This window comes from Nocardia caishijiensis NBRC 108228 (assembly GCF_001612825.1).
In the GTDB taxonomy this organism is placed as follows: Bacteria; Actinomycetota; Actinomycetes; order Mycobacteriales; family Mycobacteriaceae; genus Nocardia; species Nocardia caishijiensis.
The window spans coordinates 56000-113670 of record NZ_BDBE01000025.1; the positions used below are offsets into that span (position 1 = coordinate 56000).

Annotated in this window: 42 protein-coding genes and 1 pseudogene (2 of these 43 running past the window's edge); 31 read left to right on the forward strand and 12 right to left on the reverse strand. The window is 69.5% G+C overall.

Annotated elements, in window-relative coordinates:
* The 4 genes from cobO to NC7_RS07235 all read left to right on the forward strand — a co-directional run.
* Positions 1-478, forward strand: the 3' portion of a protein-coding gene (cobO, locus tag NC7_RS07220; protein WP_067980639.1) for a cob(I)yrinic acid a,c-diamide adenosyltransferase. 137 nt of this gene lie to the left of the window's left edge; the window shows 478 of its 615 coding nt (coding positions 138-615); its start codon lies off the left edge, out of view; its stop codon occupies positions 476-478.
* 97 nt (positions 479-575) lie between these two features.
* The gene (locus tag NC7_RS07225) at positions 576-2081 is read left to right on the forward strand and encodes a cobyrinic acid a,c-diamide synthase CobB (RefSeq protein WP_373861228.1); all 1506 of its coding nucleotides are present in this window, start codon (positions 576-578) and stop codon (positions 2079-2081) included.
* 37 nt (positions 2082-2118) lie between these two features.
* Positions 2119-2535, forward strand: coding sequence for a cobalamin biosynthesis protein (locus NC7_RS07230; protein WP_067980642.1), 417 nt, complete (start codon positions 2119-2121; stop codon positions 2533-2535).
* Positions 2536-2911: 376 nt separating this feature from the next.
* The gene (locus tag NC7_RS07235; protein WP_067980644.1) at positions 2912-4510 is read left to right on the forward strand and encodes a TROVE domain-containing protein; all 1599 of its coding nucleotides are present in this window, start codon (positions 2912-2914) and stop codon (positions 4508-4510) included.
* A 67-nt stretch (positions 4511-4577) separates the two neighbouring features.
* Here NC7_RS07235 and NC7_RS07240 read toward each other — a convergent pair whose 3' ends face one another.
* Positions 4578-5681 (reverse strand): Rv3169 family protein, encoded by a 1104-nt coding sequence (locus tag NC7_RS07240; protein WP_236573372.1) that lies wholly within the window; start codon positions 5679-5681, stop codon positions 4578-4580.
* Between the two features lie 2 nt (positions 5682-5683).
* A complete protein-coding gene (locus NC7_RS07245) occupies positions 5684-6814 on the reverse strand; it encodes a phosphotransferase family protein (RefSeq protein ID WP_067980646.1) in 1131 nt (376 codons plus the stop codon).
* A gap of 193 nt (positions 6815-7007) precedes the next feature.
* Here NC7_RS07245 and NC7_RS07250 point away from each other — a divergent pair, with 193 nt between their 5' ends.
* The 3 genes from NC7_RS07250 (at position 7008) to NC7_RS07260 (ending at position 11283) form a co-directional block, all read left to right on the forward strand.
* Positions 7008-8357, forward strand: coding sequence for a DoxX family protein (locus NC7_RS07250; protein WP_067980648.1), 1350 nt, complete (start codon positions 7008-7010; stop codon positions 8355-8357).
* A gap of 130 nt (positions 8358-8487) precedes the next feature.
* Positions 8488-9744, forward strand: coding sequence for a uroporphyrinogen-III C-methyltransferase (gene cobA, locus NC7_RS07255; RefSeq protein ID WP_067980650.1), 1257 nt, complete (start codon positions 8488-8490; stop codon positions 9742-9744).
* Positions 9745-9795: 51 nt separating this feature from the next.
* Entirely contained in the window at positions 9796-11283 is a 1488-nt protein-coding gene (locus NC7_RS07260) for an MFS transporter (protein ID WP_067980652.1), read from the forward strand.
* Positions 11284-11285: 2 nt separating this feature from the next.
* Here NC7_RS07260 and NC7_RS07265 read toward each other — a convergent pair whose 3' ends face one another.
* Positions 11286-11699, reverse strand: a complete 414-nt coding sequence (locus tag NC7_RS07265) for a PPOX class F420-dependent oxidoreductase (protein WP_067980654.1) — start codon at positions 11697-11699, stop codon at positions 11286-11288.
* Positions 11700-11816: 117 nt separating this feature from the next.
* On the opposite strand from NC7_RS07265, the gene NC7_RS07270 reads away from it, so the two are divergent.
* Complete coding sequence (locus NC7_RS07270) at positions 11817-12440, forward strand: HD domain-containing protein (protein WP_067980655.1); 624 nt, start codon at positions 11817-11819, stop codon at positions 12438-12440.
* On the opposite strand, the gene NC7_RS07275 is transcribed toward NC7_RS07270, so the two are convergent.
* Together NC7_RS07275 and NC7_RS07280 are read right to left on the reverse strand one after the other, a co-directional pair.
* Positions 12437-13081 (reverse strand): LysE family translocator, encoded by a 645-nt coding sequence (locus NC7_RS07275; protein ID WP_067980658.1) that lies wholly within the window; start codon positions 13079-13081, stop codon positions 12437-12439. The two genes, NC7_RS07270 and NC7_RS07275, sit on opposite strands and share 4 nt — an antisense overlap.
* 25 nt (positions 13082-13106) lie before the next feature.
* Positions 13107-13943, reverse strand: coding sequence for an SGNH/GDSL hydrolase family protein (locus NC7_RS07280; protein WP_084458112.1), 837 nt, complete (start codon positions 13941-13943; stop codon positions 13107-13109).
* Between the two features lie 185 nt (positions 13944-14128).
* On the opposite strand from NC7_RS07280, the gene NC7_RS07285 reads away from it, so the two are divergent.
* The 3 genes from NC7_RS07285 to NC7_RS07295 all read left to right on the forward strand — a co-directional run bounded on the left by NC7_RS07285 (position 14129) and on the right by NC7_RS07295 (position 15573).
* Positions 14129-14410, forward strand: coding sequence for an ArsR/SmtB family transcription factor (locus tag NC7_RS07285; protein ID WP_174550203.1), 282 nt, complete (start codon positions 14129-14131; stop codon positions 14408-14410).
* Positions 14410-14802, forward strand: coding sequence for a VOC family protein (locus tag NC7_RS07290; RefSeq protein WP_067981239.1), 393 nt, complete (start codon positions 14410-14412; stop codon positions 14800-14802). The genes NC7_RS07285 and NC7_RS07290 overlap by 1 nt, the downstream gene beginning before the upstream one ends.
* A gap of 96 nt (positions 14803-14898) precedes the next feature.
* Positions 14899-15573 carry an NADPH-dependent F420 reductase gene (locus NC7_RS07295; RefSeq protein WP_067980662.1) on the forward strand — a complete coding sequence of 225 codons (675 nt, stop codon included), beginning with the start codon at positions 14899-14901 and terminating at the stop codon, positions 15571-15573.
* On the opposite strand, the gene NC7_RS07300 is transcribed toward NC7_RS07295, so the two are convergent.
* Positions 15570-16823: a DUF1444 domain-containing protein gene (locus NC7_RS07300; RefSeq protein WP_067980664.1), complete on the reverse strand. Its 1254-nt coding sequence runs from the start codon at positions 16821-16823 to the stop codon at positions 15570-15572. The genes NC7_RS07295 and NC7_RS07300 overlap by 4 nt on opposite strands.
* 86 nt (positions 16824-16909) lie before the next feature.
* Positions 16910-17653 (reverse strand): peroxide stress protein YaaA, encoded by a 744-nt coding sequence (gene yaaA / locus NC7_RS07305; RefSeq protein WP_067981240.1) that lies wholly within the window; start codon positions 17651-17653, stop codon positions 16910-16912.
* A 125-nt stretch (positions 17654-17778) separates the two neighbouring features.
* Between yaaA and NC7_RS07310 the strand changes: the two genes are divergently transcribed.
* Positions 17779-19527, forward strand: coding sequence for a proline--tRNA ligase (locus NC7_RS07310; protein WP_067980666.1), 1749 nt, complete (start codon positions 17779-17781; stop codon positions 19525-19527).
* A 191-nt stretch (positions 19528-19718) separates the two neighbouring features.
* The gene (locus NC7_RS07315) at positions 19719-21470 is read left to right on the forward strand and encodes an acyl-CoA dehydrogenase family protein (RefSeq protein WP_067980668.1); all 1752 of its coding nucleotides are present in this window, start codon (positions 19719-19721) and stop codon (positions 21468-21470) included.
* A gap of 337 nt (positions 21471-21807) precedes the next feature.
* Here the strand turns inward: NC7_RS07315 and NC7_RS07320 are convergent, their stop codons facing one another.
* Both NC7_RS07320 and NC7_RS30045 read right to left on the reverse strand, forming a co-directional pair.
* Positions 21808-22239 carry a ferritin-like domain-containing protein gene (locus NC7_RS07320; protein WP_067980670.1) on the reverse strand — a complete coding sequence of 144 codons (432 nt, stop codon included), beginning with the start codon at positions 22237-22239 and terminating at the stop codon, positions 21808-21810.
* Positions 22236-23174, reverse strand: coding sequence for a hypothetical protein (locus NC7_RS30045; protein WP_236573370.1), 939 nt, complete (start codon positions 23172-23174; stop codon positions 22236-22238). Before NC7_RS30045 ends, NC7_RS07320 begins: the two co-directional genes overlap by 4 nt.
* A gap of 181 nt (positions 23175-23355) precedes the next feature.
* Between NC7_RS30045 and rimP the strand changes: the two genes are divergently transcribed.
* The 9 genes from rimP to NC7_RS07365 all read left to right on the forward strand — a co-directional run bounded on the left by rimP (position 23356) and on the right by NC7_RS07365 (position 33192).
* The gene (gene rimP, locus NC7_RS07330; protein ID WP_067980673.1) at positions 23356-23985 is read left to right on the forward strand and encodes a ribosome maturation factor RimP; all 630 of its coding nucleotides are present in this window, start codon (positions 23356-23358) and stop codon (positions 23983-23985) included.
* A complete protein-coding gene (nusA, locus tag NC7_RS07335; protein ID WP_067980674.1) occupies positions 23982-25010 on the forward strand; it encodes a transcription termination factor NusA in 1029 nt (342 codons plus the stop codon). Before rimP ends, nusA begins: the two co-directional genes overlap by 4 nt.
* A 70-nt stretch (positions 25011-25080) precedes the next feature.
* Entirely contained in the window at positions 25081-25410 is a 330-nt protein-coding gene (locus NC7_RS28400; RefSeq protein WP_084458114.1) for a YlxR family protein, read from the forward strand.
* Between the two features lie 108 nt (positions 25411-25518).
* A complete protein-coding gene (infB, locus tag NC7_RS07340; protein ID WP_067980676.1) occupies positions 25519-28494 on the forward strand; it encodes a translation initiation factor IF-2 in 2976 nt (991 codons plus the stop codon).
* A gap of 89 nt (positions 28495-28583) precedes the next feature.
* On the forward strand, positions 28584-28877 hold the full coding sequence (locus NC7_RS07345; protein WP_067980678.1) for a DUF503 domain-containing protein: 294 nt from the start codon (positions 28584-28586) through the stop codon (positions 28875-28877).
* A 52-nt stretch (positions 28878-28929) separates the two neighbouring features.
* Complete coding sequence (gene rbfA, locus NC7_RS07350) at positions 28930-29376, forward strand: 30S ribosome-binding factor RbfA (RefSeq protein WP_067980680.1); 447 nt, start codon at positions 28930-28932, stop codon at positions 29374-29376.
* 9 nt (positions 29377-29385) lie between these two features.
* On the forward strand, positions 29386-30384 hold the full coding sequence (locus NC7_RS07355; protein ID WP_067980681.1) for a DHH family phosphoesterase: 999 nt from the start codon (positions 29386-29388) through the stop codon (positions 30382-30384).
* Between the two features lie 178 nt (positions 30385-30562).
* Entirely contained in the window at positions 30563-31915 is a 1353-nt protein-coding gene (locus NC7_RS07360; protein ID WP_174550204.1) for an MATE family efflux transporter, read from the forward strand.
* A gap of 173 nt (positions 31916-32088) precedes the next feature.
* Positions 32089-33192, forward strand: coding sequence for an alpha/beta hydrolase family protein (locus tag NC7_RS07365; protein ID WP_159372861.1), 1104 nt, complete (start codon positions 32089-32091; stop codon positions 33190-33192).
* Between the two features lie 28 nt (positions 33193-33220).
* On the opposite strand, the gene NC7_RS07370 is transcribed toward NC7_RS07365, so the two are convergent.
* Positions 33221-34108: a TerD family protein gene (locus NC7_RS07370; protein WP_159372860.1), complete on the reverse strand. Its 888-nt coding sequence runs from the start codon at positions 34106-34108 to the stop codon at positions 33221-33223.
* Between the two features lie 154 nt (positions 34109-34262).
* Here NC7_RS07370 and NC7_RS07375 point away from each other — a divergent pair, with 154 nt between their 5' ends.
* From NC7_RS07375 to truB, 3 genes are all read left to right on the forward strand, one after another.
* The gene (locus tag NC7_RS07375; protein WP_067980687.1) at positions 34263-35219 is read left to right on the forward strand and encodes a metallophosphoesterase family protein; all 957 of its coding nucleotides are present in this window, start codon (positions 34263-34265) and stop codon (positions 35217-35219) included.
* A gap of 156 nt (positions 35220-35375) precedes the next feature.
* The gene (gene npt, locus NC7_RS07380) at positions 35376-36047 is read left to right on the forward strand and encodes a 4'-phosphopantetheinyl transferase Npt (RefSeq protein WP_067981243.1); all 672 of its coding nucleotides are present in this window, start codon (positions 35376-35378) and stop codon (positions 36045-36047) included.
* The gene (gene truB / locus NC7_RS07385) at positions 36047-36973 is read left to right on the forward strand and encodes a tRNA pseudouridine(55) synthase TruB (RefSeq protein ID WP_067980689.1); all 927 of its coding nucleotides are present in this window, start codon (positions 36047-36049) and stop codon (positions 36971-36973) included. The genes npt and truB overlap by 1 nt, the downstream gene beginning before the upstream one ends.
* A 25-nt stretch (positions 36974-36998) precedes the next feature.
* On the opposite strand, the gene NC7_RS07390 is transcribed toward truB, so the two are convergent.
* On the reverse strand, positions 36999-37421 hold the full coding sequence (locus NC7_RS07390; protein ID WP_067980691.1) for a nitroreductase/quinone reductase family protein: 423 nt from the start codon (positions 37419-37421) through the stop codon (positions 36999-37001).
* Between NC7_RS07390 and NC7_RS07395 the strand changes: the two genes are divergently transcribed.
* A complete protein-coding gene (locus tag NC7_RS07395; protein WP_201449872.1) occupies positions 37402-38097 on the forward strand; it encodes a TetR/AcrR family transcriptional regulator in 696 nt (231 codons plus the stop codon). The genes NC7_RS07390 and NC7_RS07395 overlap by 20 nt on opposite strands.
* 144 nt (positions 38098-38241) lie before the next feature.
* Positions 38242-39036, forward strand: coding sequence for a hypothetical protein (locus tag NC7_RS07400; protein ID WP_067980693.1), 795 nt, complete (start codon positions 38242-38244; stop codon positions 39034-39036).
* A gap of 3 nt (positions 39037-39039) precedes the next feature.
* Here the strand turns inward: NC7_RS07400 and NC7_RS07405 are convergent, their stop codons facing one another.
* Entirely contained in the window at positions 39040-39768 is a 729-nt protein-coding gene (locus NC7_RS07405; protein WP_067980695.1) for a metal-dependent transcriptional regulator, read from the reverse strand.
* Positions 39769-39857: 89 nt separating this feature from the next.
* Between NC7_RS07405 and NC7_RS07410 the strand changes: the two genes are divergently transcribed.
* The 4 genes and pseudogenes from NC7_RS07410 to NC7_RS30050 form a co-directional block, all read left to right on the forward strand.
* A complete protein-coding gene (locus NC7_RS07410; protein WP_067980697.1) occupies positions 39858-40826 on the forward strand; it encodes a bifunctional riboflavin kinase/FAD synthetase in 969 nt (322 codons plus the stop codon).
* A gap of 159 nt (positions 40827-40985) precedes the next feature.
* Positions 40986-41255: a 30S ribosomal protein S15 gene (gene rpsO / locus NC7_RS07415; RefSeq protein WP_067492627.1), complete on the forward strand. Its 270-nt coding sequence runs from the start codon at positions 40986-40988 to the stop codon at positions 41253-41255.
* Positions 41256-41661: 406 nt separating this feature from the next.
* Positions 41662-43935: a polyribonucleotide nucleotidyltransferase gene (locus NC7_RS07420; protein ID WP_067980699.1), complete on the forward strand. Its 2274-nt coding sequence runs from the start codon at positions 41662-41664 to the stop codon at positions 43933-43935.
* A gap of 569 nt (positions 43936-44504) precedes the next feature.
* A pseudogene (locus NC7_RS30050) lies at positions 44505-57671 on the forward strand (non-ribosomal peptide synthase/polyketide synthase); its annotated part runs 10263 nt beyond the window's last position; the annotation flags it as partial.

A 57671-nucleotide genomic window follows, 5' to 3' on the forward strand; every position in this document is an offset into this window, starting at 1 on the left:
CTGGAACCAGGGGTTCGACGTCGCCGTGTTCCAGTTCGTGAAGAGCGCGAAGTGGAAGGTCGGGGAGGAAGCGGCGTTCCGCACGCTCGGCACCCTGCACGAGGAGACCGGCGCGGGTGGCGCGGTGGAATGGCACAAGATGGGGGAGGGGTGGTCGTGGACCCGCAAGCACGGGACCGAGGAAGACCACGCCGCCGCCGCGCTCGCGGGTTGGCAGGAGATCGCGCGACGCCTCGCGGCCGAACAGCACCGCTTCTACGTCCTCGACGAGTTCACCTACCCGCTGAAGTGGGGCTGGGTCGATATCGACGAGGTCGTGCGGACACTCACCGATCGCCCCGGTAACCAGCATGTCGTCATCACCGGACGCGACGCACCGCAGGCCCTGATCGATGCCGCCGACCTGGTCACCGAGATGACCAAGGTGAAGCATCCGATGGACGCGGGCCGCAAGGGTCAGCGCGGCATCGAATGGTGACTGGCTCGACAGCCGTGCGGAATCCGATGGGTATCACCCCGGCGGCCGTGATGGATCGAACGGCGCGTGGCCCGTTGGTCGTGCGGGAGTGCCGACTGTGAGCGCCCCGGCGATCGTGATCGCGGCGCCCGCGTCGGGTAGTGGCAAAACGACGCTGGCCACCGGGCTCATCGGCGCGTTGCGGCGGGCTGGGCACCAGGTGGCACCGTTCAAGGTCGGCCCCGACTACATCGATCCCGGGTATCACGGGCTCGCCGCCGGGCGTCCCGGCCGGAACCTCGATCCTGTTCTGGTAGGCGAGGATCGGGTGGTCCCGCTGTACCGGCACGGTGCGCGTGGGTGCGATATCGCGGTGGTCGAGGGCGTGATGGGTCTGTTCGACGGTCGCATCGACGAGCTTCGGACGGAGGCGGTGGCCGAGGGTTCCACCGCGCAGGTGGCGAGTCTGCTCGGCGCGCCCGTCGTGCTCGTCGTCGACGCGCGCGGGCATTCGCAGAGCCTGGCGGCCCTGCTCCACGGTTTCGCCACCTTCGACTCCGCCGTCCGTCTCGGCGGCGTGATCCTCAACCGCGTCGGCAGCGAACGCCACGAACAGGTGCTGCGCTCGGCCTGTGACCGCGTGGGCATCCCGGTCCTCGGCGTGCTCCCGCGCATGGCCGAATTGGAAGTCCCCTCACGCCATCTCGGCCTCATCCCCGCCGTCGAACACGGCACCGCCGCCACCCGCGCCGTCGACGCGATGACCACTCTCGTCGCCACCCACGTCGACATCCCCGCGATCGTCGCCTTGGCAGGCGGATCGGCACGGGGTCCCGCCTGGGATCCACTGAACGAACTGGCCGCCGCCGACCGGGCCGCGCTGTCCGACGGAGCCGACTTGTCCGGCCCGACGCCGAGCTCGCGGACCGGACCCGGCGTATCGGCTGCGAATCCCGAGCCGTCGAGCAAGCTCACCGCCATCGCGGAATGGTCGGGTGGGGGGCCGGTGATCGCGATGGCCGGTGGTCCCGCGTTCACTTTCGGTTACGCGGAGCACCGCGAACTGATGCTGGCCGCCGGTGCGCGAGTCGTCGTCTTCGATCCACTGACCGACGAATTGCCCGAGGACACAGCGGGTCTGGTGCTGCCCGGTGGTTTTCCGGAGGAGCACGCCGCCCAACTCTCGGCGAATGCAGGCCTGCGCGATGCGATCGCCGACGGCGCCGCCAGGGGTCTCCCGGTCCACGCCGAATGCGCCGGTCTGCTGTATCTCACCCGCGCCCTCGACGGGCACCCGATGGCCGGTGTCATCGACGCCGACGCCGAGTTCGGCCCCCGACTCACCCTCGGCTACCGCGACGCCGTCGCCCTGCACGACTCGGTGCTGTGGCAGGCGGGCGCCCGTGTGCGCGGCCACGAATTCCACCGCACCCGCCTGATCCGCGCCGACGTCACGAGCGCGGCATGGGGCTGGCGCACAACCGGTTCCGTATCCGAAGGCGCCGTGATGCGACAGGTCCACGCCTCCTATCTGCACACCCACCCCGCTGGAAACCCTGACGCGATCCGCCGATTCGTCGATGCCGCACAGAGATTCGACCGGGCAGGCCATGGTCGCAGATAGCGGGGGCTCGCTCCGTGCCCGACGTGGCGGTCCGCTGATGGTAGGCAGTGCCGAACCGAAGGTGACCGGGCAACCCGATGACGAGGGCGCTGAACGAGCTGTCGCCGTCGGCATCGGCGTTCGTCCGGGTACCACGGCGGACCGCATCGTGAGAGCCGTCGAAGTGGTTGTCGGACAGCGTCGGATCACCTGCCTGGCGACCCTCGATACGCGCGCCGCCGAGCCCGACGTGCGGGCGGCCGCCACCATCCTCGGGGTGACGCTGCTCGGCTTCACCGCCGAACAGCTGTCCGCCGTGACTGTCGCGCACAGTTCCTCGCGCACCGCGGCGGCTGTCGGAACTCCGAGCGTCGCCGAAGCCGCCGCGCTGCTCGCCGCGAACGGCGAATCGGTCGACGCCCGAACAATTGTCGACGGAATCGTGGTGGCAATGGTATCGGCGGAACCGAATTAATTCGCTGGGCACGATCGAGCGCTGCCAGTAATGTCTGTTCCAGCAGTCGTACGGCGGGCCGGAACTGATCGGTTACCTTTCAACCAAGCGGTCGCAGGTTCGAATCCTGTCCGCCACCGCAGGTGGCGGTAGCTCAGTCCGGTAGAGCACTCGGAGCGTCCGGTCGGGACACACACGTCCGTCGTACGATTGCGACGGAGTGGAGCGGGCCGAATTCGGTCGATCATCTGGTGACCTCGTAAGTCAAGGCGGGTTCGAACCCCGCGTCGGAAAGCGATTTCCGTCTTCGGTCGAAACACCATGCCCGCTCGCTCCGCGTACCTGCCCCGTCGGGTCCGGGGCCGAAACAACGCTGCCAGGCGTTCGGAGGGGAACAATGAACATTCTGTCGCGATTCGACCGTCGCAACACACCGCAGACCGCACCGGCCGACAGCCGTCAGGTCGCCAACAATGCCGGTGGCCACGTTTTCGAGATCACCCCGCGGGCGCGAGTGCGTCGCTTCCTGACGCTCGGCACGGAATCGGGAACGTACTACGTGAGTCCCGCCGCGCTGACCGCCGACAATGCCGAGTTCCTCGTCGAGTACGCGGCCGAGCACACCGCCGACCTGGTGCGCGAGATCGTGGAGATCTCCACCGCCGGTCGCGCGCCGCGACAGAACCCGGCGCTGTTCGCCCTCGCCGCCGCGGCGTCGGTCGGCGATGTCGACGGTCGTCGGACCGCCCTCGCCGCATTGCCGCAGGTCGCGCGGACCGGCACACACCTGTTCCTGTTCGCCGGATACATCGAGCAGTTCCGCGGCTGGGGTCGCGGTCTGCGCCGGGCGGTGGCGAACTGGTACCTGGACAAGCCGGTCGACGCGCTCGCCTTCCAAGCGGTCAAGTACCGGCAGCGCGAAGGCTGGACGCATCGCGACCTGCTCCGCCTGTCGCACCCGGCGGCCACCGACGACGAACGGCGCAGGCTGTTCGACTGGATCTGCGGTCGCGTGACCGAACTCGACGGCTTGGCCGTGATCGAGGGCTTCCAGCGTGCGCAGACCGCCCCCGTCGTCCAGGTGCCCGCGCTGGTTCGTGAGTACCGGCTCGGCTGGGAGATGCTGCCCGATGCCGCGCTGAACACCCCCGAGGTGTGGGAGGCGCTGCTGGACAACGGGATTCCGCAGACAGCACTGTTGCGTCAGCTTCCGCGTCTGACCCGGCTCGGCTTGCTGGACCCGCTCGGATCGCGGACGGCCGCGATCTGCGCTCAGCTCACCGATCCGGCGCGACTGCGCGCGGCCCGGGTGCATCCGGTCTCGGTGCTGATCGCGCTGCGCACCTACGCGTCCGGGCGTTCGGCGCGCGGCTCGGGCACCTGGACACCGTCGGCGCCGGTCGTCGACGCGCTCGATTCCGCGTTCTACGCGGCGTTCGAGCTGGTCCAGCCGACCGGTCTGCGGCACCTGCTCGCGCTCGACGTGTCCGGGTCGATGATCGCGCCGATCAGTGGTCTGCCGCTGTCGGCACGGGAGGCCTCGGCCGCGCTCGCCCTCGTCACCGCCCGCACCGAACCCCGGCACCAGATCGTCGGGTTCACCAGTGCCGGTCAGGGGTGGGCGCAGTCGAACGCGCTGTCGGAGCTGACGATCTCACCGCGCCAGCGGTTGGACGACGCGGTACGCGCGGTGTCGGGTCTGCCGTTCGGCGGAACCGACTGCGCGCTGCCGATGCTGCACGCCTTGGACAAGGGCATCGAGGTCGACGTGTTCTCGATCTACACCGACAACGAAACGTGGGCGGGTTCGACGCACCCGCACCAGGCGCTGGCTCGCTACCGCCGCGAGGTGAACCCGCGCGCCAAGCTGGTGGTGGTCGGGATGACCGCGACGAACTTCAGCATCGCCGACCCCGACGACGCGGGCATGCTCGACGTCGCCGGTTTCGACGCCGCGGTGCCGTCGCTGCTGGCCGACTTCGCCACGGCCGCGTAGAAAACGGAGCCGCCGCGACCTCGTTGTCGCGGCGGCGCCTATCTTCTCGCGCGGAAGTTCCTCACCCTCAGGGGGCGACCGAGGACCAATCGGCGAAACCGGTGGGGTCGTGGCGACCCATGGAGGCGTGTTCGAACAGGCCCCAGCCCTCGGCGTCGCCGCAGCGGGCGTACCCGATGTGGTCGATCACGCCGTAGGGGACGCGGGCCCGGATACCGGGGTCGGTGAGGTCGTAGGTGCTCGACAGCGACCAGTTCTCACCCATCCAGCGACCGTGGGTCCAGTCCGGGTCTGCGCCGTACCCGCAGCCCACGTGCAGGGCGATGCCGGGACGGGATTCGATCTCGACCTCGAGGGGCTTGCCGTCGGGAGTCGTCATGTCCAACCGGACCGAGCGAGGGTGGCGGGTGCCCGGTTCGTAGACCCAGTGCATGCGCGGCCAGCCGAGCTGTTCCTTGCGGCCGTCGTTCCAGACGCGCACCGCGTTGTTGAGGGTGCGGGTGCCGTCGGGTTCCTCCTGCACGATCACCACGATGGCGAAATCGGGGAACCGCAGCGGTGCGTACAACCACCAGAAACCACCCATGCCGGTCGGCCTGCCCGCCGGGTCGGGTTCGCCGGAGGGACGGATGCCCCAGGAGCGGTCACGACTGCCGGTCCACACCGCCGGATCGACGGTGTGGTCGCGGCCGTGCACCGCGAGTGTGCCCTCCCACGAACCCAATTGGGCGAACCGCGACGCCTCGATGATCGGTCGTGTGCCCAACAGGATCAGGTGCGGTTGTTCCTGCACGGCGGGCTGCGCACCGGTCCAGGTGAGGTCGAAACCGAGGTCGTCGTGCTCGCAGACCACGCGCAGCTTGCGCAGCGGCTCGATCACCTCGATCCGGTAGCCACCGACACTCGTGTCGAGATCACGTGCGGTGAGCGCGTCGGAGAACCGTACACTGTGCTGGGTGTCGCCCTGGCGCGCGCACGCGAACGCATCGACCACACCCAGGTTCGGGTACACGCCGAAACCGGTGATGAGCATGGTGTCACCGGCCGGGTCGAAGGCGTTGAAGTAGTAGCGGTCGTAGAAGTTCCGGTCGCTGGTCGCCACCCGGGCCAGCGACAGCGGCGTCTGGTGGACGGGGTACTCGTCGAGCGGAACGGGCATGATCGCGTTCATCGTCAGTCCCATTCGTAGGTGCCGTCGAGCAGCGCTTCGAGCCCGCTGCGGTGCATGATGTAGTCGTCGCGCTCGTCGGGCACGGTGTCCTCGCCGAAGTGGATCATCCGCCGCTTGATCCGTGCCATCACGATCGCGTGGCGCAGTGCGGCGTACACGATGTAGAAGTCGAGGTCGGTGACGGTGTGACCGGTCCGCTTCTCGTACTCGGCGACCACGTCGTCGCGGCGAAGGAAATCGGCCAGGCCAGGCTGGTCGAACTTCGTCGCGATGTCTTGGAAGAACCGGTGGATGAAGATCAACCAGCCCAGATCCAGCTCGCGGGGGCCGAGGGTGGCCATCTCCCAGTCCAGCACGGCGACGGGGGCGAAACCGTCGAACAGGATGTTGCCGGGACGGGCGTCACCCCAGTTGAGCACCTCGGCGCCGGTCTCGGCGGGCCAGTGCGCCTCCAGCCAGTCGAACGCGCGCTCGATCAGCGGGATGTCGATACCGTCGTCGGCCAGCGCCCACCGGTACCAGGCGCGCTGGGCCTCGAAATGCCTGCGCAGCGCGGAACCTTCGCCGTCCAGCGCGGGGAAGCGCTCGGCCGCGTCGTCGATCGCGTGCACCTGGGCGATCACCTCGACCGTCGCGGTGGTGATGCCCCCGCGCTCGGCGGGGGTCGCGTCGAACACCCAGCCGAAGAACACGTAGGGCGGGTTGTCGGCGGCCACCTCGCCCTCGACCTTGTCCATGACGAAAAATGGTGTGCCGAACACGGATTCGTCGGTCTCGAGCCAGCGCAGGGCGGGCACCGGCACCTGCGACGCCGCCGCGACACCCGACATCACCTGGTACTGCAGCGGCAGGTCGTAGGACTGGAACACCGGGAACGAGGAGTCCTCGGGCGCCATCCGCGCGACGAACGAGCCGCTCTCGGCGACGCCGTTCACCGACCACGCGGCGTCGAACAGGACCGTGGTGCTCGACATACCGCCGGTGGCGGGCTTGCTGAGAGCGCTGATCGTCGGGGGTGCGTCGGCACCGAGCTTGTCCGAGAGCCACTGCGCGAGCCGCTCGCCGAATGCGTCGAGATCGAGCTCGGTGACGGTCAGCGACTGCTGCGCGGTGTGGTCGGTGTCCTCGGACATGTATGGAGTCCCCTGTCGGCGTGGTGAAACGTGTTCCGTACCGGCGTACCGGAAGACCGGCCGGAATGTAAGCCGGGCGTCGGTGAGCGGGATTCAGGGTTGACACCTCCAAGATCGGGGTTTCCCCCGATGCGCGCCCGCGTCGGTCTCGGTGAAGCTTGCCGGACAACCCTTTTCGAGGTGGAGGTAGGCAGTGACGGCAGTTGTCGCGGAGCACGCGGTCGAGGAACCGGCGCGCGAACTCGCGCCCGAGTGGCACCCGCTCACCCGGCTCGCGTTCCGGTTCTGCGTCGCCTACCTCGGCCTCTTCTGCCTGTGGATGGCACAGATCAGCTACGTGTTCCTCGGCGTGATCGCCTTGCGGATCCCCGAGGACGCCATCGCCTGGCAGCTGCTCACGCTGGCCCCGGTGAGCAGCTGGATCGGTGAGCACGTGTTCGGGGTGGCGGCCGAACTGACGATGAACGGCAGCGGCGACCAGGCCGCCATCTGGATCCAGTGCGGGCTGGTGCTGGTGGTCGCGGTGCTGGTCACCGTGGTGTGGTCGATTCTGGACCGGCGTCGACGTGCCTACCCTCGGGGCGCGAGCTGGTTCCTCGCCGGGCTCCGACTGGCCGTGGGCGGGCAGATGCTGTTCTACGGCTTCGCGAAACTGGTCCCCACCCAGATGCCGGAACCGGCACTGACCACCCTGCTCACCCGGGTCGGCGACCTGAGCCCGATGTCGATGCTGTGGACCCAGGTCGGTTCGGCGCCCGCCTACGAGGTGGCGCTCGGTGCGGCCGAGGTGCTCGCCGGGCTGCTGCTGTTCTGGCCGCGCACCGCGACCCTCGGCGCCATGCTCAGCGTGATCAGCATGGCCCAGGTGTTCCTGCTGAACCTCACCTTCGACGTGCCGGTGAAGATGCTGTCGGGGCATCTGCTGCTGATGAGCCTGGTGCTGCTGGCCCCGCAGGCGCGACGGTTGCTCGATGTGCTGGTGCTGCAACGTCCTTCGGAACCGATGACGCAACCGCCGCTGTTCCGGTCCGCGCGTGCCGAGCGGTGGGCCACCGTGGTCCAGGTCGCGGCGGCGGCATGGATCGTGGTCGGGTTGATCGTGTTCTCCGCCGAATCGTGGCGCGAATACGGCGGTGGCGCACCGGAACCGGAGCTGTACGGCATCTGGGAGGTGTCGGAGTTCACGATCGACCAGGCGTCCGTGCCGCCGTTGAGCACCGACCCCGTCCGCTGGCAGCGCCTCGTCGTCGACAAGGGAACCGCGGCCTATCAGCGCATGGACGACACGATCGTCCCGGTCGTGGCCACCTTCGACCCCGCGACCGCGAGCCTCACGCTCGCGACCGCGCCGAGCGCACCCGATCAGGCGCCGACACCGTACGCCACCCTCGCCGTGGACCGTGCGGCAGACGACCGGCTCACCCTGCGCGGCGACCTCGCGGGCGAGCAGGCGACGGTCGTCCTCACCCGCGTCGACCTCGACGGCTTCCCCCTGCGCGGCACCGGTTTCCGGTGGGTGCAGAACAATCCGTACGTGGGCTGAGCCGGGCCCGGTGCGGTGGGGCCCGTGTGGAGAGCTGTCCAACGGGTGGACCGATGCCCGGCGGCGGGTCGACGCGGCAACGGCCGGGTGGGTGCGGGGATCGGCGCGTCACGAACTAGGCTCGGAGATTGTGCCGAACACGTCTGACACCGCAGCGACCCAGCCCGCCGGGGACCCGAACTACCTGGTCGGGCTCGATCTGCGTGGACGCAGAGTCGTTGTCGTCGGCGGCGGCACCGTCGCCCAGCGTCGGCTCGGGCTGCTCGTGGCCGCCGGTGCGGACGTGCACGTGATCAGCCGGGCCGTGACCCCCGCCGTGGAGGGCATGGCAACGGCCGGGCAACTCACCGTCGAACTGCGCGACTATCGCGACGGTGATCTCGACGAGGCCTGGTACGCGATGGCCTGCACCGACGAACCCGAGACCAACGCGGCCGTCGTCGCCGAGGCCACCGCGAAACGGATCTTCTGCGTGCGGGCCGATATCGCCCGCGACGGCACCGCCGTCACCCCGGCGACCGCCCGTTACGACGGTCTCAGCCTCGGCGTGCTGGCCGGTGGCGCGCACCGGCGCTCGGCCGCGGTCCGCAACGGCCTGCTCGAAGCGCTGCAATCCGGTGTGGTGACCGACGATTCGGAACCGGTGACGCCCGGCGTCGCACTGGTGGGTGGTGGCCCGGGCGACCCGGACCTCATCACCGTGCGCGGTCGTCGCCTGCTCGCTCGCGCCGACCTGGTCGTCGCCGACCGGCTCGCGCCGCCGGAACTGCTCGCCGAACTCGGCCCACACGTCGAGGTGATCGACGCGGCGAAGATCCCCTACGGCCGGTCCATGGCGCAGGAGGCGATCAACCTCGCCCTCGTCGAGGGCGTGAAGGCGGGCAAATTCGTCGTGCGGCTCAAGGGTGGCGACCCGTACGTCTTCGGGCGCGGGTACGAGGAGCTAGAGGCGTGCGCCGAGGCGGGCATCCCGGTGACGGTGGTACCCGGCATCACCAGCCCCATCTCGGTACCCGGTGCCGCGGGCATCCCGGTGACCCATCGCGGGGTGACCCACGAGTTCGTGGTCGTGAGCGGGCACGTCGCTCCGGATCACCCGGACTCGCTGGTCGACTGGTCGGCGCTGGCCAAGCTGCGCGGCACCCTCGTGCTGATGATGGCCGTGGAACGCATCGACAAGTTCGCCGCCGCCCTGCTCGACGGCGGCAAGCCCGCCGACACCCCGGCCACCGTCATCCAGGAGGGCACGCTGCGCACCCAGCGGGTGGTGCGCGCCGACCTGGCCACCGTCGCCGAGCGGGTCAAGCAGGAGGGCATCCGGCCGCCCGCGATCATCGTCATCGGGCCGACGGCGGCCTTCGGCGCGGAGTCCGCCGAGCCCGCCTGAGGTCACGATCTCGGCGGATGCCGCCGACACCGTCGTTTACAGTGGTCGACTGTGCTCGAAAACCCCGCTGCCTCGAAGCAGTCCCCGGTGAAGCAGTCGGCCTTCGGGCTCGCGATCATCGTCCTCAGCGGCCTGCAGTTCATGGTCGTGCTCGACGGCACCGTCGTGATCTTCGCGCTGCCCCGGCTGCAGGACGAGCTCGGCCTGTCCAGCTCCGGCGGGGCGTGGACCGTGACCGCCTACGGCCTGACCTTCGCGGGCATGATGCTGCTGGGTGGCCGCCTCGGTGACGTCTTCGGCCGCAAACGCATGCTCATCACCGGGGTCGGCCTGTTCACCGTCGCCTCGCTGGCGTGCGGCCTCGCCCAGGGAGAGCTGGCGCTGCTGATCGCGCGCGCGTTCCAGGGCGCGGGCGCGGCGATCGCGGCACCGACGGCGTTCGCGCTGGTCGCCACCACCTTCGCGCCGGGCAAAGCGCGCAACCAGGCGGTGGCCGTCGTCGGATCGATGGCCGGGATCGGTTCGGTGAGCGGCCTGGTGATCGGTGGCCTGCTCACCGAGATGTCGTGGCGGATGATCTTCCTCATCAATGTGCCGATCGGCGCGCTGATCGTGCTCGGGGCGGTCTACACGCTCTCCGACACCGCGCACCACCGGGCACCCCTCGACGTGAAGGGCGCGGTGCTCGGGACCCTGGCCTGTGCGCTGGTCGTGTTCGGCGCCACCGAGGGACCGTCGTGGGGCTGGGACAGCCCCGTCATCCTGACCTCGCTGATCGTCGGCGTCGTGCTGCTGGTGGCCTTCGTGCTCATCGAGCGCAACGAGGCCGACCCGTTGCTGCCGTGGTCGCTGTTCGACAGCCGCGACCGCAACTCGACCTTCCTGCTGATCTTCCTCGCCGGTGCGGTGCTCGGCGCGATGACGTTCTTCGTCGCCCAGATGCTGCAGAACTCGCTCGGCTACAGCCCGCTGCACGCCGGTATCGCCTGCATCCCGTTCACCATCGGGATCGGTGTCGGTGGCGCGCTTGCCTCCAAGGCCGCGCTGCTCGTGCCCGCCCGCTGGCTGCTCGCGGCCGCCGCGCTCGTGCTGTCGGCGGCGCTGCTGTTCGGGTCCACGCTGGACCGGCACATCAGCTACGTCACCACCCTGCTGCCGCTGCTGGTCGTGATCGGCTTCGGGGTGGGCGTGGCCATGGTGCTGGCCCCGCTGTGTGTGCTCGTCGACGTGCCGCCGTCCGACATCGGCCCGCTGTCGGCGGTGGGGCAGATGTTCATGAACCTGGCCACGCCGATCGCGATCGGTCTGCTCAGCCCGATCGCGGCCTCGCGCACCCTGTCGCTCGGCGGTAGCACCGACACCAAGGTGTCGGCCATGACCGGGCCCCAGCTGGACGCGCTCACCAGCGGCTACACCACTGTTCTGCTCGTCTGCTCGGGGTTGGCGTTGCTGGCCGCCGTGGTGGCGCTGACATTGCGCTTCACGCCGAACCAGCTGGCCCAGGCCCAGCACGCCCAGGAGGAAGCCCAGCAGGGCTGAGTTCAGAGGCGCCCGGTCACCTGGTAGGGCGTGATGCGAACCGTCACCCGTTCGGCGTCCTGCGCCGAGGCCGGGTTGAATTCGGCGTAGGGCAGGCCGGTGTATTTCAGGGACAATTCGTCGGGCAGCAGGCGGTCCGGATCCGGGACGAGGGTAGCGGTGCCCCGGACGGCGGCATAGACGAACGGGCGCTCGGGCGGGTTGACCATCACCGTCACGCGCGGGTCGCGGGCGAGGTTCTTGGCCTGCTGACGGGCGACCGTCGTGGAGAACAGCAAGTCGTCGCCGTCGCGTTTGATCCAGACAACAGTCAGGTGCGGATGGCCGTCGGCGCCGAGAGTGGCGACGGTGGCATAGGCCTTCTCGTTGTCGATATAGGTGGACAACTCTTCGGACAGCGCGGTTGTTCGGGTCATGTCGGTACGAACACGGTGGTCGGGGCGGGCATTCCGGGGCGTTGCGGCAGAATGACATTCGACCATCGGTCCCGTGACGGGGTTGCCCGATGGTTGACGCGGCATGAGACTGAAGGGATGTCTGTGCTCGCGGAGAACCTGCTCGACCGGTGGATCGCCTTGGCCCCGAACGGCTCCGAAGCCATCGGGGCCGGGATCATCGGTCGCTACGCCGAACCGCATCGCCGCTACCACACGCTCACCCATCTGTCGGTGATGCTGGCCGCCGTCGACGAATTGGCCGAGGCCGCAACCGATATCGACGCGGTGCGCTACGCGGCCTTCTTCCACGACGCGATCTACGCCGTCGACCGCGCCGACAACGAGGAACGCAGCGCCGACCTGGCCCGTGACGTGCTCGAATCACTCGGCGCCGCACCCGAACTCGTCGACGAGGTGGTGCGCCTGGTGATTCTCACCCGAGGCCACAACCCGGAAGCCGGTGATGCCAACGGCGCCGTGCTCTGCGATGCCGACCTGGTGGTCCTCGGTGGGACAGCGCAGGAGTACGCCACCTACGCGGCCGCCATCCGGGACGAATACCGGCACGTTCCCGACGACCTGTTTCGGGCGGGTCGTGCCTCGGTGTTGCGCAACCTCGCCGAACAACCGCGCCTGTTCCGCACCGCGCGGGCCTACCAGCGGTACGAGGCGCCCGCCCGCGCCAACCTCGCGGCCGAGCTCATCGGCTTGTCCGGCTAGTCCTTGCGTCCGGTCAGCGCGAGCGAGGCGCCGAGCCCGATCATCACCAGCCCACCGGTGCCGCCGACGGCCGCCAGCCGACGCGGCGAGCGGGCGAACCAGGACCTGGCCGACCCGGCCGCGACGGCCCACAGCGAGTCGAAGATCAGGCCGAACAACGGGATACACAGACCGAGGATCAGCATCTGCTGTGCCACGGCGCCACGGGTGGGGTCGACGAACTGGGGCAGCAGGGCCGCGAGGAAGACGATGGTCTTCGGGTTCGCGAGGCCGACGACGAACCCGTCACGCAACGCCGCGATCGCGCGTCGGTCGCGCCCGTCGGGTTCGATCGCCAGGGCGTCGCGCAACTGGGTGCGGTGCCGGAAGGATTGAATCCCGAGGTACACAAGGTAACCCGCGCCGATGAGCTTGATCGCGGTGAACACCGTCGCCGATGCCGTCACCACCGCCCCCACACCGAACGCGACGGCGACGACCTGGAGGTACACGCCGACAGCGTTACCGACCACGTTCAGCAGCGCGGTCCGTCGACCGGCGGTCAGCGCCCGTCCGATGGTGAACAACACACTCGGACCAGGCACGAGAACGAGCAGCAACGCCAGACCGGCGAACGACGCCAGCGCACCCGAGGAGACCATGGACCTCACGCTATCCGGGCCGCGCTCAGCGCGCGAGGGCGTTGTTCGATTCGATCGCGGCGACGATGAGGTCGGCCACGCCGCGCTGCCCGGCCGGGGTCGGGTGATAGGGGAGCAGCGTCCGGTCGGCGAGGATCGGGTCGAACCAGCGCACCGACGGATCCGCGCACATCCCGAACGCACGCGACGCGGCGACGGTGTCGACGTAGAGCGCGCCGTGTGCGACGGCTTCGCGGGCGACGACCGTGTTGAGCCGTTCGAACGCGGACTGGATGTGGGCGGCGTCGGCGTCGCGCAGCCCGGCCATCGCGGGACAGCCGCGGTCGGTGAGATAGGTCGGCCAGCCGTCGACGACGATCACGGCGTTCGGGGCGCGGCGGGCGATGTCGTCCAGGGCGGCCGCGTAGGACGGGGCGATCGCGTCGATCCGCGCACCCCACTCGCTCTCGCTCGGGCAGCCGGTCAGGTGGCAGTGGCCGAGGATGTACCCGGTCATGTCGGCGTCGTTGGCGCCGATGTGCAGGGTGACCAGCCGAGTCGCGGGACCGAGCGCGTCGAATTGCGGAGCGATGTCGGGTGCCTGCCGCTGGGACAGGTGCGCGATCTCGGCCGCGCTGCAGGTGCGGTCGTCCAGGGTGAGGCCGAGGCTTCGCGCCACCAGCTTCGGGGCGTTGGCGGTCGAGCGCAGGCAACGCAGCGGCGCGGCCAGATCGAGGTCGGCGGCGCCCGTGGTGGCCGCCCCGGAATCGCCGAGCGCGACGTAGGCGGCACCGCTCGCGGGCTCGGCCAGCGCACCGGCCGGGAGCAGGGCGGATGCCGAAACGATCAGCGCGGCCAGCACGGCGCGCAACGGGTTGGTCATCGAACATCCTGACGGGGAGAGCTCTCGTGCCGCCGGTCCGGTCGGCCGAATCCAGGCTAGGGCCGCGGAGTCGCCGCTGTCATTGTGGTGCGTCCCCGCAGTCGTTGTGGTTCGTCACGACCGCGGTTGACAGGCAAGTGGCTGCTTGCCTATTGTGGCAGGGGAAGAGAGAAGGAGTGCTCGCCGTGAGCGATATCTTCACCGCCCTCGCGGACTCCACCCGTCGGGCACTGCTCGACGAACTGGCCGATCGCGATGGTCAGACCCTGTTCGAACTGTGCGGCAGGCTCGTCACGAAGTACGGCATCAGCTCGTCGAGGCAGGCGATCACCCAGCATCTCGGGGTGCTCGAGCAGGCGGGCCTGGTCCATTCGCGGCGCGTCGGCCGCTACAAATTCCACTACCGCGACTTCACCCCGCTGCGCGAACTGACGGCGCGGTGGCCCATCTCCCAGGAGGACACATGATCCGCATCGGCGTCACCAGCGTCTTCGTCGACGACCAGGACAAGGCCGAGAAGTTCTACACCGAGGTGCTCGGCTTCCAGGTGAAACACAAAGTGCCCCTCGGTGAGTACTCGTGGGTGACCGTGGTCTCGCCCGCCGATCCCGACGGCATCGAACTGCTGCTCGAGCCCGACCAGCACCCCGCCGCCAAGGCCTACAAAACGGCACTGAGCGCCGACGGCATCCCGATGATGATCTTCACCGTCGACGACATCGATGCCGAATACCGCCGCCTCAGCGACCTCGGCGTGTTCTTCACCCAGCCGCCCCAGCCGATGGGTCAGGTGACCACCGCCATCTTCGACGACACCTGCGGCAACCTCATCTCCCTGAACTCGCCCGTCGCCGAATAGCCGCCACGACAACCTCTTTCGCCGACCCCGGTGCGCGTTGCCCGGGGTCGGCGACCTCGGGGAACAATCGTGGGGCGTGGCCGGTTGACCCCGCACATGACGACACTCGGATTGATCGGTAGCGGATTCATCGGTTCCACCCTGGCCCGGCTCGCGGTCGACGCGGGTCACGACGTGGTCCTCAGCAATTCGCGCGGCCCGGAAACCCTGGCGGACCTGGTCGCCGAGCTCGGCCCACGCGCCCGCGCGGCCACCCCCGCCGAAGCGGCCGAGGCGGGCGACTATGTCGTGGTCACTGTGCCGCTGAAGGCGTATCGCGAGGTTCCGGTCGCGCCGCTGGTGGGCAAGGTGGTGTTCGACACCAACAACTACTACCCCGAGCGCGACGGCGCGTTCCCCGAACTCGACGCCGACGAGACCACCACCAGCGAACTCCTGCAGGCGCACCTGCCCGAGTCGACGGTGGTCAAGGCCTTCAACAACATCGCCTACGCCAACCTCGCCGAACTCGCCCGCCCCGCAGGCGCCGCCGACCGCTCCGCCCTGCCGATCTTCGGCGACGACGCCGACGCCAAGAAGCTGGCCACCGAGTTCATCGACAGCCTCGGCTACGACGTGGTCGACGGCGGACCGCTCACGGAAAGCCGCCGCTCCCAACGGGATACGCCGGTCTACGTGCACCCGTACGCCGCCGACAGCAACTGGCCGCCCGCCTCCAAGCCCGCGAGTGCCGACGAGGTGCGCGCGGCCCTCGCGGCGGCGCAGGGCTAACCCGTTCCCCACCGCCCCGCGGCCCGCAACCTGGCCAGCGTCGCCTGATCGGGGTGATGTTCGACCAGAAAGCGGGGCGGGAACAGGCCGGGCACGGACCGCAAGCCGACCTCGCGATCGAGAACCTCCCACGGAACCGGGAACAATGACGCGGTCGCCAGGTCGACCATGCTGACTACGTGGGCCCGCGGAAGCAGGGTGGGAACGGTGTCGGTCCACGCGGCCACCGTGTCTTCGATGCCGTTCGGGGCCCGCACATGCAGGAGTTCGGCGACATACTCGGTGCGCCGACCGGAGTCCACGTCAGCCTGCAGGCTCGGGTACTGGGCGGCATAGACGGGCGCGGCGAGCGCGGCCTCGGCCGAACGGATCGCCGCCCACGCGGGGTGGCCGAGCGGTACGGTGAACGGCACGAGTCGACCCTGTCCGTCGACCGTGTACGGAACCGGCGAGACCGGCCGCACGGCGTTGTCGAACATTTCCCGGGCGACGGCGACCAGTTCACAGACCCGCTCGGGCGAACTGGCCACCCCGGCGAGCACACCGAAACTGCCCGGCACGAAGCACAGGGGCTGTGCGCCTGCCTTGTTTCCGAGCCCGGCCAGCCAGCCCTCGACCAGCGGCAGAGAACCTGCGTAGAGATCGCCGTCGTCGTCGGAAAGGAAGTGCACACCTTCGTCGGGGTCGAAGCCCGACACGGTCTCCACCGCGAAGTCGGTCATGTTGGTACGGGCGGTCGCGAAGACGGTATGGGCATCCACACCCCACTCGACCAGATCTTCCGGACTGACCGTGCGCATCGAGGTCGGCAGATCGATCACGACGCGCTCGGTGAGACATGGCAACAGCGGCCGCCACACGATGTTCTCCCCGATGCGTTGACCCTGGACCTCCAGTGTGAGGTCACCGGCCGGTCGCAGCACCGGGCGCAGCGTCGGTGCCATCGTCGCCCAGTCGGCGACGGGTTCGGCCATCGCTGTGCTCGCTGCCAGCGCCCCGCGCAGATACTCGGCGAGTAGTTGGACCGCTTCCTCGCCGTCGAGGCCCTCGGCCAGCCGGAACGGTGTCCGCAGCCCGCACTGCTGTGGTGTGCCGTCGGCGTAGACGACGTCGACGTGGAATTCGGCAGCATCGAACTCCGCCGAGACGACCTCGGGGAACGCCCGCAGGATGTCGACCGCCCACTTGCCGAAAATCTCGTCCCGCGAAGCAGATTCGCGACGCCGGAACAAACCCCTACCGAAACCCATTGAGCACTCTCTCGATCACACGTGCCCGGTCGGACGCGACCGAACCGCGGAACGTTACCGCCCGTTGGCCCGGCGCGCATCCCGGGTCAGGTGATGATGAGAAGTTCGGTGGGGGAGGCGATTTCGGTGCGCAGTCCGGCCTTGGTCGCGACCCGGGCGACGGCGCGGATGTCGGCCGGTTCGGCGCGGGTGAGGACGAGCGCCCGGGCGAGCAGCCCTTTGTGGTGTTTGTTGAAGTGGCTGACCACGGTGCGGGAACCGTCCGGGTGTTCGGTGAGCACATTCGCGGTGATGGCGTCGGGGACCCGGCCCAGCTGCTGATAGGTGCCCGAGCGCAGATCGACGACGAGTTCACCGGCGGCTTCGGCGTAGAGGGCGTCGGGGAGAACGTCGCGCCACACGGCCGACAGCGTGGGCAGGCCGGGGAGTTTGGAGCCGCCGGAGAGGCGGTAGGCGGGAATCGGATCATCCGCGCGGACGGCGCCGAACAGGGCCGAACCGATGCCGAGTCGGGCACCGGCCTTGGCCCGCTGCGCCTTGGTGAACGACTTCGCGTCCAGCGCGTCGTAGAGCACGCCGGTGTAGCGCTCGAGCGCGGGCCGGGTGGGCGACGTGCGCAGGGCCGCGTTGCGGGCGATCTCGGCGTCGGCACCCTTGCCGAGCCCGAGCACGGACGCGGCGGTGGCCGGGTCGGCGGCCAGCTGGACCACCTCGGTCACCAGCTTGTCGCGGACCGCGCTGAGCTGCGGCATCGCCAGATCGTCGAGGTTCAACGGCGCGCCCGAACCGCCGTCGGATTTGGTTTCGGAGGGAGGCAGCAGCACCAGCACGATCGTCAACGGTAATCGCGGCCCGATCCCGGGCGGGGCGCGGGAGCGGATTCGACGCGGCCTTTCGTGGCGCAGGTGGTAATCGGCTGTCGGCCGTGTCGGACCAGGGACTACCCTGTGCATCCGTGATCACCCGCCTCTCCCGCCTGTTCCTGCGCACCCTGCGAGACGATCCCGCCGACGCCGAGGTGCCAAGCCACAAACTGCTCGTCCGCGCCGGGTACGTCCGCCGCGTGGCCCCGGGTGTGTACTCGTGGTTGCCGCTCGGTCTGCGCACCCTGCGCAAGATCGAGGACGTCGTGCGCCAGGAGATGGACGCCACCGGCGCCCAGGAGATCTCCCTGCCCGCGCTGCTGCCGCGCGAACCCTACGAGACCACCAACCGGTGGACCGAATACGGTGACGCGCTGTTCCGGCTGCAGGACCGTAAGGGCGGCGACTACCTGCTCGGCCCCACCCACGAGGAACTGTTCGCGCTCACCGTGAAGGGTGAGTACAACTCCTACAAGGATCTGCCGGTCACGCTGTACCAGATCCAGGCCAAGTACCGCGACGAGGAACGTCCCCGCGCGGGCATTCTGCGTGGCCGCGAGTTCATCATGAAGGACTCCTACTCCTTCGATCTCGACGACGACGGCCTCGCCAACAGCTACGCCACCCACCGCGCCGCCTACCAGCGCATCTTCGACCGGCTCGGCGTCGAGTACGTGATCGTGGCCGCCACCTCAGGCGCCATGGGTGGTAGCGCGTCGGAGGAATTCCTCGCCGAGAGCCCCGTGGGCGAGGACACCTACGTGCGCTGTGTGGAGTCCGGGTACGCGGCCAACGTGGAAGCCGTGGTCACGCCCGCGCCCGCGCCGCTGCCGATCGACGGCCTGCCCGCCGCCGTCGAACACCACACCCCGAACACGCCGACCATCGCCACCCTGGTCGACTGGGCCAACGAGGCGAAGGTGCTCGACCGCGCGGTCACCGCCGCCGACACGTTGAAGAACGTGATGGTGAAGCTGCGTCACCCCGACGGCAAGACCGAGATCCTCGGTATCGGCATCCCCGGCGATCGCGAGGTCGACGACAAGCGTCTCGAAGCCGCCGTGGAACCCGCCACCGTGGAACTGCTCACCGAGGCCGACTTCGCCGCCAACCCGTTCCTGGTGAAGGGCTACATCGGCCCGAAGGGCTTGCAGGCCAACGGTGTTCGCTACCTCGTCGACCCTCGCGTCGTCGACGGCACCGCCTGGATCACCGGTGCCGACGAGCAGGGCAAGCATGTGGTCGGCCTCGTCGCCGGGCGCGACTTCACCCCGGACGGCACCATCGAGGCCGCCGAGGTGCGCGACGGTGACCCCTCGCCCGACGGTGCCGGTCCGCTGGTGTCGGCGCGCGGTATCGAGATCGGCCACATCTTCCAACTCGGCCGCAAGTACACCGACGCCTTCGACGTGGACGTGCTCGGCGAGAACGGCAAACCCGTCCGCCTCACCATGGGCTCCTACGGCATCGGCATCTCCCGCATGGTCGCGGTGATCGCCGAACAGCAGCACGACGAGAAGGGCCTGCGCTGGCCCGCCGAAGTCGCCCCCTTCGACGTGCACGTGGTGATCGCGAACAAGGACGCCGCCGCCCGCGACGGCGCCGAACACGTGGTGGCCGGTCTGAACGCCGAAGGCCTCGAGGTCCTCTTCGACGACCGCACCGCCTCACCCGGGGTGAAGTTCAAGGACGCCGAACTCCTCGGCATGCCGTGGATCCTGGTGATCGGCCGCGGCTGGGCCGAGGGCAAGGTCGAACTCCGCGACCGCCGCACCGGCGAGGCCGAGGAGATCGCGGCCGAGGACGCCGTCAGCGCGGTCACCGCGAGGGTTCGCGGCTGAGCTGTTTCCCACGATCGCGCTGTCCCACCGACCCGGGGCAGCGCGATCGTCGTTTCCGGCGGGCGGGATCTTCCCGGCGCGGCGGCCGATCGCGGACCGTGCGGATCCGGTCGGACGAACTTACGCTTACGTAGGGGAAACCTGCAGGTAGACGGGGTGGCAAGGGGTGGGGCGCTGATAAGTTGACGGGTATGACGAGTTCGCCCAGCCTGTTGTTCAACCCCGCCACCTACGACCCGCAGCATTTCGATGCCGAGACTCGGCGGCTGTTGCGGGCCACCATCGAGTGGTTCGAGTCCAAGGGCAAGGCGCGGTTGCTGGCCGACGACCAGGACGCGGTGTGGGTGCAGGACTTCCTCGACTTCGTGGCGAAGGAGAAGCTGTTCGCCACCTTCCTGACCCCCGCCGCCTACGCCGACGGTGATCCGAACCGGCGCTGGGACGCCGCGCGCAACGCGGCACTGTCGGAGATCTTCGGCTTCTACGGTCTGGCCTACTGGTACGCCGAGCAGGTCACCATCCTCGGCCTCGGCCCGATCTGGCAGAGCGACAACGAGATCGCCAAGCGCAAGGCCGCCGCCGACCTCGCCGACGGTCAGGTCATGGCCTTCGCGCTGTCGGAGCGCGACCACGGCGCCGACATCTACAACACCGACCTGATCCTCACCCCGAGCGAGCCGGGCAGCGCCGACGCGGAAGCGGGAATCCTGTTCCGCGCCAACGGCGAGAAGTACTACATCGGCAACGGCAACGTCGCCTCGATGGTGTCGGTGTTCTCCCGCCGCGCCGACATCGATGGCGCCGACGGGTACGTCTGGTTCGCCGCCGACTCCCGCCACGACAACTACCAGCTGATCGACAGCGTCATCCACGGGCAGATGTACGTGAGCCACTTCCGGCTGGACAACTACCCGGTGACCGCCGCCGATGTACTCCACGAAGGGCCCGAAGGGTTCTCGGCCGCGCTCAACACGGTGAACGTGGGCAAGTTCAACCTCTGCCACGGCAGCATCGGCATGGTCGAGCACTCGTTCTTCGAGGCCATCACCCACTCCAACAACCGCATCCTCTACGGCAAGCCCGTCACCGACTTCGCCCACGTGCGCGGCAATTTCGTCGACGCCTACGCCCGCCTGATCGCGATGAAGCTGTTCAGCGACCGCGCCGTCGACTACTTCCGCAGCGCCTCCCTCGAGGACCGCCGCTACCTGCTGTTCAACCCGATGACCAAGTCCAAGGTCACCTCCGAGGGCGAGGTCGCCATGACCCTGCTGCTGGATGTGCTGGCGGCCAAGGGTTTCGAGAAGGACACCTACTTCCACGAGGCCTCGCGCTACATCAACCACCTGCCCCGGCTCGAGGGCACGGTGCACGTGAACGTGGGTCAGATCCTCAAGTTCATGCCGAACTACCTGCTCAACCCGGCCGAATACCCGGCGGTCCCCACCCGGCTCGAGGCGGGCGACGAGGAGTTCTTCTGGAAGCAGGGCCCGGCGCGCGGCGCGGGCAAGGTGCGCTTCGCCGACTGGACCCCGCCCTACGAGGCGGCCGCCGACGTGCCGAACGTGGGCCGCTTCTACGAGCAGGCCAAGGCGCTGCGGGAACTGCTGCTCACCGCCGCACCGGACGAGGCGCAGCAGAAGGACCTGGACTTCATGCTCACCGTCGGCCACCTGTTCTCCACGGTGGTCTACGGTCAGCTGATCCTCGAGCAGGCCGAACTCACCGGCCTCGATCGCGACGTGCTCGACCAGATCTTCGACTTCCAGATCCGCGACTTCAACACCCAGGCCACCGCGCTGCTGGGCAAGCCGTCGGTCACCGACGCACAGCGCGACTGGGCTGTCGGTGCCCTGTGCACGCCGGTCGCCGACGCCGCACGGTTCGACCGGGTGTGGCAGCAGGTGGAGTCCTACGACGGCGCGTACGCGATGCGTCCGTAGTGAACGGCGACGGTCCGGCCTGCTCCACGGGCGGGACCGTCGCTCTGCCACGAGGGCGGCCATCGTGGCTCCCACAGGTCGCGAAGTGCGCTCGAAGGCTGTCGCGCGTTCGGGTCGAGTGCCGCGGCGGTTCGGCAAGAGGGCTCCCGCGACGGTTCGTCGCACGCCGAGCGCGGCCGACGCGCGGGCATGGCGCTGCCGAGCGCACACGGGGCTGTGAGGCGGGCACGGCTCTCCAGGTGAACTCGGGGCTGCACGTCGGCGCGGTCGCGACGGGCTGATGTGCGGGGGCGGTATTCCAGTGCGGAAGCCCGCGTGACCCGGTCGGGCTTCCGGGCTAGGTCCGCCCCGGGAAGCTGACGGTGACCGGGTTCGTGCCGAGGATCGCCTGCCATCGGGCGCGGCGCACCGCCGCTTCGGTGAGCGCTTCGACGGCGCTCGCTCGGACCGCGGGGTCGGTGGCCTGTTCGACCACGGCGTACCATGCTGCGGCGCAATCGGATTCGACCGCTACAGCGAGGTGCGCGGCCGGGATCGGGTCGTCGACCGGGAACGGCGGGTGGTAGGCGGCGTCGGGTGCCTCGGGCGCGGAGCCACTGGCTTCGAGTAGTTCGATCGTCGCGTCCCGACGGGCGCGGTGCGCGGCACTGAACTCCGCGACCAGGCGCGACCGATCGCTGTTGGCGTAGGCGGCGATCAGGCCGTAGGAGTACACGGCCGCGTACTCGGTGTCGAGCGCGCGTTGCAGCGCGTCACGTTGACCGGTCATGACAGCAGAACTCCCGCCTCGGTGGCACAGGCCGCGCTGATCGAGGCGAGCAGCCCTGCGCGGTAACCGGATTCGGTGCGGGCCAGGGTGGCGGCGGCCTGCTGGGAGTGCAGTAGTCGCGCGCGCAACTGTTCGACGCTGATCGGTTGCCGCGCCGCGGATACGAGGTCCGCTGCGGGAACCGGCATGCCGTCGGAACCCGGCACGGTGACGACACCGGTGCGGTGCACAGGAGTGGTTCCGTCGCCGTAGACGCCGATCACCCGGTCGATCTCGGCGCGCAAGGCATCGGCGTGCGCGGTTCGCTCGGTGGCGATGGTCGTCAGCGCGGCCTGCGCCTGGGGTGCGAGCGCGATCGCGGCCGTCGCGGCGGCGGCATCGGCGCGAGCCAGAACCTCGTGTGCGGCAAGGGGATCCGGTGCGTGCACGGTGTCGTCCTCGGCGCACGACGCCAGGACGGCCACCGCTGGAACCGCGACAACACCTGCCCCGGCCGCCCGCAGCACCGTCCGCCGACGCCAGGTGCGTGGGGCGCGTCCGGCAGCCGGTGCGGGTAGGCGCTCCGTCGACTTCGCGTGCCGAGCAGCGTGCTCCGGGGATCGCGGGTGCGGTGCGGCGGCACTCCGCACCGACTTCGGGTGCGGCTCGGCGGCGTCGTTGCTCGGCGACTTCGGTGGCTGGGCCGCGTGCGCCGCCGACTTCCGGTGCGGCGCGGCGATGTCGTCGGACGGCGACGTCAGCTGCCTGGCACTCCGGGCGCCCGGCCGAATGCCCGTCGCGACGGCATGTTCGGCTGTCGCAGCGCCTGCCGAGACGGGCGCCGCCCCCACGAACTCACGCGGGAGTCCGTTGGTCGGCGGGTGGGAATCGCGGTGGTCGGGGCGCATGCCGGAAGGTCGCCCGGCGCTCGGCGGGACGGTATGGCGGTGATGCACGTGGACCATCGTGCCAGATGTCGCGGCGGCGGATCGCCAGGCGGCGACCGCGCGGGGCACGCCGACACGGACCGGTGCACACTGCCCGGTGGCTGGTCCTTTACACTCTCGTGGCGCGTTACGCTAGACCTTCGGCGTAGAAATTTCCGATCGCGTCACAACTGAACCAGGAGCCGCCCATATGCCGATGCCCACCGAGGAAAGGGTGAGCCAGCTCGTCGCTGAGCTCGTCGCACGCCGGGGTTTCGACCTCGAGGGCGTCGCGATCGCGGCCGCGGGTAAGGACGAACTGGCTCCGGTTCGGGTGAAGGTCACGGTGGACAGCGACGGGCCCGCCGACCTCGACGCGATCGCCGACCTGAGCCGCGAGATGTCCGAGTCGCTCGACGCGGCAGGTGATTTCGGCGAATCCGCCTACCTGCTCGAAGTGACCACCCCCGGCGTCGACCGGCCGCTGACCGTCGACCGGCACTGGCGCCGGGCGCAGGGTCGCAAGGTGAGGATCGCGCTGGCCGACGGCGCCGAACCCGTCGAGGGCAAGAAGAAGTTCGAAGCCCGCGTCGGTCAGCTCGCCGACGACGGCAGCGTCGCGCTCGTGCTCGGGGGTAAGAACAAGCCGCACCGGGTGCACGTGCCCCTCGCCGACATCGCCACCGCGGTCGTCCAGGTCGAATTCAACGCACCCGGCGCCGCCGAACTCGAACTCGCCGGTGGAATCGCCGCGGGCCGCCCCGTCCCGGGCGAGGAACCCGCCGACCTCGCCGCAGCAGGCCAACACAGTGACACGCCCACCGAAGGGGTTGCGGAATGAACATCGAAATCGAAGCCTTGCGCGCGATCGTCGCCGACAAGGGCATCCCGATCGAGACCGTGATCTCGGCGATCGAGTCGGCACTGCTCACCGCCTACCGGCACACCGAGGGCCACCAGCCCAACGCCTACATCGACATCAACCAGAAGACCGGTGTGGTGCGGGTGATGGCGCGCGAGCTCGACGCCGACGGCAACCTCGTCTCCGAATGGGACGACACCCCTGAGGGTTTCGGTCGCATCGCCGCCACCACCGCCCGCCAGGTGGTGCTGCAGCGGCTGCGTGACGCCGAGAACGAGAAGTCCTTCGGCGAGTTCTCCACCCACGAGGGTGACATCGTCGGCGGTGTGGTCCAGCGCGACGCCAGGGCCAACGCGCGCGGCATCGTCGTGGTGCGCATCGGCAGCGAGGCCAACGGTGCCGAGGGCCTGATCCCGCCCGCGGAGCAGGTGCCCGGGGAGACCTACGAGCACGGCGACCGCATCAAGTGTTACGTCTACGGTGTCTCGCGCGGCCCGCGCGGCCCGCAGATCCAGCTCTCGCGCACCCACCCCAACCTCGTGCGGCGGCTGTTCTCGCTGGAGGTGCCCGAGATCGCCGACGGCTCCGTCGAGATCGTCGCGGTGGCGCGCGAGTCGGGGCACCGCTCCAAGATCGCGGTCCGTTCGACCGTGCCCGGGGTGAACGCCAAGGGTGCCTGCATCGGCCCGATGGGTCAGCGCGTGCGCAACGTGATGAGCGAACTGGCGGGCGAGAAGATCGACATCATCGACTACGCCGAGGATCCGGCGACCTTCGTCGGTAATGCGCTCTCGCCGTCGAAAGTGGTTTCGGTCACTGTCGTCGATCCCGACGCCCGCGCGGCGCGGGTGATCGTTCCGGACTTCCAGCTGTCGCTCGCCATCGGCAAGGAGGGGCAGAACGCCCGCCTGGCTGCCCGCCTGACGGGCTGGCGCATCGATATCCGCAGTGATGCCGCCCCGGAAACCGACGACTCGGCACGGCCGCAGGCGCACCGTAGTTGACGCGCACACGTCGGAATACCGGCCACCGGATGACAGGTTGATAACTTCGGAAGGGGAGGGGTTCGTCGTTATGACCGGGTCACCGGTAGAGTGGGTGAAGGACCGGCCCGCGCAATCCGTTCGAACCTGTATCGGATGCCGTCAGCGCGAGCCGTCTGCCGACCTGTTGCGGATCGCGACGCAGCCAAGGGAGGCGGGCAGTACTACTGCCGCCCCCGCGGTCATCGTCCCCGACCCGCGGCGCAGACTTCCCGGACGGGGTGCCTGGTTGCACCCCGTCTCAGCTTGTCTGCGTTCCGCAGAGCGGCGCCGAGCATTCGGCAGAGCCCTACGAGTGTCCGGAAATCTGGATATCTCAGCCCTGGAGCAGTACCTCGAGAACAGGCACGAGCACTCATGAGCACACCGTGAAGCACCAACGATGAACGTCCATCGGAGATAACCCGAGGTCGTGCGGGCCCGCCTTCCCTAGGCGGCGGCCCTGCTCGACCTCTCAGTGAGGAGAGCAGTGGCAGGCAAGGCCCGCGTGCACGAGTTGGCCAAGGAACTCGGTGTCACAAGCAAGGAACTACTCGCGAAGCTCAAGGAGCAAGGCGAGTTCGTGAAGTCGGCGTCCTCGACGGTGGAAGCACCCGTCGCACGTCGTCTGCGCGAATCACTCGCGTCGAAGTCCGCTCCGGCGGGCGACGCGAAGTCGGCGGCCCGTCCGGGTCCGTCGTCGGCGGCCCGTCCGGCCGCCAAGCCCACCCCCGGTGGTCCCCGTCCGGGCCCGCGTCCGGCTCCGGCGCCCGCCGCCGCCGCGACTCCCGCTCCGGCTCCGGCTCCGGCGCCCGAGGTGAAGCCGACTCCGGCCGCCAAGCCGACGCCCGCCGCCGCGCAGAGCGCACCGGCCAAGCCCGCCAACGCGCCCGCTCCCGGCCCGCGTCCGACCCCCGGCGCTCCGCGTCCGGGCCAGTCGGGACAGGCCCCGCAGCAGCCGCGCCCCGGCGCCCCGACCCCGGGTGCTCAGGCCCCGCGTCCGGCCGGTCCCGGCCCGAAGCCCGGCCCGAAGACCCCGCGCGTCGGCAACAACCCGTTCAGCTCCGCTCCCGATCGTGAGCGTCCGGCACCGCGTCCCGCCCCGCAGGGCGGTCCTCGCCCGACGCCGGGTCAGGGCGGTCCCCGTCCGGCTCCCGGTCAGGGTGGCCCGCGTCCTGCTCCCGGCCAGGGCGGTCCTCGCCCCGGTCAGGGTCAGGGTGGTCCGCGTCCGGCCGCCGCGCAGGGCGGTGCCCCGCGTCCCGGTGGTCCGCGCCCCAACCCGGGCTCGATGCCGCCGCGTCCGAACCCCGGCGCCATGCCCGCGCGTTCCGCACGTCCCGGCCCCGCGGCCGGTGGCCGTCCGGGTCGTCCCGGCGGCGCCCCCGGTGGCGGCGCGGGCCGTCCCGGTGGTGGCGGCGGTGGCGGCTACCGAGGTGGCGGTGGCGGTGCCCCCGGCGCTCCCGGTGCCGGTGCTCCCGCGGCCGGTGGTTTCCGTGGTCGTCCCGGTGGCGGCGGCGGTCGCCCCGGTGGTCCCGGTGGCCGTGGTGGTGCCGCAGGCGCCTTCGGTCGTCCCGGTGGCGCGGTTCGCCGTGGCCGTAAGTCGAAGCGGGCGAAGCGCGCCGAGTACGAGAACATGCAGGCTCCCGCCGTCGGCGGCGTGCGTCTGCCCCGTGGCAACGGCGAGATCATCCGTCTCGCCCGTGGCGCCTCGCTGTCGGACTTCGCCGAGAAGATCGACGCGAACCCGGCCGCTCTCGTGCAGGCCCTGTTCAACCTCGGCGAGATGGTCACCGCGACCCAGTCGGTGAACGACGAGACCCTCGAGCTGCTCGGCAGCGAGATGAACTACGTCGTGCACGTGGTCAGCCCCGAGGACGAGGACCGCGAGCTCCTCGAGTCCTTCGACCTCACCTACGGCGAGGACGCGGGCACCGAGGAAGACCTCGAGCAGCGTCCGCCGGTCGTGACCGTCATGGGTCACGTCGACCACGGTAAGACCCGACTGCTGGACACGATCCGTAAGGCCAACGTCCGTGAGGGCGAGGCCGGTGGCATCACCCAGCACATCGGTGCCTACCAGGTGCTGACGAACCTCAACGACGAAGAGCGCCTGATCACCTTCATCGACACCCCGGGTCACGAGGCGTTCACCGCCATGCGTGCCCGTGGTGCGAAGGCCACCGACATCGCGATCCTCGTGGTCGCGGCCGACGACGGCGTCATGCCGCAGACGGTGGAAGCGATCAACCACGCCCAGGCGGCCGACGTGCCGATCGTGGTGGCGGTCAACAAGATCGACAAGGAAGGCGCGAACCCGGACAAGATCCGGCAGCAGCTGACCGAATACGGCCTGGTGACCGAGGAATACGGTGGCGACACCATGTTCGTCGACATCTCCGCCAAGCAGGGCACCAACATCGACGCGCTGCTCGAGGCGGTGCTGCTGACCGCGGATGCCTCGCTCGACCTGCGGGCCAACCCGGACATGGACGCCCAGGGTGTCGCCATCGAGGCGCACCTCGACCGCGGCCGTGGCCCGGTGGCCACTGTGCTCATCCAGCGCGGCACGCTCCGTGTCGGCGATTCGATCGTGGCTGGCGACGCCTACGGTCGCGTGCGCCGCATGGTCGACGAGCACGGCGAGGACGTCCACGCGGCGCTCCCGTCGCGCCCGGTGCAGGTCATCGGTTTCACCTCGGTGCCCGGCGCCGGTGACAACCTGATCGTGGTCGAAGAAGACCGCATCGCCCGTCAGATCGCCGACCGCCGCAACGCACGCAAGCGCAACGCGCTGGCCGCACGCAGCCGCAAGCGGATCAGCCTGGAAGATCTGGATGCCGCCCTGAAGGAGACTTCGGAGCTCAACCTGATCCTCAAGGGCGACAACTCCGGTACCGTCGAGGCCCTCGAAGAGGCCCTGCTCGGTATCGAGATCGACGACGAGGTGCGCCTGCGCGTCATCGACCGCGGTGTCGGTGGCGTCACCGAGACCAACGTCAACCTGGCGTCGGCCTCGAACGCGATCATCATCGGCTTCAACGTTCGTGCGGAGGGCAAGGCCACCGAGCTGGCCAACCGCGAGGGCGTCGACATCCGGTACTACTCGGTGATCTACCAGGCCATCGACGAGATCGAGAAGGCCCTCAAGGGCATGCTCAAGCCGATCTACGAAGAGGTCGAGCTGGGCCGGGCGGAGATCCGCGCGATCTTCCGTTCGTCGAAGGTCGGCAACATCGCCGGTTGCATGGTGCTGTCGGGTTCGGTCAAGCGCAACGCCAAGGCGCGCCTGATCCGCGACGGCCGGGTGATCGCCGAGACGATGACCATCTCCTCGCTCAAGCGGGAGAAGGACGACGCCACCGAGGTGCGCGAAGGTTACGAGTGCGGTATGACCGTGACCTACAACGACATCAAGGACGGCGACATCATCGAGGCCTACGAGCTGCGCGAGAAGCCGCGCGACTGATATCGCACACCGTTCCGCACGCCGCACCCGAGCATTCGGGTGCGGCGTGTGGTCGTGCGTGCAAACCATCTACCAGGAGGTGAGCACCGCTGTATATCGGTGCACTCGAATTCGATCTACTGCTCGGTGACGTGCATTCGCTCAAGGAGAAGCGGTCGGTGATCCGACCCATCCTCGCTGAGCTGCAGAAACGCTTCAGCGTGAATGCCGCCGAGGCCGGAGATCAGGACCTGCACCGCCGTGCGCTGCTCGGTGTGGCCATGGTCAGTGCGGAAACCGGACACCTCAACGAGGTGCTCGACAAATGTGAGCGGCACGTTGCCGCCCGTCCGGAGATAGAGTTGCTGGCAGTACGCCGCCGGATCTTCGGACCCGAAGACTGACAGGCGCGGCCCGGGTGTCACCACCCGGTGCCCGCCTAGGAGAGGAGTTCCCATGGTGGATCAAGCCAGGGCTCGCCGACTCGCCAAGCGGATTTCCGCGATCGTGGCCACCGCGATCGAGTACGAGATCAAGGATCCGCGGCTGCGGTTCGTCACCGTCACCGATGCCAAGGTGACCGGCGACCTGCGTGAGGCGACGATTTTCTACACGGTGATGGGCGAGACGCTCGACGCCGAACCCGATTACGCGGCGGCCGCCGCCGGTCTCGACGCGGCCAAGGGTGTGTTGCGGTCCAAGGTGGGCGCGGGGACGGGCGTGAAGTTCACGCCGATCCTGTCGTTCAGTCTGGACAAGGTGCCCGACGCGGCGCGCGAGATGGAGGCGTTGCTGGCGCGTGCTCGCGCCATCGACGACGAGGTGGCCAAGGTGGCCGCCAACGCCAAGCACGCCGGTGATGCCGACCCCTACAAGTCCGAACGCGACGACGAGGACGAGTAGGACGCCCGCGTGACCAGTGTTCGGGACGGCACCGAACTGGACGCCGCCGTCGCCTTGCTGGCGGTGGCCCGTTCGGTGACCGTCCTGTGCCACGTACAGCCCGATGCCGACACGGTCGGTAGCGGGCTGGCCTTGGCGCTGGCTCTCGACCGCCGCGGCGTGCCGGTATGCGTGTCGTTCGCCGAACCGGCCGAACTGCCCGCCTCGCTGCGTACCCTGCCCGGCGGGCAGCATCTCGTCGCGCCCGCGCGGGTTCCGCACGAGGTGGACCTGCTGGTGGTCGTCGATTGCGGCGCCCGCAGCAGACTCGGCGCGCTCGCCGACCGATTATCCGGTGCGGCAACGACTCTGGTGATCGACCATCACCGGGCCAACGACGGTTTCGGCACGGTGGATCTGATCGACGAGACGGCGGCCTCGACCACCGAGCTGGTCACCCGCCTGCTCGACGCGTGGGGCGTGCCGATCGACGCCGCCATCGCGCACTGTCTGTTCGCGGGCCTGGTCACCGACACCGGTTCGTTCCGCTGGGCCAGGCCGGGCAGCCACGCGTTGGCCGAGCGGCTGCTCGCCACCGGCATCGACGGTTCCGAAATCACCCGGTCCCTGCTCGACACCCACCCCTTCACGTGGTTACCGATGCTGTCGAAGGTGCTGTCCTCGGCGGTGGTCGTCCCCGGTGCGGCGGGTGTGGGCCTGGTGTACGCACTGGTCCGGGCCGCTGACACCCATGAGGTGGGGCCGGAGGAAGTCGAAAGCGTCATCGACGTCATCCGCACGACCGCCGAGGCGGGAATCGCCGTGGTCTTCAAGGAGGCGCGCGGGCAGAACGACCGCTGGACGGTGTCGCTGCGTTCGCGCGACTCGGCCCCCGGTGTTTCCGACGGTGTCGACGTGGCGGCGATCGCGAGCCGGTTCGGTGGCGGGGGACATCGCTTCGCGGCCGGGTATACGACCTATGGGAGCGCCGAGTCCGTGGTGCGCGCGTTGGTGGACGAGCTCTCCTGACGCACCGGTGTTGTGGTCGAACGCGTCGAGGCTGTCGATTCGTGACGGATTCAGGCGGCCAGTCGCCGCGAGGGGCGGCCGGGGTGGCCACAGGCCCTCGGTGTCTCACCGACTTGTCGGTGGTCTGTGCCAGTATCGGCGGATCGGATGCGGGTGGTGGGAGGTTGGTGTGGGGTCGATGGTGTCCGACGATGACGACGCGATGATCGAGAACGCCGGGCCCCGGCGGATTCTCGGTATCGCGGTGCCGACGCTCGGTGTGCTCGTCGCCGAGCCGCTGTATCTGCTGTTCGATATCGCGGTGGTCGGGCGCCTCGGGGCACTGGCCTTGGCCGGGCTCGCGGTCGGTGGGGTGATCCTGGGGACGGTGAGTACGCAGCTGACGTTCCTGTCCTACGGAACCACGGCGCGGGCGGCTCGACGCAACGGTGCGGGCGACCGTGCGGGGGCGGTCGAAGAAGGTGTGCAGGCGAGTTGGGTCGGGCTGGGGATCGGCGTGGTGATCGTCGCGGTGATCCAATTGTTCGCGGGCCCACTGTGTTCGGTACTCGCCGGTGGCGGGGAGATCGCCGACGAAGCGATCACCTGGGTGCGGATCGCGCTCTTTGGGGTGCCGTTGATCCTGTTGTCCATGGCGGGCAACGGGTGGATGCGTGGGGTGCAGGACGTGCGTCGACCGCTGGTGTATGTCGTTGCGGGCCTGGCGCTCTCGGCCGCCCTGTGCCCGGTTCTGGTGTACGGGTTGCTCGGTGCGCCACGAATGGAGCTGGCCGGATCGGCGGTGGCCAACCTCGTCGGCCAGTCGGTGTCGGGTGTGCTGTTCGGTTATGCCCTTCTGCGGGAACGGGTTTCGTTGCGACCGCGCCCGCAGGTGATGCGCGCCCAACTGGTTCTCGGCCGCGACCTCATCGTGCGCAGCCTGTCGTTCCAGCTGTGTTTCGTCTCGGCCGCCGCCGTCGCGGCCCGCTTCGGCGCGGCCTCGGTCGCCGCCCATCAACTGGTGCTGCAACTGTGGAATTTCCTTGCGTTGACCTTGGATTCGCTGGCTATCGCCGCACAGACACTGGTCGGTGCGGCGCTCGGCGCGGGCAACGCACGGGGTGCGAAGGGCATCGCCCGGCGCGTCACCACGTGGTCGGGGATATTCGGGCTGCTCCTCGCCGGAATCTTCGCCGTCGGTGCCGGTGTGGTGCCGTTGCTGTTCACCGACGACGCCGCGGTGCTCGACCGCACCCACGTGATCTGGTGGTTCTTCGTCGCCATGATCCCGGTCGCGGGTGTGGTCTTCGGCCTCGACGGTGTGCTCCTCGGCGCGGGCGACGCGGCCTTCCTGCGCACCGCCACCCTGGCGGCAGCCCTCGGCGGCTTCCTGCCCCTGATCTGGCTGTCACTGGTGTTCGACTGGGGCGTAGCGGGTATCTGGACGGGCTTGGTCGTGTTCATGCTCGCCCGGCTCCTCGCGGTCCTCGCCCGCGCCCGATCCGGACGCTGGGCCAAGGTCGGCGCCGAACTCCCACGCGGCGCCGCCTAGCCGCCCCGATCAGCCGAGCCGGATCGGGGCGATTCGGGCGGAATCCGGTTCGTCGGCGAAAACATGGGTAGTGCTGGTTCGTCGCCGATGGCCTACCGTCGGGTAGACGGCTTCGAGCGGATATGGGAGGCGAAACCGGAGTGCACGAGGTGATTTCGAAGGCCGGGCGGGCAATGTCAGCGGGGGTCCTCGTACTGGCTGCGGTGGTCATGGGGCTGCCCGCGACGGCGCAGGCGGCACCCGAGACACCGGGTCGGCTGGTGTCACACGCCGCTCAGCCCGCCGGGTGGGGCGAATGGTCACGGGCCTCGATCGTCGAATACAGCACCGAGGCGGTCACCGGCGGTACCACGAATTCGGCGGGGCTGCTGCTGCTTCCGGATGCGCCCGCACCGGACGGTGGTTATCCGGTGGTCGCCTGGGACCACGGCACCAGTGGGCTGGCGCCGCATTGCGGGCTCACCACGTCCAAAGCGGCTCACGAACGTCCGCTGCTGCAGTCGTTCCTCGACCGCGGCTGGGCCGTGGTCGCTCCCGACTACCTCGGACTCTCGGCGGGTGCCGACACCGTGCACCCCTATCTGCACACCCGCACGGAGGCGACCGCGACCATCGACCTGGTGCGTGCCGCGCAGGCGGCCGCGCCGGATCTGTCGCGCGCGTGGGCGGTGGTCGGCGGCTCCCAAGGTGGACACGCCGCCCTGGCCACCGGCAATCTCGCCACCGACTACGCCCCCGAACTCGACTTCCGAGGCACCGTCGCCCTGGCCCCGGAATCCCATTTCGAAGAGATCCTGTCCCGGCTCGACTCGCATGTCCCGAACCTTCCGGTCGTCGACCGGATGGTCGGCCCGTTCGCGGGGATGCTCGCCGGGCTGCGCGCCGCCCGTCCCGACCTCGACGTGAACGGGGCGCTCACCGAGCGCGGCCGCCAAGTGGTCGACGCGATCTCCACCAGTTGCGTCGGCGAATTCGATCGTGCGGCGGGCACCGCGTCGCTCGGATCGCTGCTGGCCCGACCGATCGCCGAGGGCGGCATCGGCGCGGCCCTGCGCGACTACATGGTGGTGCCGACGGTCGGCTACCGCCAACCGATCCTCATCGCGCACGGCGCCACCGACACGGTCGTGCCGCTGCCGATGACCCTCGCCCTGCTCACCCGCATGCGATCGGCGGGCACCGACGTGGAGTTCGCCCAGTACCCGGGCGGCCACGAGGAGATCGCCGTGGAATCGCACGAGCGGGTACTCGACTTCGTCGACGAATTACTGGCCTGACCGGCGTTGCGGCCGGGCGGAGCGGCAGCTAGTCGGGATCCTTCATCAGCGAGCCGACGGCGATGACGCCCCCGACCAGCGCGAGCGGGACCAAACAGAGGAATCCGAGTAGGTCGCCGCGCTCGTTGATGTCTTCCTGTTCGTCGCGGGTGTGGCGGGCCGAGTTGTTGGTGACGCAGATGTCGTCGGCTTTCATGGTCTCGGTGCCGCAGCGCACACCGGCATCGTCCTCGTTCATGCTCATGAAGGCGATGCCGCCGAAGAACAGCATGATCGCGATACCGATCACGAAGCCCATCACACGCATCGCCGGAGTCGACCGCTCGGCGGCGGCCGACGAACCAGCCGCCCGGACGGGCGGCATCGGTTCGATCTGTGGTCTCGGCGCCGATGGTTCCGCCCGCGTCGGCCTGGACGGTTCCGCCCGCGTCGGTGGTTCCGCCTGCGGTGGCAGCTCGAGTCCGATGTCGCGCGCGAGGCCGGTGATCCCGTCGGCGTAACCGTCACCGAGGTGCCGGAGTTTCCACCGGCCCTGATGGCGGTAGAGCTCCACCGTCCTGACCAGTGTCTCGGCCGTGAAGCCGCTGCTCACCGCGATGAATTCCGCGCCGTCACCGTGCACGACGCTGCGGACCTCGGTGCCCGCGAAACCCTGCCTGCCCGTTGCCGCGGCCACGACGACCCGCGCGATACCGGCGTCGACCAGGGCGGGATCGATGCGCACCGACCCCTCTGTGACTTCGACGGCACCGTCGGCCGAGCGGTCCGCGCCGGGAACCACCAGGTCGCGGCCGTCACGTAAGCGACCGTTGTCGTCGAGACCTACCGCGAGCACGCGCGGCACCGGGCCGTCGACCACACCGACGCGAACCTCGACACGCCCGCCGGGCAGCACACAGTTGCCCCCTTTTGCCAATAACACCAGATCCCCCGAAGCTCTTGTGGCACAACGCCGTGGACGAAAATCCTAACCGCTCCGCGTGATCGCGGCACGACGTATTCCGACGAACTCGGGCGCCGGTGACCGACGGGGATGGGCCCGTCGACAACCGGTGTGTCACTGTGGACAGGTGAATCCGAAGTTGTGGGCGGTCAGCGATGTGCACGTGGGGCATCAGGGCAACAAGCCGATCGTCGAGCAGATCCGGCCGGACTCCCCGGAGGACTGGCTGATCGTCGCCGGGGACGTGGGGGAGAAGGCCGAGGAGGTGCGGTGGGCGCTGGAGTTGCTGCGCACCCGCTTCGCCAAGGTGATCTGGGTGCCGGGCAACCACGAACTGTGGACCACCCCCAAGGATCCGGTGCAGATGCACGGCGCCGCCCGCTACGACTATCTGGTGGCGATGTGTCGTGACCTCGATGTCGTCACCCCGGAAGACCCGTTCCCGGTGTGGAACGGACCGGGGGCGGAGAAGTTCGGTGGCAGCGTCACGCTCGCGCCGATGTTCCTGCTCTACGACTACTCGTGGCGGCCCGCCGGAACTCACACCAAGGCCGAGGGGCTCGCGGTGGCCCGGGAACGCAATGTGGTCGCCACCGACGAATTCCTGCTCCACCCCGACCCCTACCTCACCCGTGACGCCTGGTGCCACGCCCGCGTGCAGTACACCCAGCGCCGCCTCGACGCCCTGGCGCCGGACACCCCACTGGTGCTGATCAACCACTTCCCGCTGGTCCGCCAGCCCACCGACATCCTCTTCTACCCCGAGTTCGCCCTGTGGTGCGGCACCGATCTGACCGCCGACTGGCACACCAGCTACAACGTGGTCTGCTCGGTCTACGGTCACCTGCACATCCCGCGCACCACCCACTACGACGGCGTCCGCTTCGAAGAGGTGTCCCTCGGCTACCCGCGTGAGTGGAAGCGCCGCGGCATGCCCGAACCGCTGCTGCGCCAGATCCTGCCCGAACCGGTCTACGCCGAGGGCGACCTCAACGCGTGGGGCGGTCACTTCGCCGTCACCCCGGAGATGGAAGCGGCGGCCGAGGAAATGCGCGCGAAGGCGGATCGGCGCCGGGGCATGTGAACCGGGGTTCGGATTTGCTTAGAAGGTCGACCACTGATTTGGTGATGCACATGGGTAACTCATCGGGTACGGGCGAACGCGGCGCTTCCGTCCGGCCAGCCGCCGACCTCACCGGACAACCACTCCGGTCCGGCCGTGAGTCCCGAGGAGGCGGGCGTGCTTGAGAAACTGCTGCCGTCGGGGGTCGCGACCGCGGAGCTGCTGGCGTATCCGGAGGACCTGAAGGCCCATCCGGCCGAGGAGCACCTCATCGCGAAGTCCGTGGAGAAGCGCCGTCGTGATTTCATCGGAGCCAGGCACTGCGCGCGCCTGGCGCTGGCGGAACTCGGTGAGCCGCCGGTGGCGATCGGCAAGGGCGAGCGCGGTATGCCGTTGTTCCCGCGTGGTGTCGTCGGCAGCCTCACCCACTGCGATGGGTACCGTGCCGCCGCGATGACGCACGCACTGCGGTTCCGGTCGGTCGGCATCGACGCCGAGCCGCACGGTCCGCTGCCCGAGGGCGTGCTGGAATCGGTGAGCCTGCCCGCCGAACGCGAGTGGCTCGCCGGCACCTCCGGCGACGGACTGCACCTGGACCGGTTGCTGTTCTGTGCCAAGGAAGCGACCTACAAGGCCTGGTTCCCGCTCACCCTGCGCTGGCTCGGTTTCGAAGACGCCCACATCACCTTCGAGATCGGTTCCCGCACAGCCGATTCCGCCACCGGAACGTTCCACACCAAGTTGCTCGTGCCCGGTCTCACCACCGACGGTGGCATCCCGCTGACCACGTTCGACGGGCGTTGGATGATCGCCGACGGGCTGATCCTGACCGCGATCGCGCACGGCTGATGGCGGCGCGTACCCCGGCCGTCGACCCGCTCGGCGGATTGGTGATCGTGGACAAGGACGGCGGCTGGACCAGTCACGACGTAGTCGCCCGCAGCCGGAAGCTGTTGCGCACCAAGAAGGTCGGTCACGCGGGCACTCTCGATCCGATGGCCACCGGGGTGCTGGTGCTCGGGGTGGAGCGGGCGACGAAACTGCTCGGTCAGCTGATCCTCACCTCCAAGGCGTACACGGCGACGATCCGGCTGGGGCAGTCGACGATCACCGACGACGCCGAGGGCGACGTCGTATCGACCACCGCCGCGGCGCACGTCACCGACGAGCGGATCGCCGCGGGTGTGGCGGCGCTGACCGGCGACATCGAGCAGGTACCCGCCACAGTGAGCGCCATCAAGGTCGACGGCGAACGCGCCTACGCCCGGGCTCGCGCGGGCGAAGACGTGCAGCTGGCCGCTCGCCCGGTGACCGTCTCCCGCTTCGACGTCCTGGCCCGCCGCGACGTCGGCGACTTCGTCGACCTCGACGTGGAAGTCGACTGTTCCTCGGGCACCTACATCCGTGCTCTCGCCCGCGATCTCGGCGCCGCCCTCGGCGTCGGCGGCCACCTCACCGCCCTGCGCCGCACTCGAGTCGGCCCCTTCACCCTCGAACACGCCCGCACGCTGGACGAGCTCGCCGCCGCGGCCGAGGCAGAGCAGCCGCTGCTCAGTCTCGACATCGACACCGCCGTCCGCACCGCGTTCCCCCACCGCGACATCGATGAGGCCCAGGCGAACGACCTGCGCAACGGCCGCTGGCTCGACCCCGTCGGCATCAAAGGCGTCTACGCGGCCGTCGACCCCACCGGCCGAGCCATCGCCCTGCTCACGGAAAGCGGCAAACGCGCGGCCTCGGTGATGGTCGTCCGCCCCCAGGGCATCGGCGACTGACGTCAACGCTCTCACCGGAGCAGACTCAGCGACCGGGCTCGCCGGGGGCGTCCAGGTCGATCCGGATGGTGAGCAGATTCGTACCGAGCAGGCGGACCATCGCACTGTTGACCCGGGGCAACCGCCGCAGCCGGGCCAGTGCGTCGTCGTCGGGGAGCGGTCGAGCTGTTCCCGTGTACCAGCGGGAACGTAGTTGGAGTCGCACACGGGGGTCGGCATCGATATTGCGGACGTAGGCGGAGTCGCGTCCGTGATCGCTGACCATCCAGAACGTGGAGCCGACAAGACGCCCACCGATCGGCGTTCGCCTGGCCAGTCCTGAGCGGCGACCGGTCGTCTCCAGTAGTGCGTTGCCCGGAATGCGGCCGACCAATGGTTTCGCCAGCGGGTTGGCGAGATGGCGGTGAAGCCATGTGACAATGCGCCGCTTGACCTGGGGGTACGTCATATTTGCCTACTTTGTCGAGACGGAATGTCTAGACAAGAGTGTTGTCGAGACTGCCCGTTCCGTCAACGGTAAGATCCATGATGTGATCCCGAAGCCGTGTCGTGTGCACACCGGTCGCAAACGCAATGACGCGGCGCGGCAGGCGATTCTGGATGCTGTGCCTGCTCTGCTGGCCGCCGCCGACGGCACCGACATCACCATGACCGAGATCGCCGCCGCGGCGGGGGTCGGCAAGCAGACGATCTACCGGTGGTGGCCTTCGCGCGGCGTGCTGCTGCTCGACGCGCTGAGCGCGTGGGCGGGCACCGAAGTTCCCGAACCATCCGGCGAAACTCTGCCGGCGGAGCTCGACACATTTCTGCGAGCCACCTTTCTCGCCGCATCGACGCCGCCCGCTCACCATCTGCTGTGCGCGATTCTCGCCGACGCGCAACGTGATCCGGAGACCTCCCGACTGCTCGCGGGGTTCGCCGAGACCCGTCGAGCCGCCATGCGCCGCATCTTCGACCGTGCCCGCCTTCGCGGCGAAATCGCCGACGGCACCGACGCGGAACTGCTGATCGATCAGGCATTCGGCGTGCTCTGGTATCGCTTGGGTGTCCATCGCGCGCCGCTCACCGCTGAATCGGCCGCACGGCTGGCCGCCAACTTGGCCGAATGCGCCGCTGACCGGTGAGTGGAATCGAAAGTTCGCACCACGTCCCGACCGGGGTCGGACTCGGGACTTCGGCTGTGTCATGTCCTCTGGACGAGGGCTAACGGGCCCGCGAACTTGCTCGATAGCCACGGTATACAGCCGACGGTGTCGTAGAGGTGGGCCATGGGTGCGGTACGGAAAGCCTGGTCGGGTGCGGTCGTCGGGGCGCTGCTCCTGCTCGCCGGATGCGGGTCGGAGGAACCGCGGGTGGTGACCCCCGCGCGCACGCCGGTCACCTTGGCTCAGCCGTCTGTGGCGACGCCGCCTCCTGAGGTCGCGATCACCGCCGGTCCGGTCGACGAGGTGACCGGCGTGCCTGCCAGCACCACGGCCGCTCGGCCGAGCCCGCCGCCGACACCGGCGACCGGAACCATCGTGTTGCGAACGGAAACCGTGTCCGGAGTCGCGGTTCCCGCTGTGCCGGTGCATCTTTCACGCCAGGAACCTTGTGACCCGGCGGCCCACGACATCCCGGTGGGCGAGACCACCGAGACCCAGCGATTCGACGCCGTGACCGACGGTGACGGCCGCGCCGCCTTCACCGTGTCGGTGGGGTGCTACTACTTCGGCATGACCGCCCCCGCCGGGACGAACCCTGTTCCGGAGGGCATGCATTCGGCTTTCCTCACCGCGGCAGGGTCGACCGTCGACGGCCTGCTGCGCTTCCAGGACAGCGCGGGCCCCTGTCATCCCGACGGCATCTCCGCCGACCTCGGCGTGCTCGACAACGCCGCCGTGATCGACTGCGACGGCACGTGGGCCGTCGTCCGCTTCGCCACCCCTGGCGACAACCAGCGCATCATCCGGCGCGTCGACGGCACCTGGACCACCTACCTGCTGTTCCCGCACGAAACCTGCTGGGACACCGCCGAATCCGACGGTGTGCCCGCTCGGCTGCGCCCGTACTTCAGCTGCTGATCCTCAGGCGGTGAGCCAGATCGCGTCGGCCGCGAGGGTGCCCAGTTCGGTTGGGGAGTCGGCGGTGGCGATGCGCACCGCGATGGTCCCGGCGAAGTCGCGGCGTTCGGCCACCTCGATGGGGGTGTCGAGAGCGATGCCGACCGAGTCGAAATAACGCAGCATCTCCGGGTCGGAGTCGGAGATGCGGGCCACCCGGCCTGATTCGCCCGCCGCGAAATCGCTGAGCCTGCGGGCGGGCGGAGTGGGGACGGCGCCGTCGACCGAGGGGATGGGATCGCCGTGCGGATCACGGTCGGGGTGGCCGAGTTTCGCGTCGATGCGCGACACCAACAGTTCCGACACCGCGTGCTCGAGCACCTCCGCCTCGTCGTGCACCTCGTCCCAGCCGTAACCGAGTTCGTTCACCAGGAAGGTCTCGATGAGGCGGTGGCGGCGCACCATGGCCACAGCGGCCACCCGGCCGTGCTCGGTCAAGGTGATCGCGCCGTAGCGGGCGTGTTCGACCAGACCCTGATCGGCGAGCTTGCGCACCGCCTCCGACACCGTCGAGGCCGACACTCCGATGCGCTCGGCGAGCAGCTTGGTCGACACCTTCTCCTGCGACCACTCCTGCGCGGTCCAGATGACCTTCAGATAGTCCTGTGCCACCGCCGACAGCTCGGGCGCGATCGTTGCGGTGACCTCGAGTCCGGCCTCTCGTTTACCTGGCACGTTGTCAATGTTAGGCATCCCTGGCCCGAATCACACATCGGCGAATCGGCCACGATCACATCACACCGGAATTCTGTTCGCGCACCGCTTTGCGTAGGCTTCGCTCTGTGCAGAGATGGCGAAGTCTCGACGACGTGCCCGCGGACTGGGGACGTTGCGTCCTCACGATCGGCGTGTTCGACGGGGTACATCGTGGCCACGCGCAGCTCATCAGCCGTGCGGTGGCGGCGGCGAAAAAGCGTGGGGTGCCCGCGGTCCTGATGACCTTCGACCCGCACCCGATGGAAGTGGTGCGGCCCGGTTCGCACCCCGCCCAACTCACCACCCTCACCCGGCGGGCCGAACTGGCCGAGGAACTCGGTATCGACGTGTTCTGCGTGATGCCGTTCACCCAGGAATTCATGAAGCTCACCCCCGCCGGTTACGTGCACGACCTGCTCGTGGAGCGGTTGCACGTCACCGAGGTCGTGGTCGGTGACAACTTCACCTTCGGCAAGAAGGCGGCGGGCACCGTCGACACCATGCGCGAACTCGGCGAGCGTTTCGGCTTCGAGGTCGACGGGGTGACGCTGCTCGGCGAACATGCCGTCACCTTCTCCTCCACCTACATCCGCGCCTGCGTCGACGCGGGCGACATGGCCGCCGCCGCGGAGGCACTCGGCCGCCCGCACCGCGTGGAGGGCGTGGTCGTGCACGGTGACGGCCGTGGGCGTGGACTGGGCTTCCCGACCGCGAACGTCGCGCCGCCGATGCACGCCGCGATTCCCGCCGACGGCGTGTACGCGGGTTGGTTCACCGTGCTCGGCGCGGGCCCGACCATCGGCACGGTCGAGGCGGGCGCGCGCGCGATGGCGGCGATCTCGGTGGGCACCAACCCCACCTTCTCGGGTCGCTCACGGACGGTCGAGGCCTATGTCCTCGACGGTGAGGCCGATCTGTACGGCCAGCACGTGGCGGTCGACTTCGTCGAGCAGTTGCGCGGGATGCGCAAGTTCGAGTCGATCGACGAGCTGGTCGAGGCCATGGGCCGCGACGTCGAGGCCGCCCGCAAGGTGCTCACCGCCGCCGAGGTCTGACCGCGACCAGGCCACTTCCGCTGGTCAGGTAAAGGCCGGATTTAACATGGTCCGGTCGGTCACGTAAAGTGGCTCCTCGGGTTTGCTGCGGTCCGCGGTGGCGCCCGCCCCGGGTAACCGGACATTCGAGCGCGGAACTGAAAAAGGGAGTCGAGCCACATGGCGCTGACCACTGAGCAGAAGTCGGCCATCCTGGCCGAGTACGGCCTGCACGAGAAGGACACCGGTTCGCCGGAGGCGCAGATCGCGCTGCTGTCGAAGCGGATCTCGGACCTCACCGAGCACCTCAAGCAGCACAAGCACGATCACCACACCCGCCACGGCCTGCTGGCCCTGATCGGTCGTCGTCGTCGCCTGTCGAAGTACCTGCAGGCCAAGGACATCAACCGCTACCGTTCGCTCATCGAGCGTCTCGGCCTGCGCCGCTGATCTGCTACGACACGCCTCCACGCTGAGGCGGTCGGCGAGTAGCCAACAGGAAGAAGTACACTTCTTTCTGTTGGCTATTCGTGTATTCGGAGACCATGGGGTTTCCGGGTGCACTACAACATGTGACAGCCGTGTGCATCCGTCCACGTGGCGTCGGTCTTCGGTAGTGGCCTTTCGGCAGGCGATGTTCTACCGCCGTCGGGCTTCGATCGATGATCGCCACCGCGTCGCCCCTCATTGGAATATTCCAGCCGAGGGGATACGGCCGGGTGCTGCGCGTGACAGCCAGGAGGGTTGTCGCGTGTCCGTGTCGGTACGGCTGACGAAAAGCTGGTTCGCGCCCATCAGGCGAGTACGCCTGGCATCGGCCGCGCGAATCGGCGAGACGAGAGGTCGAGAGAGAAATATGACGCAGACAACTGAACGTGCTTCGACCGCGGTCGAGGTCGAACCCGGTGTTTTCGAGTCGGTCGCGCTGATCGACAACGGCAGCTTCGGCACCAGGACCATCCGCTTCGAAACCGGCCGTCTGGCCAAGCAGGCCGCGGGCTCCGTGGCCGCCTACCTGGACGACGAGACCATGCTGCTGTCGGCGACCACCGCCGGTAAGCACCCCAAGGACCAGTTCGACTTCTTCCCGCTGACGGTGGACGTCGAAGAGCGCATGTACGCCGCGGGCCGCATCCCTGGCTCGTTCTTCCGTCGTGAGGGTCGTCCCTCCACCGACGCGATCCTGACCTGCCGCCTGATCGACCGCCCGCTGCGCCCGACCTTCATCGACGGTCTGCGCAACGAGATCCAGGTCGTGGTCACCGTGCTGAGCCTGGACCCCCAGGATCTCTACGACGTGCTGGCCATCAACGCCGCCTCGGCGTCGACCCAGCTGTCGGGCATCCCGTTCTCCGGCCCGATCGGTGGCGTGCGTGTGGCCCTGATCAGCGGCCAGTGGGTGGCGTTCCCGACCGTCGAGCAGCTCGAGGGCGCCGTGTTCGACATGGTCGTCGCGGGTCGTGTCACCGAGACCGGTGACGTCGCCATCATGATGGTCGAGGCCGAGGCCACCGACAAGGTGATCGCGCTGATCGAAGACGGTGCGCAGGCGCCGACCGAAGCCGTGGTCGCCGAGGGTCTGGAAGCGGCCAAGCCGTTCATCGCGCGCCTGGTCCGCGCCCAGGCCGACCTGGCCACCCTGGCGGCCAAGCCGACCCAGGAGTTCCCGCTCTTCCCGCCCTACGGCCCGGACGTGTTCGAGGCTGTCGAGGGCACCTCGAAGGTCGAGCTGAACCAGGCGCTGAGCATCGCCGACAAGCAGGCCCGCGAAGCCAAGATCGACGAGATCAAGGTCGAGGTGCTGTCGCGTCTGGGTGAGGACTTCGCCGGTCGGGAGAAGGAGCTGGGTGCCGCGTTCCGCTCGGTCACCAAGAAGCTGGTCCGCCAGCGCATCCTGACCGACGGTTTCCGCATCGACGGTCGTGGTCTCGCCGATATCCGTGAGCTGTCCGCCGAGGTCGACGTGATCCCGCGCGCCCACGGTTCGGCGCTGTTCGAGCGTGGCGAGACCCAGATCATGGGCGTCACCACCCTCGACATGGTGAAGATGGCCCAGCAGGTCGACTCGCTCGGCCCGGAGACCTCCAAGCGCTACATGCACCACTACAACTTCCCGCCGTTCTCCACCGGTGAGACCGGTCGCGTCGGTTCGCCGAAGCGTCGCGAGATCGGCCACGGTGCCCTGGCCGAGCGCGCGCTGATGCCGGTGCTGCCCTCGCAGGAGGAGTTCCCCTACGCCATCCGTCAGGTCTCGGAGGCGTTGGGCTCCAACGGCTCCACCTCGATGGGTTCGGTGTGTGCCTCGACCCTGTCGCTGCTCAACGCCGGTGTGCCGCTGAAGGCGCCGGTCGCGGGTATCGCCATGGGCCTGGTGTCGGACACTGTCACCAACGACCAGGGTGTCGACGAGGTCCGCTACGTGGCCCTCACCGACATCCTCGGCGCCGAGGATGCCTTCGGCGACATGGACTTCAAGGTTGCCGGTACCCGTGACTTCGTCACCGCCCTGCAACTCGACACCAAGCTCGACGGCATCCCCTCGCAGGTGCTGGCCGGTGCGCTGAACCAGGCGCACGACGCCCGCACCACCATCCTGGACGTGATGGCCGAGGCCATCGCCACCCCGGACGAGATGAGCCCGTACGCGCCGCGCGTCACCGCGATCAAGATCCCGGTGGACAAGATCGGCGAGGTCATCGGCCCCAAGGGCAAGATGATCAACCAGATCACCGAGGACACCGGCGCCAACATCTCCATCGAGGACGACGGCACCGTGTTCGTCGGTGCGACCGACGGCCCGTCGGCCCAGGCCGCGATCGACATGATCAACGCCATCGCCAACCCGCAGCTGCCCAAGGTCGGCGAGCGCTTCCTCGGCACGGTCGTCAAGACCACCGCCTTCGGCGCGTTCGTGTCGCTGCTGCCGGGCCGTGACGGTCTGGTGCACATCTCCAAGCTGGGCAACGGCAAGCGCGTGGCCAAGGTCGAAGACGTGGTGAACGTCGGCGACAAGCTGCGCGTGGAGATCGCCGATATCGACAACCGTGGCAAGATCTCGCTGGTTCCGGTCGAGGACGAGGCCGCCGCGCCCGCCGAGTCGGCCGAGACCGAGGCCGCTGCCGCCGAGTAACTCCCCGGCATCCGAGCCCCCCGCCGAGCATCATGGCGGGGGGCTTCGTCGTGTTCGCCGCCAGAGTGGCGTGAATCACGGTGATGCAACGGTGATGCAACGTTGGCTCGCCTAGTGTGTCCTGACACAGTACGACGCTGTCGCGGCGGCGGTGACGTAGCCCGTGGGTACACCGGGCGCGCGGCCGCTGATTCGGCGTGTGCGGCCGGGTTGCCGCGACCGCCTGATTCGCCCTCCGAACCGAGATTTTGACGGAATCTGGTCCGGTTTATTATCGAAACGAATACGCTTCAGTCGTCTACGGGCGTGTGTGTCGGGTGTCGGGGTTGACGATGGAGGTCGGGAGATAACCGAGTCATTGCTGGTTGTGTGGCGACGAGCTGGAATGCCGCGATCGTGTCATAGCCGATCGCACTGAATTCCGGTGTGAGCGGACGGATTTCGGGCAGGGTGCCCGGGGTTGGCCGTCCGCGCGCCGATCCCGACCCGGCGGGAGCCGGGGGAGTTCCGAGAGTTTTTCGCGGCTGCGTGGCGTTACCCGTGGCCGGTAGATGGAAGGCAGTGTTGCAATGACCAACCCCACTCCGGCGTGCGCGCAGATCGATCAGCTGGCGGCGCTGGTGGCGACGGTCGCGGCGATGGAACCGGAACGGCGCGCCGTCGGATTCGACGGCGGCTCGGTGTCCTACGCGGAGCTGGACGCGCGGCTCACACTGATGGCGGAACTCACCGGCGGGGCGCTCGATCCCGAGACCCTCGTGCAGGTCGTGCTCGCCGAGCTGTTCCCGACGGTGGTGGACGCGGCCGAGGGCACGTTCGGGCAGCTGCTGACCACACTGGCCGCCGACGTGATGAGCGTCCTCGGTCTGGAGGCGCCCGCGGTCGGGACGACGCTGGTCGACCGGTTCGCCGAGCAGCTGGCCCGCACGCCTGACCGGGTGGCCGTGCAGTTCGGTGACCAGACGCTGACCTTTGCCGAGTTCGATGCCCGGGTGCGGGTGCTGGCCGGGCAACTGGTCGGGCTCGGTGTGGGTCCGGAGGCGCTGGTCGGGTTGGCGATGCGGCGCAGTGTGGAGTTGATCGTCGCCGTGCACGCGATCGTGCGGGCGGGTGGGGCCTATGTGCCGCTGGATCCTGATCACCCGGTGGAGCGGTTGCACTATGTGCTCGAGGTGGCCCGGCCGGTGGTCGTGGTGACACGGGCGTGCGACGAACCCGATCTCGGCGGGGCGCCGGTGCTGCGTACCGACGACATCGACTGGTCGTCGACACCTGCCCCGGTGACGGCCCCGCCGCAGCCGGGAAACCTCGCCTACGTCATCTTCACCTCCGGTTCCACCGGCAGGCCCAAGGGTGTGGCGGTGACGCACGCCGCGATCGTGGCGAATCTGGACTGGCGTCAGCGCGGCTACGTGATGACCGAAGCCGACGTGGTGTTACAGAAGACGCCCTACACCTTCGACGTGTCGGTGTGGGAACTGTTCTGGCCCTTGCAGGTCGGTGCCAGGCTGGTGGTCGCCGAACCCGGCCGTCACGGTGACCCCGCCTACCTGGCCGACCTGATCGCCCGGCATCGCGTGACGGTGACCCACTTCGTGCCGTCGATGCTCGCCGCGTTCGTCGGCGAACTCGCCGAGCACGAGTCGCCTGCGGACCTGTCGTCGCTGCGCATGGTGTTCGCCTCGGGTGAGGCGTTGCCCGCCGCGACCGCCGCGCGCCTGCGCAAGCTGTCGGCGACGGCCCTGCACAACCTGTACGGCCCGACCGAGGCGGCGGTCGACGTCACCGCGCACGAGGTGACCGAGGCCGACGAGGTGTCGGTGCCGATCGGCGGGCCCGCCGACGACACCGGGCTGCTCGTGCTCGACGAGAACCTCGACCGGGTGCCCGCCGGGGTGGTCGGCGAGCTGTACCTGTCCGGTGTGCAGCTGGCCCGCGGCTATGTCGCCCGGCCCGGCCTGACCGCCGACCGGTTCGTCGCCGACCCGTACGGCGAACCCGGTGAACGCATGTATCGCACGGGTGACCTCGTGCGGCAGCTGCCCGGCGGTGTCGAACTGGAGTATCTGGGGCGCAGCGACTTCCAGGTGAAGCTGCGTGGTCTGCGGATCGAGCTGGGCGAGATCGAGGCGGTGTTGGCCGCGCATCCGCGCGTCGGCAATGCCGCGGTGGTGCTGCACCGGCACGCGGCCGGTGCGGCGCTGGTCGGGTACGTGGTGAGTGTCGACGGAGAACTCCTCGACGAGGCCGAACTGGTGGCCCATGCCAAGGCGTCGATGCCGGAGTACATGGTGCCGTCGCTGCTGGTGCAGCTGCCGACCATGCCGATCAATGCCAGCGGCAAGCTGGATCGGAAAGCGTTGCCCGAGCCCGATTTCCGTGTGGCGGCGGCCGAGTTCCGCGCACCCGTCACCACGACCGAACGCGCGGTGGCCGCGTTGTTCGCCGAACTGCTCGACGTGGAGACCGTCGGCCTTGACGACGATTTCTTCCGGCTCGGCGGCAACTCGCTGATCGCCACCCGCGCCATCGCCCGCCTGCACGCCGGTTTCGGTGTGCGCGTGGATGTTCGGGACTTCTTCGACAGTCCCACCGTCGCTGTGCTCGCCGCACTGATCGACGCCGGTGCCGCCGACGACCGGCCGACACTCGCCGCCGGACCGCGCCCCGCCGTGCTGCCCCTGTCGCCTGCCCAGCAGCGGATGTGGTTCCTGAACCGCTTCGACCCGGCCACCGGTGCGTACAACATCCCGATCGCGGTGCGGCTGTCCGGTGCGCTGGATCATGCCGCTCTGCGCGCGGCGGTCGGCGATCTGATCGCCCGCCACGAAGTGCTGCGAACCGTCTACCCCGAGGTCGACGGGGTCGGGAGCCAGGTTGTGCTCGAGCCCGCCGAGGCTTACACGCTGCTGGTGGCCGAGTCGGCGCGCTCGACATCTGCCGGGGCGCGGGCCCATGGTGGTGCCGGTGTCGTGTCGGTCGCCGGTCGTGCGGCGAGTGCGGAACCGGTGCTCGGTGCGGCGGCCGCGGAGCGTGGTGCGGTCTCGGGCGGCGACGGTGCCGGTGTGGCCGGTGGTGAAGGCGCTGGTGTGGCGCTGTTGGAGCCGGTTGTTGTTGCGGCAGAACGGCTCAGGGACGTGCTCGCGGCGGAGATCCTGCAGGGCTTCGATGTGACGGTGGCGCCGCCGGTTCGGGTGCGGTTGTTCGAGGTCGACGGGGACCACGTGCTGGTGCTCGTGGTGCACCACATCGCGGCCGACGGATGGTCCGCCGGGCCGCTGGTGCGCGACACGATGGCGGCCTATCACGCTCGCACCGGTGGCGCGGCGCCCGACTGGGAGCCGCTGACGGTGCAGTACGCCGACTACACGCTGTGGCAGCGGGACGTTCTCGGCGAAGAGGACGATCCGGCGTCGCAGGCGAGCCGCGAGATCGCGTTCTGGCGGTCGGCGCTGGCCGGGCTGCCGGACGAGTCGGGGCTGCCGACGGATCGGCCTCGCCCGGCGACTGCCTCGCTGCGCGGACAGCGGGTCGAATTCACGCTCGACGCGGACCTCGTCGCGGCGCTGAACGCTGTTGCCGCCGAACACGGGGCGACGCTGTTCATGGTTCTGCATGCCGCACTGTCGGTGCTCATCGCTCGCCTGTCGGGAAACGCGGACGTCGCGATCGGCAGCCCGGTCGCCGGGCGCGGTGCGGCCGAACTCGACGATGTGATCGGCATGTTCGTCAACACCGCCGTGCTGCGCACCCAGGTGCGCGCCGCGGAACCGTTCACCGATCTGCTCGGTCGGGTTCGCGCCGACGACCTGGCCGCCTTCGCCCACACCACCCTGCCCTTCGAACGGCTCGTCGAGGTCCTGGCGCCCGCTCGTTCGGCCGGTCGACACCCCCTGTTCCAGGTGGCGCTGTCGTTGCAGAACCTGCCCGCGACCACGTTCGAACTGCCCGGCCTGCGCGCCACCGCCGTCGACCTGCCCTACGACATCGAGAAGTTCGACCTGTCGGTGACGCTGCACGAGGGCGCAGCTGGTCTGTCCGGCGAATTCTCCTACGCCACAGATCTGTTCGACGACTCGACGGTCACGGCCATGGCGCGCCGTTTCCTCGGTCTGCTTTCCGCGATCGCCGCCACCCCGCAGACCTCGGTAGCCGATCTGCCGCTGCTGATCGACGCCGAACTCGCCGAACTCACCACCCGCACCGGCGGTGTCGCCGAGCCCGCACCGTTACTGCCGGAAGTACTGGCCCGTGCCGCGGCCGACCCGGTCGCCGTCGCCATCCGCGACGGCGACCGGACCGTCAGCTACGGCGAGCTCGCCGCCGCCGCCACCGACCTGGCCGCCCGGCTGTCCGCTACCGGCATCGGCCCCGGAGATGTCGTCGCCGTGAGCATTCCGCGCTCGGCGGCCTCGGTCACCGCCGTGTGGGCGGTCATCGAAGCGGGCGCGGGGTTCCTCCCGGTCGACCCCACCTACCCGGCCGACCGCATCACCCACATGCTCGCCGATTCCGGTGCGGCCGCGGGCATCACGACCGCCGATGTGCTCGGCGACCTACCCGCCACCGTGAACTGGCTGGTCGTCGACCCCGAGGTGTGCGCTGGCAGTCCGCCGCGCATCACTCCTGATGTCGCCGAGTCGACCATGCCGCCAAGCGATGACGCCGCGGAATCGGTGTCGGGTGGTTCGCGTCGACTCCACCCGCTGGACCCGGCCTATGTCATCTACACCTCCGGCACCACCGGTCTGCCCAAGGGTGTGGTGATTCCGCACGCGGCGGTCGCCGCCTACCTGCCGGTGCAGGCGGGGCGGTATCGGGCGGCGGCGGACGCCCGGGTATTGCATGTGGCCTCGCCGTCGTTCGACATCTCCGTGGCCGAGTTGCTGCTCACCGTCAGCGCCGGGGCCACCATGGTCGTCGCGCCGAACGGCGTCTTCGGCGGGGCGGAGCTGGGTGAACTGCTGCGGGTGGAGCGGGTGACGCATGTGGTCATCACGCCGTCGGCGCTGGCGACGGTCGACCCGGTGGGGCTCGACCAGCTGCGGGTCGTCGTGGTGGGTGGTGAGGCGTGTCCGGCGGAGCTGGTGGCGCGCTGGACGGCGGCGATTCCGGGGCTGGTGTTCCGCAACGGGTACGGGCCGACCGAGACCACGATCGTCACCAACATCAGCGAACCACTCACCGCAACCACACCGATCACCCTCGGCGCGCCCGTGGAGGGAACCACCGAACTGGTGCTCGACGAGCGTCTGCGCCCGGTGCCCGCCGGTGTCGTCGGTGAGCTCTACATCGCGGGCGCGCAGTTGGCGCGTGGCTACCACCGTCGGCCGGCGCTGACCGCGAGCCGGTTCGTCACCAACCCGTACGGCGGGCCGGGGGAGCGGATGTACCGCACCGGTGACACCGTCCGTTGGGTGCGTCGCGGTGCGTCCTACGACCTGGAATACCTGGGGCGCAACGACTTCCAGGTGAAGGTTCGGGGTTTCCGGATCGAACTCGGCGAGATCGACGCGGTCCTCGCCAAGTACTCGACGGTGCGATTCGCCGCGACGATCGGGCACCGCACCGACGCGGGTGCGACCCTGCTGGTGTCCTATGTGGTGCCTGCGCCCGGGTCGATCGTCGACACCGCCGAGCTGCTCGCGCATGCCGCCGCGCACCTGCCAACGCACATGGTGCCCGCCGCGGTGCTGACGCTCGACGCGGTGCCCCTGACCCCGGTCGGCAAGCTGGACCGTTCGGCCTTGCCCGCGCCGGTGTTCGAGGCCGCCGCCTACCGTGCACCGGCCACCCACGCCGAGCAGGTGGTGGCGGACGCGTTCGCCGAGGTCCTCGGCGTGGACCGGGTCGGCCGCGACGACGACTTCTTCGAGCTCGGGGGCAACTCGCTGCTCGCCACCCGCGTGATGGCCCGGATCGGTACGGACCTCGACATCCGCATCCCGGTGCGGCAACTGTTCGACACCTCCTCGGTGCGTGCCCTGGCTGCCGCGGCCGATCGGCTGCGCGGCACCGGTGCCGGTCCCGCGTTGGTCGCCGGTGTGCGCCCGGACCCGCTGCCCCTGTCCCCGGCCCAGCAGCGAATGTGGTTCCTGAACCGCTTCGATCCCGGTTCGTCCGCCGACAACATCCCGATGGCCGTGCGCCTCACCGGTGATCTCGACGTTCCCGCCCTGCGCACAGCCCTCGCCGATGTCCTCGACCGCCACGAGGTCCTGCGCACCCGCTACCCCGAACGCGACGGCCACGCGGTCGCCGAAATCCTGCCCGCCCCCGGCCTTCTCCCCGATATCCACCCCCAGATCCTCGCGGCCGACGCTCTCCCCGCCGCGATCCGCACCGTCGCCACCACCGGCTTCGACCTCACCACCGACGCCCCCCTCCGCGTCACCCTCTTCCGCGTGCGCGACACCGCGCGAGCGACAGACAAGCCCGAGCCGACCAGCACGTCGGTGCGCTCCGGCGGGCACATGCTTTCTGACGACCGCCTGAATGCTGTCGCAGCGCCGCGTCATCGGGACGCGGAGTCCGAGGGCGGTGGGCTGCCCGCGTCGGCAGAATCCGCGGCATACGGTGACAACGCGTATGTCGAAGACCGGCTCGACGATCGGGTGGCGCGGTCGGTGGCGCAGGCGGGGCAGCGGAGTTCGGGTGTCTCGGGTGACACCGAGTATGTGCTGCTGATCGTGCTGCATCACATTGCGGCCGACGGGTTTTCGTTCGGACCGTTGATCCGGGACGTGCTCGCCGCGTACGGGGCGCGGGCGGCCGGTGAGGCTCCGGCCTGGGCGCCGTTGAGTGTGCAATACGCCGATTACGCGGTGTGGCAGCACGCGGTTCTCGGGGCCGCGGGTGATGTCGAATCGGTTGCCGCGCAGCAACTGTCGTTCTGGCGTCGGACGCTGGACGGGTTGCCGGAGCAGCTGGAGTTGCCCGCCGATCGGGTGCGGCCCGCGGTCGCCTCACGCGGGGGAGCGGTGCACGCCCTTGACTTCGACGCCGAGACCCACCGTGCACTGGCCGAATTCGCCCGTGCGCACGGGGTGACGGTGTTCATGGTCGTGCACGCGGCCTTCGCCGTGTTGCTGGCGCGTCTGTCGGCGACCACCGACATCGCGATCGGCACGCCGGTGTCGGGGCGTGGTCATCGCGCACTCGACGATCTGGTCGGCATGTTCGTCAACACGCTGGTGCTGCGCACCGAGGTGGCGCCCGCGACACCGTTCGCCGAGCTGGTGGCGAGCGTTCGCGACACCGACCTGGCGGCGTTCGAGCACGCCGATGTGCCGTTCGAACGGCTCGTCGAGGTGCTCGATCCGGTGCGTTCCACGGCCCGTAATCCGCTGTTCCAGGTGATGCTGTCGCTGAACGAGGACACCGCGCGCGAACTCGCCCTGCCCGGTCTGACGGTCGGCGGGGTCGACCTGCCGACCACCGTCGCCAAGTTCGACCTGGAACTCACCCTCACCGAACACCGCGACGAGAACGGTTCGCCCGCTGGACTTTCCGGTGCGTTCCTCTACGCCACCGACCTGTTCGACGCGGCGACCGTCGCCGGTTTCGCCACCCGTCTGCTCCGCACCCTCACCAGCGCGCTGACAGATCCCACAGGCCCGGTCGGTGACATCGACCTTCTCGACCACACAGAACGCGCGCATCTGCTCGCCACCGGTATCGGACCTTCTGCGACTGTTTCCGCGCAGGTGACACAGCCGACCGACCACGCCGAAGTCGACCCTGCCCTTCCGGCGCCCTCTGCTGTCGCGTCTGCCTCGGTATCGCGGTTCGGCGGTCGGGTCGAGTCCGACGCTGGCCTCCCGGAGAGCTCTGGTATCGCGTCCGCGTCGGTATCGCAGTCCGATGATCGGGTCGAGGCTGACGCTGCCCTTCCGGCGACCTCCGTTGTCGCGTCTGCCCTGGTAACACGGTTCGGCGATCGCGACGCAGCCGCCGCCACCCTGGCTTCCCTGTTCGCCCAGCAGGTCGCCGCCGAGCCTGACGCGACAGCTGTCATCCTCGATGCCGAGCCTGGGGAAATGGGCGCTGCGGATCGTCCGGAGACGGTCGGTGTGGTGTCGACCACCACCTCCACCGTCGCCACGGCCACGGCCACGGCCACGGCCACGGCCACCGCCGCCACCGGCATCGCCACCGCCACCGCCACCGACAGCGCGCTGACCGTCGAGGGTTCGGCGTCGGTGCGACTCACCTACGCCGAGTTCGGGGGGCGCGTCACTCGATTGGCCCGGCACCTGATCGGGCTCGGCGCGGGCCCGGGTTCGCGGGTGGCCGTGGCGATGCGGCGTGGCGTCGAGCAGTTGGTCGCGGTGCACGCTGTGCTGGCGGCCGGGGCGGCCTATGTGCCCGTCGACCCGGATCATCCGGCCGAGCGAACCGCGTACGCGCTCGACCAGACGGCACCGGTGTGTGTGCTCACCGTCGCGGGAACCGGTGTGGGAGTTGGCGAGTCGGTGATCGAGGTGGATACCCTCGACCTGTCCGCGCTGTCCGACGACCCGATCACCGACGACGAGCGCCGCGCCCCACTGCGTCCCGAGAACCTCGCCTATGTGCTGTTCACCTCCGGCTCGACCGGTCGACCCAAGGGCGTCGCGGTGTCCCACCGTGCGGTGGTGAACCAGCTGCGATGGTTGCAGAGCACCTACCCGCTCGGTGCCGACGATGTGGTGCTGCAGAAGACACCGTTCACCTTCGACGCCTCGGTCTGGGAACTGTTGTGGCCCTTGCAGGTCGGCGCGAAACTGGTGTTGGCAACGCCCGACGGCCACCGCGACCCGGTCTACCTGGCCGCCGCCACCGTCCGACACCGGGTCACCGTGGTGCAATACGTGCCGTCGGTGCTGACCGCTGTCATGGCCGCGGGCGCCCCGGCGGATGCCTGTACCGACCGTGCCGCTGGTACCCGGACGGGTATCTGCATCGACCGTGCCGCTGGCGCCCAGGAGGGTGCCTCCCCCGACCGCGTCGTGAGCGGTGCATGCTCGCTGCGGCTGGTCTTCGCCGGTGGCGAGGCACTCACCGCCGACCTGGCGCGCACCGTCCGCGACCGCACCGGCGCTGCGGTGGTGAATCTGTACGGGCCCACCGAAACCGCCGTCCAGGTCACCACCCACCGGTTCGCCGATGACCCGGGCGCCACCGTCCCCATCGGTTCCCCCGTCGCCGAAACCTCTGTGTACGTGCTCGATTCGCGCCTGCATCCGGTTCCGGCCGGTGTGCCCGGCGAACTGTACGTGGGTGGCGTCCAACTCGCGGACGGCTACCACGGCCGCGTCGATCTCACCGCCGAACGCTTCGTCGCGAACCCCTTCGGCTCCGGCGAGCGCCTCTACCGCACCGGTGACCTCGTCACCTGGCGCACCACCGCCACCGGTCCCGCTCTGCACTACCTGGGCCGCACCGATTTCCAGGTGAAACTGCGCGGCCTGCGCATCGAACCGGCCGAGATCGAAGCCGCCCTCACCACGGTGCCCGGTGTTCGCCGCGCGGTGGTCGTCGTCCGCTCCGAGGACGGCAAGCCGGACCAACTCGTCGCCTACATCGTCGGCGGCGCGGTCCCGAGCGGGCCTACCCCGGCCGAGCTCGATGCCGCTGTCGCCGCGGGCCTGCCCGCCTACATGGTGCCCGGCGCCTACGTCTTCCTCGACGAACTGCCGCTCACCGCCTCCGGCAAGCTGGACCGACGGGCACTGCCCGCGCCCGAGGCGCGACGCACCGGCTACCGGGAGCCCGTGACGACGACGGAACGTATCGTCGCCGCCACCTTCGCCGCCGTGCTGGAACTGGACCGGGTGGGCGCCGACGACGACTTCTTCGCCCTCGGTGGCAACTCCCTGCTGGCCACCCAGGTGACGGCCCGCCTCGGGACGGCACTCGACGCGCGGGTCGCGGTGCGTGAACTGTTCGAGGACAGCACCGTCGGCGGTTTGGCGCGGCGCCTGGACACGGTGCGCGGCACCGGAAGCAGGCGCGGACCGGTGGCCGCACAACGCCCGCGACGGATTCCGTTGTCGCCCGCCCAGCAGCGGATGTGGTTCCTGCACCGCTTCGCCCCGGACTCCGCCGCCTATCACATCCCCGTAGCCATCCGCCTCAGCGGCGACCTCGACCTCACCGCACTGCGCGGCGCCCTCGGTGACCTGGTCGACCGGCACGAGACCCTGCGCACCACCTACCCCGAGTTCGACGGTCGGGCAACACAACTCGTCGGCGAGCCGGTGGTCCCCGACCTCCCCGTCACCGAGGTGGCCGCCGCCGATGTGCACGGTGCCGTGGCCGAGGTGCTCTCGGGCGGTTTCGACATCACCACCGAGGTGCCGGTGCGCGTCGCCCTGCTGCGGGTGTCGCCGACCGAGCACGTGCTGGTGCTCGTCGTGCACCACATCGCCGCCGACGGCTGGTCGATGACCCCGCTCACCCGTGATCTGGTGGCCGCCTACGCCGCCCGCGTCTCGGGCGGAGTCGCGCAACTGCCGCCGCTCACCGTGCACTACGCCGACTACGCGCTGTGGCAGACCGAGGGGCTCGGCAGCGTCGACGACCCGCACGCCCCGCTGGCCCGCCAACTCGGCTACTGGCGTCACCGCCTGGCCGCACTGCCCGACGTCCTCACCCTGCCGACGGATCGGCGCAGGCCGCTGGTCGCCTCGAACCGGGGCGCCACGTTCACCACCACCCTCGACGCGCAGCTGCACCGGGGGATCACGGAATTGGCTCGGGCGCGCCGGGCGACCACGTTCATGGTGCTGCACGCGGGTCTCGCGGTGCTGCTGGCCAGGCTGTCGGCGGGATCCGACATCGTGGTCGGCACCCCGGTGGCCGGGCGTGGGCACCGCGAACTCGACGACATCGTCGGTATGTTCGTCAACACGCTGGTGCTGCGTGCCGACGTGCGCGGCGAGACCGGGTTCGCCGCGCTGCTCGACCAGATCCGCGCCGATGACCTCGATGCCTTCGACAACGCCGACGTCCCCTTCGAAACCCTCGTCGACACCGTGAATCCCGCGCGCTCGCAGGGCTATTCCCCGTTGTATCAGGTGTCGCTGGCCCTGCAGAATCAGCGGCGGGCCGCGTTCGAACTGCCCGGGCTCACCCTCTCCGGGCTCGAACTGCCGGATGCGCCGATCGAGGTGGATCTGGACTTCACCTTCGTCGACCGGTTCGGCGCCGACGGCGAACCCGACGGCCTCGACCTCGAACTGCGCTACGCCACCGACCTTTTCGACGCCGACACCGTCGTGGCGATGGCCGCCATGCTCGAACTCGTGCTGCGCGCCGCCGTGCACGCACCCGACACCGCCGTCGGCGACCTGGAGCTGCTGCCCGCACCGGCCCGTGCCGAGCTGCTGGGGGGCCCGCACGGCGAGGTGATCGCGCTCGACACGGAACTGGCCGAGCTGGGCATCGATGTCCCGCTGGCTGCTCGTCTGCTCGATGCGTCGGCCGCGCGCGATCCGCGGGCGATCGCCGCCGTCTTCGACGACACCGACATCACCTACGGCGCGCTCGCGGCCCGGGCCAACCGGCTGGCCCGCAGGCTCATCGCGTGCGGTGTCGGACCGGAGACCCCGGTCGCCGTCGCCGTCCCGCGCGGGATCGACCTGCTCGTCGTGCTGCACGGTGTGCTCGCCGCCGGTGGCGTGTACGTGCCGATCGACCCGGCCCAGCCCGCCGACCGCATCGGCCACGTGCTGGCCACGGCGGCACCGCGCCTGGTCGTCGCGGCCGCGGCGGGCGACCTCGACCACGTGGACGCGGGCATCCGGTCCGCCACCGCGTCGGTCCATTTCGCGGCGGCCTCACGGTCTGGGTTCCCCGTGCTCACCCTCGCCCAGCTCGAGGACCCCGCGCAGGCACCGGTCTCGGGCGCCCCGGTCACCGACGCCGAACGCCTGGCACCGCTACGACCGGACCACCCGGCGTATGCCCTGTTCACCTCCGGCTCCACCGGTCTGCCCAAGGGTGTGCTCATCACACACCGCGCGGTGGTCAACGAATTGTGCTGGCTGCGTGGCGAATACGCGATGACCGCCGACGACCGGCTGCTACAGCGCGCCCCGCTCACCTTCGACGTGTCGCTGTGGGAACTGCTCGCCCCGGCCCTGCTCGGCGCCACCCTGGTGCTGCTGCGTCCCGGCGGGCACCTCGACCTCGCCTATCAGGCGCGGGTGCTGCGCGAACAGCGTGTCACCGTGGTGGAACTGGTGCCGTCGGTGCTGTCGGCGATGCTGGCCGAGGGCCTCGGCGACGCCCTGCGGGGGCTGCGGATGCTGCACGTGGGTGGTGAGGAGCTGCCCGCCCCGCTCGCGGCGACCGTGCTGGCCACGCTGTCGGTCGAGCTGCACAACACCTACGGCCCGACCGAGGTGGCGATCACCAGCACGTTCCAGGAGATCACCGCACCGGTCGAGCAGACCGAACTGCCCATCGGCAGGCCAACCTGGAACGTGCGCGCCTATGTCCTCGACGAACGGCTGCATCCGGTGCCCACCGGAGTCGCGGGTGAGTTGTACCTGGCGGGCGCCCAGTTGGCCCGCGGCTACCTCGGCCGACCCGATCTGACCGCCGACCGTTTCGTCGCCGACCCGTTCGGCGCGCACGGCACCCGCATGTACCGCACCGGCGACCTGGTGCGCCGCGACCGCACCGGTGCCCTGATCTATTTGGGCCGCAACGACTTCCAGGTCAAGATCCGCGGCCTGCGGATCGAGCTCGGCGAGATCGAGGCCGCGCTCGGCGACGCACCTGGTGTCACGCACGCGACCGTCCTGCCCGCCACCGACGACGCGGGCCGCCAGTGCCTGGTCGGCTACGTGGCCGGTGCCGTCGACGCGACGACGGTGCGCGAGCACGTGGCGAGCCGCGTCCCCGCCTACATGGTGCCCACCCACTTCGTGGTGCTCGACACGGTGCCGTTGAACTCGGCGGGCAAACTCGACCGCACCGCCCTGCCCGCCGCCGACCTGTCGGCCACCACCGCCTACGTGGCGCCACGCCCCGGCACACAGACCGCCCTCGCCGAGGTGATCGCCGACCTGCTCGGGGTGGCCCGCCTCGGTGCCGACGACGACTTCTTCGCCGTCGGCGGCAACTCGCTGCTGGCCATGCGACTGGTCGCCCGCGCCAACGCGGCGCTCGGCAGTGCGCTCGACGTCCGCGATGTGTTCGAGGCACCGACCGTGGCCGGGTTGGCCGCCCGCGCCACCGTCGGCGAACAGCTCGCACCGCTGGTGGCGACGCACCCGCGCCCCGAGCGGATCCCGTTGTCGCTGGCGCAGACCCGGCTGTGGCTGCTGAACCGCATCGACCCGGATTCGGCTGTCTACACCTTGCCCATCGCCCTGCGCCTCACCGGCGACCTCGACACCGCCGCCCTGTGGGCCGCCCTCGCCGATGTGCTCGCCCGCCACGAGGCGCTGCGCACCGTCTTCCCCGAAGACGCCGACGGCCCCACCCAGGTCGTCCTCCCGGTGGATCAGGTCATGCCCGCCGCCGTGCTCGAGGAGGTCACCGAAGCGGGCATCGCCGACGCGGTGCGTGCCGTTGTCGGTGTCGGCTTCGACCTGACCGTCCAGCCGCCGCTGCGCGCGGCCCTCCTGCGCCCTCTCGATGTCGCGTCGGACCGCTCGGCGGACGGTTCCGAGTACGTCTTCGTGCTTGCCGTGCATCACATCGCGGCTGACGGCGTGTCCGTGACCCCGCTGGCCCGCGAC

Coding starts and splice junctions, on each gene's coding strand:
- NC7_RS07230 (WP_067980642.1), top strand. CDS start 2,119: ATGGTAGGCAGTGCCGAACCGAAGGTGACCGGGCAACCCGATGACGAG.
- NC7_RS07235 (WP_067980644.1), top strand. CDS start 2,912: ATGAACATTCTGTCGCGATTCGACCGTCGCAACACACCGCAGACCGCA.
- NC7_RS07240 (WP_236573372.1), bottom strand. CDS start 5,681: ATGAACGCGATCATGCCCGTTCCGCTCGACGAGTACCCCGTCCACCAG.
- NC7_RS07245 (WP_067980646.1), bottom strand. CDS start 6,814: ATGTCCGAGGACACCGACCACACCGCGCAGCAGTCGCTGACCGTCACC.
- NC7_RS07265 (WP_067980654.1), bottom strand. CDS start 11,699: ATGACCCGAACAACCGCGCTGTCCGAAGAGTTGTCCACCTATATCGAC.
- NC7_RS07270 (WP_067980655.1), top strand. CDS start 11,817: ATGTCTGTGCTCGCGGAGAACCTGCTCGACCGGTGGATCGCCTTGGCC.
- NC7_RS07275 (WP_067980658.1), bottom strand. CDS start 13,081: ATGGTCTCCTCGGGTGCGCTGGCGTCGTTCGCCGGTCTGGCGTTGCTG.
- NC7_RS07280 (WP_084458112.1), bottom strand. CDS start 13,943: ATGACCAACCCGTTGCGCGCCGTGCTGGCCGCGCTGATCGTTTCGGCA.
- NC7_RS07295 (WP_067980662.1), top strand. CDS start 14,899: ATGACGACACTCGGATTGATCGGTAGCGGATTCATCGGTTCCACCCTG.
- NC7_RS07300 (WP_067980664.1), bottom strand. CDS start 16,823: ATGGGTTTCGGTAGGGGTTTGTTCCGGCGTCGCGAATCTGCTTCGCGG.
- NC7_RS07315 (WP_067980668.1), top strand. CDS start 19,719: ATGACGAGTTCGCCCAGCCTGTTGTTCAACCCCGCCACCTACGACCCG.
- NC7_RS07320 (WP_067980670.1), bottom strand. CDS start 22,239: ATGACCGGTCAACGTGACGCGCTGCAACGCGCGCTCGACACCGAGTAC.
- rimP (WP_067980673.1), top strand. CDS start 23,356: ATGCCGATGCCCACCGAGGAAAGGGTGAGCCAGCTCGTCGCTGAGCTC.
- nusA (WP_067980674.1), top strand. CDS start 23,982: ATGAACATCGAAATCGAAGCCTTGCGCGCGATCGTCGCCGACAAGGGC.
- NC7_RS28400 (WP_084458114.1), top strand. CDS start 25,081: ATGACCGGGTCACCGGTAGAGTGGGTGAAGGACCGGCCCGCGCAATCC.
- rbfA (WP_067980680.1), top strand. CDS start 28,930: ATGGTGGATCAAGCCAGGGCTCGCCGACTCGCCAAGCGGATTTCCGCG.
- NC7_RS07360 (WP_174550204.1), top strand. CDS start 30,563: ATGGTGTCCGACGATGACGACGCGATGATCGAGAACGCCGGGCCCCGG.
- NC7_RS07365 (WP_159372861.1), top strand. CDS start 32,089: ATGTCAGCGGGGGTCCTCGTACTGGCTGCGGTGGTCATGGGGCTGCCC.
- truB (WP_067980689.1), top strand. CDS start 36,047: ATGGCGGCGCGTACCCCGGCCGTCGACCCGCTCGGCGGATTGGTGATC.
- NC7_RS07390 (WP_067980691.1), bottom strand. CDS start 37,421: ATGACGTACCCCCAGGTCAAGCGGCGCATTGTCACATGGCTTCACCGC.
- NC7_RS07400 (WP_067980693.1), top strand. CDS start 38,242: ATGGGTGCGGTACGGAAAGCCTGGTCGGGTGCGGTCGTCGGGGCGCTG.
- NC7_RS07405 (WP_067980695.1), bottom strand. CDS start 39,768: ATGCCTAACATTGACAACGTGCCAGGTAAACGAGAGGCCGGACTCGAG.
- rpsO (WP_067492627.1), top strand. CDS start 40,986: ATGGCGCTGACCACTGAGCAGAAGTCGGCCATCCTGGCCGAGTACGGC.
- NC7_RS07420 (WP_067980699.1), top strand. CDS start 41,662: ATGACGCAGACAACTGAACGTGCTTCGACCGCGGTCGAGGTCGAACCC.